At 67.1% G+C, this 54,729-nt stretch carries 59 protein-coding genes (2 of these 59 running past the window's edge); 18 read left to right on the plus strand and 41 right to left on the minus strand.

Annotated features, from left to right (window positions below; all coding sequences use genetic code 11):
* The 4 genes from pepF to truA form a co-directional block, all read right to left on the minus strand.
* Positions 1-22, minus strand: partial view of an oligoendopeptidase F gene (gene pepF, locus NDI56_RS10530; RefSeq protein WP_310919472.1) — the start only. Its footprint begins 1,769 nt before the window's first position; only the first 22 of its 1,791 coding nucleotides appear in the window; the start codon lies at positions 20-22; its stop codon lies off the left edge, out of view.
* Positions 23-86: 64 nt separating this feature from the next.
* Positions 87-362 carry a hypothetical protein gene (locus NDI56_RS10535; RefSeq protein WP_310919473.1) on the minus strand — a complete coding sequence of 92 codons (276 nt, stop codon included), beginning with the start codon at positions 360-362 and terminating at the stop codon, positions 87-89.
* A 149-nt stretch (positions 363-511) separates the two neighbouring features.
* The gene (locus NDI56_RS10540) at positions 512-1,084 is read right to left on the minus strand and encodes a hypothetical protein (RefSeq protein ID WP_310919474.1); all 573 of its coding nucleotides are present in this window, start codon (positions 1,082-1,084) and stop codon (positions 512-514) included.
* A 183-nt stretch (positions 1,085-1,267) separates the two neighbouring features.
* Complete coding sequence (truA, locus tag NDI56_RS10545; protein WP_310919475.1) at positions 1,268-2,071, minus strand: tRNA pseudouridine(38-40) synthase TruA; 804 nt, start codon at positions 2,069-2,071, stop codon at positions 1,268-1,270.
* Positions 2,072-2,357: 286 nt separating this feature from the next.
* On the opposite strand from truA, the gene NDI56_RS10550 reads away from it, so the two are divergent.
* Positions 2,358-2,867, plus strand: a complete 510-nt coding sequence (locus tag NDI56_RS10550; protein ID WP_310919476.1) for a GNAT family N-acetyltransferase — start codon at positions 2,358-2,360, stop codon at positions 2,865-2,867.
* Here NDI56_RS10550 and NDI56_RS10555 read toward each other — a convergent pair whose 3' ends face one another.
* Positions 2,868-3,254: an SHOCT domain-containing protein gene (locus NDI56_RS10555; RefSeq protein WP_310919477.1), complete on the minus strand. Its 387-nt coding sequence runs from the start codon at positions 3,252-3,254 to the stop codon at positions 2,868-2,870.
* A gap of 44 nt (positions 3,255-3,298) precedes the next feature.
* Positions 3,299-4,600 (minus strand): histidine--tRNA ligase, encoded by a 1,302-nt coding sequence (hisS, locus tag NDI56_RS10560; RefSeq protein WP_310919478.1) that lies wholly within the window; start codon positions 4,598-4,600, stop codon positions 3,299-3,301.
* 127 nt (positions 4,601-4,727) lie between these two features.
* Between hisS and NDI56_RS10565 the strand changes: the two genes are divergently transcribed.
* On the plus strand, positions 4,728-4,955 hold the full coding sequence (locus NDI56_RS10565; protein WP_310919479.1) for a hypothetical protein: 228 nt from the start codon (positions 4,728-4,730) through the stop codon (positions 4,953-4,955).
* Positions 4,956-5,085: 130 nt separating this feature from the next.
* On the opposite strand, the gene NDI56_RS10570 is transcribed toward NDI56_RS10565, so the two are convergent.
* The 4 genes from NDI56_RS10570 to NDI56_RS10585 form a co-directional block, all read right to left on the minus strand.
* A complete protein-coding gene (locus NDI56_RS10570) occupies positions 5,086-5,697 on the minus strand; it encodes a DUF7411 family protein (RefSeq protein WP_310919480.1) in 612 nt (203 codons plus the stop codon).
* A complete protein-coding gene (locus NDI56_RS10575) occupies positions 5,698-6,045 on the minus strand; it encodes a DNA-binding protein (RefSeq protein ID WP_310919481.1) in 348 nt (115 codons plus the stop codon).
* A gap of 46 nt (positions 6,046-6,091) precedes the next feature.
* The gene (locus NDI56_RS10580) at positions 6,092-6,553 is read right to left on the minus strand and encodes a 30S ribosomal protein S19e (RefSeq protein ID WP_310919482.1); all 462 of its coding nucleotides are present in this window, start codon (positions 6,551-6,553) and stop codon (positions 6,092-6,094) included.
* A gap of 99 nt (positions 6,554-6,652) precedes the next feature.
* A complete protein-coding gene (locus NDI56_RS10585) occupies positions 6,653-7,690 on the minus strand; it encodes a lysylphosphatidylglycerol synthase transmembrane domain-containing protein (protein ID WP_310919483.1) in 1,038 nt (345 codons plus the stop codon).
* A gap of 81 nt (positions 7,691-7,771) precedes the next feature.
* Here NDI56_RS10585 and thiL point away from each other — a divergent pair, with 81 nt between their 5' ends.
* The gene (gene thiL / locus NDI56_RS10590) at positions 7,772-8,638 is read left to right on the plus strand and encodes a thiamine-phosphate kinase (RefSeq protein WP_310919484.1); all 867 of its coding nucleotides are present in this window, start codon (positions 7,772-7,774) and stop codon (positions 8,636-8,638) included.
* A gap of 46 nt (positions 8,639-8,684) precedes the next feature.
* Here the strand turns inward: thiL and NDI56_RS10595 are convergent, their stop codons facing one another.
* Positions 8,685-9,854, minus strand: a complete 1,170-nt coding sequence (locus tag NDI56_RS10595; RefSeq protein WP_310919485.1) for a site-2 protease family protein — start codon at positions 9,852-9,854, stop codon at positions 8,685-8,687.
* A gap of 79 nt (positions 9,855-9,933) precedes the next feature.
* On the minus strand, positions 9,934-10,182 hold the full coding sequence (locus NDI56_RS10600) for a DUF7123 family protein (RefSeq protein ID WP_310919486.1): 249 nt from the start codon (positions 10,180-10,182) through the stop codon (positions 9,934-9,936).
* Between the two features lie 336 nt (positions 10,183-10,518).
* Here NDI56_RS10600 and pyrH point away from each other — a divergent pair, with 336 nt between their 5' ends.
* The 5 genes from pyrH (at position 10,519) to argS (ending at position 17,078) form a co-directional block, all read left to right on the plus strand.
* On the plus strand, positions 10,519-11,205 hold the full coding sequence (pyrH, locus tag NDI56_RS10605) for a UMP kinase (RefSeq protein ID WP_310919487.1): 687 nt from the start codon (positions 10,519-10,521) through the stop codon (positions 11,203-11,205).
* Positions 11,206-12,849 carry a lysine--tRNA ligase gene (gene lysS, locus NDI56_RS10610; protein ID WP_310919488.1) on the plus strand — a complete coding sequence of 548 codons (1,644 nt, stop codon included), beginning with the start codon at positions 11,206-11,208 and terminating at the stop codon, positions 12,847-12,849. It abuts the gene before it with no gap.
* Positions 12,850-12,917: 68 nt separating this feature from the next.
* Positions 12,918-13,343, plus strand: a complete 426-nt coding sequence (locus NDI56_RS10615; protein WP_310919489.1) for a DoxX family protein — start codon at positions 12,918-12,920, stop codon at positions 13,341-13,343.
* Positions 13,344-13,529: 186 nt separating this feature from the next.
* Positions 13,530-15,299: a site-2 protease family protein gene (locus tag NDI56_RS10620; RefSeq protein ID WP_310919490.1), complete on the plus strand. Its 1,770-nt coding sequence runs from the start codon at positions 13,530-13,532 to the stop codon at positions 15,297-15,299.
* 42 nt (positions 15,300-15,341) lie between these two features.
* Entirely contained in the window at positions 15,342-17,078 is a 1,737-nt protein-coding gene (argS, locus tag NDI56_RS10625) for an arginine--tRNA ligase (RefSeq protein ID WP_310919491.1), read from the plus strand.
* A 158-nt stretch (positions 17,079-17,236) separates the two neighbouring features.
* Here argS and NDI56_RS10630 read toward each other — a convergent pair whose 3' ends face one another.
* The gene (locus tag NDI56_RS10630; RefSeq protein ID WP_310919492.1) at positions 17,237-18,052 is read right to left on the minus strand and encodes a MinD/ParA family ATP-binding protein; all 816 of its coding nucleotides are present in this window, start codon (positions 18,050-18,052) and stop codon (positions 17,237-17,239) included.
* Positions 18,053-18,386: 334 nt separating this feature from the next.
* Here NDI56_RS10630 and prf1 point away from each other — a divergent pair, with 334 nt between their 5' ends.
* The gene (prf1, locus tag NDI56_RS10635) at positions 18,387-19,643 is read left to right on the plus strand and encodes a peptide chain release factor aRF-1 (RefSeq protein ID WP_310919493.1); all 1,257 of its coding nucleotides are present in this window, start codon (positions 18,387-18,389) and stop codon (positions 19,641-19,643) included.
* Positions 19,644-19,780: 137 nt separating this feature from the next.
* Here the strand turns inward: prf1 and NDI56_RS10640 are convergent, their stop codons facing one another.
* From NDI56_RS10640 to ahaH, 11 genes are all read right to left on the minus strand, one after another.
* Complete coding sequence (locus NDI56_RS10640; RefSeq protein WP_310919494.1) at positions 19,781-20,173, minus strand: DUF6276 family protein; 393 nt, start codon at positions 20,171-20,173, stop codon at positions 19,781-19,783.
* A 108-nt stretch (positions 20,174-20,281) separates the two neighbouring features.
* Complete coding sequence (locus NDI56_RS10645; RefSeq protein WP_310919495.1) at positions 20,282-20,974, minus strand: V-type ATP synthase subunit D; 693 nt, start codon at positions 20,972-20,974, stop codon at positions 20,282-20,284.
* 133 nt (positions 20,975-21,107) lie between these two features.
* Positions 21,108-21,860 carry a bacteriorhodopsin gene (locus tag NDI56_RS10650; protein WP_310919496.1) on the minus strand — a complete coding sequence of 251 codons (753 nt, stop codon included), beginning with the start codon at positions 21,858-21,860 and terminating at the stop codon, positions 21,108-21,110.
* 188 nt (positions 21,861-22,048) lie between these two features.
* Positions 22,049-23,461 carry an ATP synthase subunit B gene (locus tag NDI56_RS10655; protein WP_310919497.1) on the minus strand — a complete coding sequence of 471 codons (1,413 nt, stop codon included), beginning with the start codon at positions 23,459-23,461 and terminating at the stop codon, positions 22,049-22,051.
* Positions 23,462-23,463: 2 nt separating this feature from the next.
* Positions 23,464-25,224, minus strand: coding sequence for an ATP synthase subunit A (locus NDI56_RS10660; protein WP_310919498.1), 1,761 nt, complete (start codon positions 25,222-25,224; stop codon positions 23,464-23,466).
* 2 nt (positions 25,225-25,226) lie between these two features.
* Positions 25,227-25,553 (minus strand): V-type ATP synthase subunit F, encoded by a 327-nt coding sequence (locus NDI56_RS10665; RefSeq protein WP_310919499.1) that lies wholly within the window; start codon positions 25,551-25,553, stop codon positions 25,227-25,229.
* A complete protein-coding gene (locus NDI56_RS10670) occupies positions 25,550-26,626 on the minus strand; it encodes a V-type ATP synthase subunit C (RefSeq protein WP_310919500.1) in 1,077 nt (358 codons plus the stop codon). The genes NDI56_RS10665 and NDI56_RS10670 overlap by 4 nt, the downstream gene beginning before the upstream one ends.
* Complete coding sequence (locus NDI56_RS10675) at positions 26,623-27,207, minus strand: V-type ATP synthase subunit E (RefSeq protein WP_310919501.1); 585 nt, start codon at positions 27,205-27,207, stop codon at positions 26,623-26,625. Before NDI56_RS10675 ends, NDI56_RS10670 begins: the two co-directional genes overlap by 4 nt.
* Before the next feature lie 18 nt (positions 27,208-27,225).
* Positions 27,226-27,492: a F0F1 ATP synthase subunit C gene (locus NDI56_RS10680; RefSeq protein ID WP_310919502.1), complete on the minus strand. Its 267-nt coding sequence runs from the start codon at positions 27,490-27,492 to the stop codon at positions 27,226-27,228.
* Positions 27,493-27,700: 208 nt separating this feature from the next.
* Positions 27,701-29,944, minus strand: a complete 2,244-nt coding sequence (locus NDI56_RS10685) for a V-type ATP synthase subunit I (RefSeq protein ID WP_310919503.1) — start codon at positions 29,942-29,944, stop codon at positions 27,701-27,703.
* Complete coding sequence (gene ahaH, locus NDI56_RS10690) at positions 29,931-30,263, minus strand: ATP synthase archaeal subunit H (RefSeq protein ID WP_310919504.1); 333 nt, start codon at positions 30,261-30,263, stop codon at positions 29,931-29,933. The genes NDI56_RS10685 and ahaH overlap by 14 nt, the downstream gene beginning before the upstream one ends.
* A 126-nt stretch (positions 30,264-30,389) precedes the next feature.
* Between ahaH and NDI56_RS10695 the strand changes: the two genes are divergently transcribed.
* The 3 genes from NDI56_RS10695 (at position 30,390) to NDI56_RS10705 (ending at position 33,581) form a co-directional block, all read left to right on the plus strand.
* Positions 30,390-31,010 (plus strand): methyltransferase domain-containing protein, encoded by a 621-nt coding sequence (locus NDI56_RS10695; RefSeq protein ID WP_310919505.1) that lies wholly within the window; start codon positions 30,390-30,392, stop codon positions 31,008-31,010.
* A 79-nt stretch (positions 31,011-31,089) separates the two neighbouring features.
* Positions 31,090-31,902 carry a manganese catalase family protein gene (locus NDI56_RS10700; RefSeq protein ID WP_310919506.1) on the plus strand — a complete coding sequence of 271 codons (813 nt, stop codon included), beginning with the start codon at positions 31,090-31,092 and terminating at the stop codon, positions 31,900-31,902.
* Positions 31,903-32,189: 287 nt separating this feature from the next.
* Positions 32,190-33,581: a signal recognition particle protein Srp54 gene (locus NDI56_RS10705; protein ID WP_310919507.1), complete on the plus strand. Its 1,392-nt coding sequence runs from the start codon at positions 32,190-32,192 to the stop codon at positions 33,579-33,581.
* A gap of 19 nt (positions 33,582-33,600) precedes the next feature.
* On the opposite strand, the gene NDI56_RS10710 is transcribed toward NDI56_RS10705, so the two are convergent.
* The 4 genes from NDI56_RS10710 to surE all read right to left on the minus strand — a co-directional run bounded on the left by NDI56_RS10710 (position 33,601) and on the right by surE (position 36,332).
* On the minus strand, positions 33,601-33,888 hold the full coding sequence (locus NDI56_RS10710; RefSeq protein ID WP_310919508.1) for a DUF7521 family protein: 288 nt from the start codon (positions 33,886-33,888) through the stop codon (positions 33,601-33,603).
* Positions 33,888-34,232, minus strand: a complete 345-nt coding sequence (locus NDI56_RS10715) for a helix-turn-helix domain-containing protein (RefSeq protein WP_310919509.1) — start codon at positions 34,230-34,232, stop codon at positions 33,888-33,890. Before NDI56_RS10715 ends, NDI56_RS10710 begins: the two co-directional genes overlap by 1 nt.
* Before the next feature lie 156 nt (positions 34,233-34,388).
* A complete protein-coding gene (locus NDI56_RS10720; RefSeq protein WP_310919510.1) occupies positions 34,389-35,288 on the minus strand; it encodes a CPBP family glutamic-type intramembrane protease in 900 nt (299 codons plus the stop codon).
* A 159-nt stretch (positions 35,289-35,447) separates the two neighbouring features.
* Complete coding sequence (gene surE, locus NDI56_RS10725) at positions 35,448-36,332, minus strand: 5'/3'-nucleotidase SurE (RefSeq protein WP_310919511.1); 885 nt, start codon at positions 36,330-36,332, stop codon at positions 35,448-35,450.
* 393 nt (positions 36,333-36,725) lie between these two features.
* On the opposite strand from surE, the gene NDI56_RS10730 reads away from it, so the two are divergent.
* Positions 36,726-37,304 carry a magnesium transporter gene (locus NDI56_RS10730; RefSeq protein ID WP_310919512.1) on the plus strand — a complete coding sequence of 193 codons (579 nt, stop codon included), beginning with the start codon at positions 36,726-36,728 and terminating at the stop codon, positions 37,302-37,304.
* Between the two features lie 43 nt (positions 37,305-37,347).
* Positions 37,348-37,866 (plus strand): magnesium transporter, encoded by a 519-nt coding sequence (locus tag NDI56_RS10735; protein ID WP_310919637.1) that lies wholly within the window; start codon positions 37,348-37,350, stop codon positions 37,864-37,866.
* A gap of 20 nt (positions 37,867-37,886) precedes the next feature.
* On the opposite strand, the gene NDI56_RS10740 is transcribed toward NDI56_RS10735, so the two are convergent.
* From NDI56_RS10740 to NDI56_RS10760, 5 genes are all read right to left on the minus strand, one after another.
* Entirely contained in the window at positions 37,887-38,213 is a 327-nt protein-coding gene (locus tag NDI56_RS10740; RefSeq protein ID WP_310919513.1) for a DUF7130 family rubredoxin-like protein, read from the minus strand.
* Between the two features lie 79 nt (positions 38,214-38,292).
* Complete coding sequence (locus NDI56_RS10745; protein ID WP_310919514.1) at positions 38,293-39,669, minus strand: ABC transporter ATP-binding protein; 1,377 nt, start codon at positions 39,667-39,669, stop codon at positions 38,293-38,295.
* Positions 39,670-39,685: 16 nt separating this feature from the next.
* On the minus strand, positions 39,686-40,648 hold the full coding sequence (locus tag NDI56_RS10750) for a carbohydrate ABC transporter permease (RefSeq protein WP_310919515.1): 963 nt from the start codon (positions 40,646-40,648) through the stop codon (positions 39,686-39,688).
* On the minus strand, positions 40,648-41,622 hold the full coding sequence (locus NDI56_RS10755; RefSeq protein ID WP_310919516.1) for a carbohydrate ABC transporter permease: 975 nt from the start codon (positions 41,620-41,622) through the stop codon (positions 40,648-40,650). The genes NDI56_RS10750 and NDI56_RS10755 overlap by 1 nt, the downstream gene beginning before the upstream one ends.
* 1 nt (position 41,623) lies before the next feature.
* Positions 41,624-43,126, minus strand: a complete 1,503-nt coding sequence (locus tag NDI56_RS10760) for an extracellular solute-binding protein (RefSeq protein ID WP_310919517.1) — start codon at positions 43,124-43,126, stop codon at positions 41,624-41,626.
* 277 nt (positions 43,127-43,403) lie between these two features.
* Between NDI56_RS10760 and NDI56_RS10765 the strand changes: the two genes are divergently transcribed.
* Positions 43,404-44,444 carry a nucleoside recognition protein gene (locus tag NDI56_RS10765; RefSeq protein ID WP_310919518.1) on the plus strand — a complete coding sequence of 347 codons (1,041 nt, stop codon included), beginning with the start codon at positions 43,404-43,406 and terminating at the stop codon, positions 44,442-44,444.
* A gap of 61 nt (positions 44,445-44,505) precedes the next feature.
* Here the strand turns inward: NDI56_RS10765 and NDI56_RS10770 are convergent, their stop codons facing one another.
* Complete coding sequence (locus tag NDI56_RS10770; protein WP_310919519.1) at positions 44,506-44,667, minus strand: hypothetical protein; 162 nt, start codon at positions 44,665-44,667, stop codon at positions 44,506-44,508.
* A gap of 134 nt (positions 44,668-44,801) precedes the next feature.
* The gene (locus tag NDI56_RS10775) at positions 44,802-45,665 is read right to left on the minus strand and encodes a CBS domain-containing protein (RefSeq protein WP_310919638.1); all 864 of its coding nucleotides are present in this window, start codon (positions 45,663-45,665) and stop codon (positions 44,802-44,804) included.
* 103 nt (positions 45,666-45,768) lie between these two features.
* Here NDI56_RS10775 and NDI56_RS10780 point away from each other — a divergent pair, with 103 nt between their 5' ends.
* From NDI56_RS10780 to NDI56_RS10790, 3 genes are all read left to right on the plus strand, one after another.
* Positions 45,769-46,704: a lamin tail domain-containing protein gene (locus tag NDI56_RS10780; RefSeq protein WP_310919520.1), complete on the plus strand. Its 936-nt coding sequence runs from the start codon at positions 45,769-45,771 to the stop codon at positions 46,702-46,704.
* A 24-nt stretch (positions 46,705-46,728) separates the two neighbouring features.
* Complete coding sequence (locus tag NDI56_RS10785; RefSeq protein WP_310919521.1) at positions 46,729-47,784, plus strand: molybdopterin-dependent oxidoreductase; 1,056 nt, start codon at positions 46,729-46,731, stop codon at positions 47,782-47,784.
* 121 nt (positions 47,785-47,905) lie between these two features.
* Entirely contained in the window at positions 47,906-48,457 is a 552-nt protein-coding gene (locus NDI56_RS10790) for a hypothetical protein (RefSeq protein ID WP_310919522.1), read from the plus strand.
* On the opposite strand, the gene NDI56_RS10795 is transcribed toward NDI56_RS10790, so the two are convergent.
* The 6 genes from NDI56_RS10795 to NDI56_RS10820 form a co-directional block, all read right to left on the minus strand.
* Positions 48,458-49,066, minus strand: a complete 609-nt coding sequence (locus NDI56_RS10795; protein WP_310919523.1) for an HAD family hydrolase — start codon at positions 49,064-49,066, stop codon at positions 48,458-48,460. It lies immediately after the preceding gene.
* On the minus strand, positions 49,063-49,479 hold the full coding sequence (locus tag NDI56_RS10800) for an RNA-binding domain-containing protein (RefSeq protein ID WP_310919524.1): 417 nt from the start codon (positions 49,477-49,479) through the stop codon (positions 49,063-49,065). The genes NDI56_RS10795 and NDI56_RS10800 overlap by 4 nt, the downstream gene beginning before the upstream one ends.
* A complete protein-coding gene (locus tag NDI56_RS10805) occupies positions 49,476-50,039 on the minus strand; it encodes an AAA family ATPase (RefSeq protein WP_310919525.1) in 564 nt (187 codons plus the stop codon). The genes NDI56_RS10800 and NDI56_RS10805 overlap by 4 nt, the downstream gene beginning before the upstream one ends.
* A 453-nt stretch (positions 50,040-50,492) precedes the next feature.
* Positions 50,493-51,335: a polyprenyl synthetase family protein gene (locus NDI56_RS10810; protein WP_310919526.1), complete on the minus strand. Its 843-nt coding sequence runs from the start codon at positions 51,333-51,335 to the stop codon at positions 50,493-50,495.
* Positions 51,336-51,426: 91 nt separating this feature from the next.
* Positions 51,427-53,301, minus strand: a complete 1,875-nt coding sequence (locus tag NDI56_RS10815; RefSeq protein WP_310919527.1) for a HAMP domain-containing protein — start codon at positions 53,299-53,301, stop codon at positions 51,427-51,429.
* Positions 53,302-53,308: 7 nt separating this feature from the next.
* Positions 53,309-54,729 carry the 3' portion of an ABC transporter substrate-binding protein gene (locus NDI56_RS10820; RefSeq protein ID WP_310919528.1) on the minus strand. Its footprint extends 199 nt past the window's final position, so the window shows 1,421 of its 1,620 coding nt (coding positions 200-1,620); its start codon lies off the right edge, out of view — the gene reads right to left on this strand; the stop codon is at positions 53,309-53,311.

Here is a 54,729-nt window from a genome sequence, read left to right on the forward strand (position 1 = left end):
CGCGTGCGGGTACCGAACTCATGTGCGTCGGGGTAGGGAAGGCGCCGAAGTAAGCCTTTCCGGGCGACAGTACCACCAAGAACCGCTTACGATTCACCTCTCACGGACGGACCACCGGAGCCCTGCTCGTCCCGCACGACGAAGTAGAGGACCCAGAGGACGACGGCGCCGATTCCCCCCAGGAACCCGCTGAGGAACGACCCTGCGCCCCACGCGAACGCGTGACTGACGTTCCGACGCTTCGCGTCACGGTATATCCAGACGGAGACGCCCAGATTAGCGAGGAACAGTAGTCCCATCATCCCGAGGATGATGAACAGTTCTACGTTGACCGGACTGCCTGCCTGAAGTGGGACTATCACGACTTACCGCTTGAGAAGGGGGGAGTATAAAAACCGAAGCCGATTTCGCGGCCGCGAACCGGTAATTCGCGGCCGCACAGGCGGTCTATAGATATCGACTGTCCGGCGACGCCATGAACTCGTCCGATTGCAGACTGCCGGCAGTAGAGCTACTGGACAACGCGCTCGCCGACGAACAGGAGAAGCGTGGCGAGGAGGAGCTGGAACGCCGTGACGCCGACCACCATTCCGCCGACCGCCAGCACGGTGCCGGCCGGTTCCACGAGACGACCGCCGTCCTGCAGGAGCTGGAGTATGACGATGCTCACGATACTACTGAGTAGAAACGTCAGGAACAACACGGTAAGCACGAACCCCCGGAACTCTGCCGTGTCCGAAACTGTGAGAAAGCCGATGGAGAGCCGATTGTGCGGGGCTTCGGCGGCGAGGGCGCGCTTCCCTTCCGGGGACAACGGCCAGTCCGACTCCTGGTAGTTGATGTAATACAGGGTGACCGAATCGGGATACGTCTCGGCGGCGACGATGTCGACCTCCTGTAGTTCGTTCAGTCGGTTCTGAACGGTTCGTTTGCTCACGTCGGGTTTGATACGAGCCTGAAGCTGCCTGGCCGAGAAGAAGGGGCGCTCGGATGAGACCATCGTCTCGACGACGTGCTGCTGTGTGAGCGAGTTGTCGAGATTGCGGTCGAGCCGATTGTCGATCCAACCCGGTAGCTCGGACACGGTACGTCGGTAGAACGGGGGAGTGATTATAAATAGGCAGCCGGATTTCACGGCCGCGAACCGGATATCAGAGCGGTTGAAGCGGTATCCGAAGCTGAGCCTTGAGGGTGACACAGCCTGCGAGAGCGGCGCTGAGTGTATCGCGTGGCCGCCTGAAACCGGAGGAGAGCCATCGAAAGCGGACTACTCCAGTTCGGAGGCCACACACTCAGCGACCCGCGCAGCCGTCCGGCGTTCGACCCGCAGGTCCTCGAACACCGAGCGGGCGCTCTCGACGGCCTCGTCGTCAGTCCGGAACGCGACGCCCGGGTAGTCGACACCCGTCAGCACCAGCGGATAGGCGGGCGCGGGAGCGACTCCCTCTGGGCCGGGCAACGGGTCGGCGGAGAAGACGCGGTCGACCTTCGAGCGCGGCGACACGCCCCGGAGAATCTCGTCGAGCAGGCCGACGACGCGCCGGACCAGCTGGCGACAGAAGCCGCCGGCCCGGAGCTGAACGACCAGCGCGTCTCCCTCCCGGTCGAGTTCGCCGGCCAGCTCCCGCACCGTCCCGTCGTCGTCGTCCGGTGTGAGGTTGTGGTAGTCGTGGCGGCCACAGAGCGCGCCGAGCGCCTCGGCGGCCAGGTCGTCGTCGGCATCCGGCGCGTACAGGAAGTAGGTGTACCGACGCTCGCGGGCGTCGTGGGTCGCGTGGAAATCGTCGTCGACCGCCGCGCTGGCCCAGACGCGCACGTCGGCGGGGAGCTCGCTGTTGAACGCCGCGGGCGTGAGCCAGTCGGGGGCCTCGAAGGCGACGGTCTGGGCGAGGGCGGAGACGCCGGCGTCGGTGCGGCCGGCCGCGGCGTACCCCTCCGGGACTCCGTCGCGCGCACAGACGCCCAGTCGGGCCAGCCCGGCGAGCAGCGCCCCCTCGACCGTCGACACGTCGGGCTGGCGCTGGAAACCGCTGTACGGCCGGCCGTCGTAGGCGACCCGGTAGGCGCGCATGGCTCGGGGTTCGGTGGGCTTGCACTTGTGGGCGCCGGCTCCGTTTGGCCGCCGACGTTTCTTTCGGGGTCCTCCTCGGCTCCGCTCGGCCGCCGACGTTTCTTTCGGGTCCCGCTCGGCTCCGTTTGGCCGCCGACGTTTCTTTCGAGTCCCGCTCGGCTCCGCTTGGCCGCCGACGTTTCTTTCGAGTCCCGCTCGGCTCCGCTTGGCCGCCGACGGAGCGGCGGCCGGGTCGCCGAGCGGACCCTTCGGATTTAGGGGACTCGGGCCCGTAGCTGGCAACAGAATGGCATCATCCGGCGAAGACGGACGCCAGTTTCCGCGCCCGCCACAGGAGTTCACCGACCGCGAAGACCGGACGGTGACGATGGACGCGTACGACGGGGAGGCCGAACCGCTGGTGTCGATGTACACCGACTTCGACGCCGACTCCCGCTCACAGGGCGTCCCGCCGCGCAAGGAGCCCGCCATCCGCGAGTGGGTGGAGGGGCTGCTCGCCGACGGCCTGAACGTGGTGGTCACCCACGACGGCGCGTCGGTGGGTCACGCCGTGTTGATGCCCGTCGGGGACGGCAGCGCGGAGTTGGCCATCTTCGTCCACCCCGACTACCAGTCGGCCGGCATCGGCACGCGGCTCATCGAGGTGCTGCTGGGCTACGGCCAGGAGGAAGGCGTCGAGCACGTCTGGCTGGCCGTCTCACAGCGCAACCACGTCGCGATGCGAGTGTATCGCTCGGTGGGCTTCGAGACGCGTCTGCGCGAACACGTCGAGATCGAGATGGAGCGGGACCTCTAGCTACTCACGGTCTACGAGCCGATCCGCGGCGCGCTCTTCGACACGTTGCTCGCTTTCGAGGAGCCGTTCCAGCCGGCGCTCGAACTCCTCGTCCGATATCTCTCCCTTCGCGTAGCGCTCGCGGAGCTGTTCGACGCCGGATTGTGCTGTCTCGCCGGTCGCGGGGTCGCTGGTCGTGGGCTCGAACTCTTGGGCGTCGCCGGCCGACTCGACGACCGGAAGGGCATCGCCGAGGACCACAACCAGCGGCAGGACGACGAGGACGCCGAGCGTGAACACCGCCTGACCCAGCGCGGCGAGGCCGAGAACGTATGCGAACGCCGACAGACCGACCGAGAGGACGGCGACGACGCCGAGGAGCTGTTGCCTCGTGAACGTGGCGTTCATATGACAACATCCGCCGACAGGAACAAAAAAATACGGTCAGCCCCTCACTCCGCGAAGTCCGCGAAAGTGGGCCGGTCGCGGTCGCCGGGGAACTCCGAGACGGGAACCGAAATCTGCTCGCCGTCGTCCATCTCCTTTATCGTCACCTCGTCGTTCTCCAGGTCGCGCTCGCCGACGATGACGACCGTCTCTGCGTTGACGCCGTCGGCGTAGCTCATCTGCGCGCCGAAAGAGCGGTCCGCGATGTCCGTCTCGACGACGTGACCCCTCTCGCGCAGGTCGCGGGCGATGCGGGCTGCCGTCGGCCGGGTGTCGCCCACCTGCAGGACGTAGTAGTCGGTCGCGAGCTCCTCGGCGGGCCAGACCCCGGCCCGCTCACAGAGCAACTGCAGCGTGGCGTGGCCCGGCGCGAACCCGACCGCCGGCGTGGGCTGGCCGCCAAAGCCCTCGATGAGGTCGTCGTAGCGCCCGCCGCCGAACACCGAGCGGGAGACCTCGCCAGTGGCGTCGAAACACTCGAAGACGACGCCGGTGTAGTAGTCCAGTCCGCGGGCGGTCGACAGCGAGAGGGTGAGCTGGTCCCGGACGCCGAAGTCCTCGGCCGCGGCCAGCACCGCCCGGAGGTTATCGGTGGCCTCGGCGACCGTCTCGGAACGGTCCGCCAGCGCGTCGAGGTCGTCCTCGCCCGTCTCCAGCAGGTCGTCGAACGCCTCGGCGTCCTCGTAGGAGAGGCCCGCCTCGTACAGCGCGTCGAGGTACTCGTCGCGGTCGACCTTCGCGCGCTTGTCGACGGCGCGGATGGCCTCGCGCGTGTCCACGCTCCCCTCGAACGATTCCAGCAGCCCCGAGAGGATGTCCCGGTGGGAGACCCGGATCTCGAAGTCGTCGTCGGCCAGCCCGAGGTCGGTGAGCATCTCGACCGCGACGGCCAGCACCTCGGCGTCGGCGTCCGGTTCCGACGACCCGAAGATGTCGACGTTGGTCTGGTAGAACTCCCGGAATCGGCCCTGCTGGACCTGTTCGTAGCGCCAGAACGGCCGCGTCGAGACCCACTTTATCGGCTTCGAGAGCGCCTGTTGCTTGGCGACGAACATCCGGGCGACGGTGGGCGTCAGCTCCGGCGTCAGCGCCACGTCGCGACCGCCCTTGTCCTCGAAGCTGTAGAGTTCCTCGACGATCTCCTCGCCGCTCTTGTCCGTGTACATCTCTGTCGGCTCCAGCGCCGGCGTGGCGATCTCCCGGAAGCCGTAGCGCCGGGCGGTCTCCTCGATAGTGTCCATCGCCCAGCGCCGCGAACCCATCTCCTCGGGGTAGAAGTCACGAAATCCCTTGACGGAGTCGTACATATCACGCCGTACAGCCAGGGCGCGCTTGAAGCTGTTCGTTCGGCTTCGCGCCCGGTCGTCCGTGACTGGACGCTCCGACCGACTGCGATGGAAAGAGTTACCCAGTCATACCGCAGGACTCCGACCAGTGACCGTATCCGACGACAGCGAGTTTATGACAGTGGACCGGACGGTCGGCAGAGTACAGAAGCTGGGGTCGGTGTCGCTCTGTCTCATCGCCGGCGGACTGAGCGCGTACACGGCGGTAAACGGGGTCTGGTCGGTCACGGCGCTGTTCCTTCTGGGGTTAGCTCTGGCCGCCCAGTCCTACAGGATGGTGGAAGACGGACGGACTGTCGTCGACCGCACTGACTGACACCGGCGTCACATAACACCGCACCGACTGACAACTATACACAGCGCTCTACCGGCGCACCGATAGCAACAGCCGAGTCGGCGGAGACAGCGGCTGCGCCGCTATCGTGCGGTCGGGTGGGCGTCGAGTGTCAGCGGCTCCCGTCGGACAGCCCGCGAACGCGAGACTGCGTGTGGTCGGGGAACACCTCGTCGACAGTGCCGTCACCGTACTCCTCGACCAGCATCGCCCGGAGTTCGACCTCGTAGTCGGCCTTCGCGACGGTCTCGCTCGGCCCCGTCTCGACCACCAGCCTGTCGGCGACCATGTCGTCGACGGCCCCGCGGCCGATACCGGCCAGCGGGGCGAGATAGTCCACGTCGAAGCGGTCCTCGACGCTCTGGGCCAGCGGCCGCTCGACGGTCGGGACGCGGTCGTCCCGGCGGGTGCCGTCGGCGACGGCGTCCACTCGCTCGGTCCACTCGCCCGCCGCGACGCGCTCGACGGCGTGTTCGTGGACCAACTGAACGCCGTTGCGCGGGTAGCCGTCGGCGTACATCCGCTCGACGGCCTCGCTGGCGACAGCCGGGTCGAGTTCGACCGTCTCGTGGGCGAAGCCGAGCGCCGCCGCGGCTTCGCGAGCGGGTTCGGGGTCGACGACGCCGAACGTGCCACTGACGAGCGTCACGTCGTAGAACGGGTCGAGCAGGAGCGCCGCCAGTGAGGAGTCCTTCCCAGCGCTGAACAGCAGGGCCGAGCGCATCTACCGACGCTTGATATCGAAGCTCTTCGAGTCCGGCGTCAGCTCCGAGAGGAGCTGTTTCATCTGCTCCTCGTCGATGGTATCACCGACGCGGCCGCTGCGGGCCAGCGCGACGATCTGCTGTTCGACCTGTTCGCCCACGTCGGGTTTGGACATCTTGACGGTGTTGAGCCGCTTGCGCGCGCCGTCGGTCAGGTGCTGACGGAGGATGGCCTTGCGCTGGGCGTCGGCCTGCTGCTGGGCGGCCTGCTGGGCCTCGGCGTCGCCCTCGCCCTGTTGCTCTTTGAGCTGTTCCATCTTCTGCTTGCGGAGCTCTTCGAGTTCCTCGTCGCTGGGGTCGCCACTCATACAGTCATCTACCGCAGTGGGCCGGAAAACGATTTCGGAGCGGGCTCTACGCGTAGCGTTCGAGCTCGGGGCGGTCGAGCGATTCGAGCACTTCCCCGGCGGTGTCGTCGAGGAGGCTGCGGCCCTCGCCGGTGACGCGGCGGCCGTCGGCCTCGCTGGTCTCGATGTAGCCGGCGTCTTCGAGCTGCTGGAGCGCGGTGCGGATGATGGAGCCCGAGCCCTCGGCCTTCTGGTGTGGCCGGACGCGGTAGCGGGTCGTGCCCTGTTTCGAGGTGCCGTACTCGGAGCGGAGCGCGTTGACGCCCATCGGGCCGTCGACGGCGACCTTCCGGAGCAGGCTGGCGGCGCGTCGCTCCCAGAAGTCAGGCTGTTCGGGCGGGAGCTCGCGGTCGACGCCGGTCTTGGCGACGGCGGCCCACTCGGGGGCCTCGATGTCGGCTTCGTCCTTGAACGTCTCGGTGAGGGCCTCGATGAGGTCCTCTGCGGGCACGTCGTAGAGTGTCGTCATTGGCCCTTGCTTCCCGTTGGCGTCATTTAAGCGCATCGTTGTCCGGTCCGGGACGTGAACCGTCGACACGCCACGTCGCTCGGGAGTCGCTCCGTTCGACTACTCTCTGGCGCTTGCCGTCGCGTGGTCGGCACCGAGCGCGCTCGCGACACCGGCCCCCAGAAGCGTCGGGAGGAGATACGTCGCCCCGCGGTGGATGAGCACCGCCGAGGCCGCGACGGCACCGGGGACCGCGGTGGTCGAGACCAGCAGCGTCACCAGCACCGTCTCGATGGCGCCCGAGCCGCCCGGCAGCGGAGCGAGGCTGGCGATGCTCCCGACCGGGACCACCAGAAACGTCGTCGCCACGGGCACGGTGTAGCCCACCGCGTAGAGCGAGAGCCACAGCGAGCCGGCCAGACAGGCCCAGCCCAGCGCTGAGAACCCCAGCGTCTGCAACAGCGTCCGGCGGTCAGTCGCGATGCGGTCGATCGCGGCGAAGAAGCTCTCGATGCGGGCCTGGATGCTCGCCGCCGTCGGCGGTGACCACTTCGGAACGGTGTGACCCAGCCACCGGATGACCGGCGTGAGCAGACGGACGACGGTGGCCTCCAGCTCGTAGCGATAGCGCCAGCCGACGAAGGCCGCGACCGGCAGCCCGACCGCCAGCGCCGCGACGGCGGCGGCGGCGAAGGCGAGGTTCCGGCCCAGCTGGACGGCCCCGGCGGTGACGAAGGTGAACCCGGCGATGGCGAAGCCGACCGAGGGGACGAAGTGGGCCGTATCGACGCTGGCGATAGCCGCCAGCCCGGTCTCGTACTCGCTGTCCGCCGCCGAGGAGATGAGCAGGGCGCTGAGGGGCTCACCGCCGGCCTGTCCGAAGGGAGTGACGTTGTTCGAGAAGACGGCGCCCGCGTACACGAGCACGGCCAAGTGCGAGTGTACTGGGCTCCCCAGCGCCCGGAGCACGGACCACAGGGCCAGCCCCCACGTCGTGAGCCAAGCGGCGGCGACGGCGACGACGAGGACGAGCACCGCCGGGTCCGCGGTCAACAGCGCCGAGACGGTCCGGTCGACGCCGACGACCCAGACGAGCACCGCGAGTACGGCGAGCGCGCCGGCGAACCCGGCCACTGTCGCCGCGCGGTTGCCGTCCATACGGTATCGGTGGGCCGTCCGGGGTTTGAACGTACCGCACGTATCCACGGTGGTTTTTAGCCGGGGGACCGAGGGACAGGTATGGACGAACAGGCCGCGCTCGGGCTCATCGGCGACCGGCTACCGGCCGCCGGGGACGACTGCGCCGTCGTCGGCGGGCAGGTCATCACGACCGACATGCTCCACGAGCGAACGGACTTCCCCGACGGGACGACCCGCTACACCGCTGGCTGGCGGGCCGTCGGGGCGTCGCTGTCGGACGTGGCTGCGATGGGGGCCGACGCGACGGCAACGGTCGCAGTGTACGCGGCCCCGACCTTCGACGCGGACGAGCTGTCGGCGTTCGTCGACGGCGCGACGGCGGTGTGTGAGGCGGTCGGCGCGGAGTACGTCGGCGGCGACCTCGACGGCCACGAGGAGTTCACCGTCGCCACCACGGCGCTGGGCGAGACCGAGGATCCCGTCCGGCGTTCGGGTGCCGAGCCCGGGGACGCCGTCTGTGTCACCGGGACGCTCGGCCGGACGGCGGCCGCGATACGGCTGTTCGAGCGCGGCGAGGTCGGGGCGGCCAACGAGCTGTTCCAGTTCGAGCCCCGCGTCGCCGCGGGGCGGGCCCTGGCGGACCACGCGACGGCGATGCTCGACTCCAGTGACGGGCTGGCCCGGTCGGTCCATCAGCTCTGTGGCGCGAGCGACTGCGGCGCGAGCCTGACGGGGCCGCTGCCGATCGACGAGCGGGTCGACGCCGTGGCAGCGGACGCCGCCGACCGGCGCGAACTGGGCGTGTTCTTCGGCGAGGACTTCGAGCTCGTCTGTACGGTGCCCGAGGCCGACCTAGCGGCGGCGCGGGCGGCGACGCCCTGCCCGCTCCACCGGGTCGGGACCGTCACCGAGTCGGGCGTCACGCTCTCCGGGGAGCCACTGCCCGACCGCGGCTACTCGCACTGAGTTCGACACTCCGGAGCGAGCGCCTGCGCGACCGCGCTGACACACCTCAGGCGGCGACGATCTCGAACGGGACGGGCGTAAAGCAGGCGAGCCCGAGGACGAACGTGGAGACGCCAAGCAGCGTCCGTCGGCTGTCCAGGGACTCGTCGACGGTCGGGCGAGCCGGGCCGACGTATGCGAGCCCGGTCGCGAGCAGCCCCCAGAACACCCACAGCGTCCAGACGCCGAAGCCGATCGGCGGGGCGTCCTGCGTGAGATAGAGAAAGCCGGCCAGCGCGAAGAGTCCGCCGGGGACGGCCGCGGCGATGGTCTCCTGGCGCTGGCCGACGATAGAGCGGACGATGTGGCCGCCGTCGAGCTGTCCGACCGGCAGCAGGTTCAGGAAGGTGAAGAACATCCCCGCCCAGCCGGCGAAGACGACGGGATGGACCGCTTCGCCGGGCCCGACCTGTGCGCCGACCCCCAGCGCGGTGACGAGCGCTTCGAGCCCCTGCATGAGCAGCGGGTCGTGGAAGCTGATGGCGTACTGGGCACCGCCTTCACGGACGCGCTGGGGGACCTGTATCGGGTCCAGCGTGAACCCGACGAGGGTGACGACGACGGTCGCGACGAGCCCCGCGAGCGGCCCGGCGACGCCGATATCGAACAGCGCGCGACGCGAGGGAATTCGCCCGCGGATGTTGATGACGGCGCCCATCGTCCCCAGCAGCGAGGGAAACGGAATGAAGTATGGCAGGGTCACGTCGACGCCGTGGTACCGCGCGGCGGCGTAGTGTCCCAGTTCGTGGATGCCCAGCACACCGAGCATCGCGACGGCGAAGGGCCACGCCTCTAACAGCCGCAGGGGCTGCTCGGTGACGGGGATGTAGTACCAGCTGCTCGCGCCCACGAACAGCGTCGAAGCGATGGTCACGACCAGCAGAGCGACGTTGAGCCACGGGAGTCCGCCGCCGTCGCGAGGCTCGGCCACCAGCGCGTACTGCTGGCGCCGGGGGACCACGACCCCACCGTCGGCCGGGAAACCCGGCTGGCGTTCGAGCGTGAGCGAGTAGCCCGACCGGGAGAACTGCGGGCTGAGATGCTCTACGACCGCACTGGGACGGACCAGCGGCTCACCGAAGTATCGAACGGTTCCGTCGGTCCGGTCGACGGCCGCGACGTGGAACACGCCCGCGAGTTCGTCGGGGGACGGCGGCTCGTCGCCGTGACCACTCATCGGCTACCGATACACGACGAGGACACTAATATTCGCTGCTCCGGACCGCAGCGATAGGGGGACCAGGGTGGGATGAGAGCTATGCGGGCTCGATACGCCACGTGGTCGCGCTCGTGTACGACCACTTCTCGACGTGGATCTCCGTCGCGCTGTCCTTGAGCTTGACCATCAGCGCACCGATCTCCTTGGGGGAGAGTCCGACTTCGTCTGCGATGAACTTGCTCTTGAAATACATCTCACCGTCAGCGGCCTTCTCGGCGAGGAAGGACCTGAGTCGCTGCTCTTTCGAGGGCTCTTCCTCACCGGAGGGCTGCGTAGTAGCGCTCATCTATGTCACCTCGACTCGACAATGGTCTGGGGAGAGTATATAAAGAAAGGAAGGTTCGCGTCGCTTCGGGGGCTTTCAGGCCAAATCACCGTAAATCGTACTTTTCATTACCGTTTCTAAGGCCCCGAGAAATTTTATACTCGCATCTGAGGACTTCGTTTGGGTCGGATTTGTCGGCCAGATTCGAGCGGATAAAACGGCTGTCCGTGCCGGGTTTCGGACTGTTTGCAGGAATTTGTTGCCCGTTCTTCGTCTGACGCTCGTCAGCCACCTCGCCGGGCCGACCGCAGTCCGGCTTGACAACGCTTATGCCTGTTTCGTGGTTACGCCGGGCCAATGAAAGTCGTCGTCTCTGTCGGCGGGAGCGTCCTCGCCCCCGACCTCGAACCGGACCGGGTAGCCGACTACGCGGCCGCCCTCCAGTCGCTCGACGAAGCCGGCCACACGCTCGGAGCCGTCGTCGGTGGCGGGCCGACCGCCCGGGAGTACATCGGAACTGCTCGCGAGCTCGGTGCCAACGAAATCGAACTCGACCAGCTGGGTATCGCCGTCACCCGGCTGAACAGCCGGCTGCTCATCGCGGCGCTGGACGACCGCGCGGCCCCGGCACCGGCCGAGAGCTACGACACCGGTCGCGAGGCCATCCGCCGCGGTGACATCCCGGTGCTCGGCGGGGTCGTCGCCGCCCAGACCACCGACGCCGTCGCCGCCGCGTTCGCGGAGTACGTCGGTGCGGACCTGCTCGTCTACGCCACCTCCGTCCCCGGCGTCTACGACGCCGACCCGAGCACCGACGCCGGCGCGACCCGGTTCGACCAGCTGACCGCCGGGGAACTGGTCGATATCATCGTCGAGACGGAGATGAACGCCGGCAGCAACGTCCCGGTGGACCTGCTGGCGGCGAAGGTCATCCAGCGGTCGGGCATCCGGACCGTCGTGCTCGACGGCACCGACCCCCAGCGCGTCGTCGACGCCGTCCGGAGAGACGAGTTCGACGGCACCGAAATCCTCCCGGAGGCGTAGATGGCCGAAGACCCATACGAGGTCGGGAGCGCGAGCGGGCGGGCGTTCTGGGCCGACTCGGTCGCCGACGCTATCGAGGCCCGCGACCCCGACGAGCCCGTCGTCATCAAGGGCGGCGTCTCCCCCTCAGGTGTGCCCCACATCGGCCACTTCAACGAGATCATGCGGGGCTACTACGTCGCCGAGGCGCTGCGTGACCGCGGCCACGAGGTCCGGCAGGTGTTCACCGCCGACGACAAGGACCGCCTGCGGGCCGTCCCCCGACAGCTCGCCGACCTCGACTGGAACGTCGTCGGGCTCGGCGAGGTCGACGCCGGCGCGCTCGGGCGCAACCTCGGGAAACCCTACACGGATATCCCCGACCCGTTCGACTGCGACTGTGGCTCCTACGGCGCCCACTTCACGAACCTGCTGAAAAAGAGCGCCGAGCTCGTGGGCGTCGACGTGGAGTTCGTCTCGAACACCGAGCTGTACGAAGACGGCGAGTTCGAGCCCGTCACGCGCCGAGTGCTGGAACGGGCCGACCGCGCCCGCGAGGTCCTCGCCGACTACCAGAACAAGGTCGACGACGACTACGTCCCCTTCCTGCCCCAGTGTGCCGACTGCGCCAGACTCACCGAGGGCGTCACCGACGTCGACCTGGAGGCTGGCGAGGTCCACTACGTCTGTACTGACGTCGAGGCCGGCGACCAGACCATCGAGGGCTGTGGCCACGAGGGCGTCGCGACGCTCCGGGACGGGAAGCTCCCGTGGCGCTTCGAGTGGCCCGGCCAGTGGGAGATTCTGGGCGTCGACTTCGAGCCCTTCGGCAAGGACCACGCCGAGGGCTCCTGGCCATCCGGCGAGGATATCGCCGAGAACGTCCTCGACATCCAGCCGCCGGTGCCGATGGTGTACGAGTGGTTCACGCTGGAGGGCGAGCCCCTCTCCTCGTCGTCGGGCAACGTCGTCACCGTCGACGAGGTACTGGGGATTCTGGAGCCCGAAGTGTTCCGGTACTTCTTCACGAAGAACCCCCGCAAGCAGCGGGACTTCTCCGTCGAGAACGTCGACCAGCTCGTCGACGAGTTCGACCGGCTCGAACGCGTGTACTACGGCGAGGTCGAGCCCCGCGACGAGGACGAACGCGAGTTCGCCGACCGGGCGTATCCGATGGTCGTCGACGAACCCCGCGAGGAGCGCGTGCGTATCCCCTACACCTTCGCGGCCGTCCTCGGGATGACCGAGGACCCCGAGCTGCGCGAACAGATCGCCCGCAAGGAGGGCCACATCCCCGACGACGCCCCCGAATGGGCCGTCGAGGCCGCGCTCGCCCGCGTCGAGCGCGCACAGCACTGGGCCCGCCGTACCGGCAACGAGTTCGACTACGAACTCAAGCGGACGACGATGCCCGACACCGACTTCGGCCCCGAGATGGAAGCCGCGCTGGACGAACTCGCCGACTTCGTCGCCGCGGGCCACGACGGCGACGAGATTCAAAGCGAGATCTACGAGACGGCAAAGCGCAACGACATCGAGATAGCCGACTTCTTCGCCGCGGGCTATCGCCTGCTGTTCGACGACACCGAGGGGCCACAGCTCGGTCAGTTCATGGCGAAACTGGACCGGGAGTTCGTGGTGCGGCGGCTCCGGCGCGAGGCCTGAGACCGGCGTTACAAGCGCTTGCAACGACCGGCTAGACCCCTAAGTGGGTCGCCCACCGTCGTTCGGATATGTCAACCCGGCCTGCGGCCCGTGACCCGAGCGAGCGGTCAGCGAACACGACCACCTCGACGGCGTTGCGCCTCGGTCGGCTGCTGTACGGCGGCGTGCTCGCGCTGATGGCTGCCGACGGCCTCCGGAACGCGGAGGAGCGCGCCCAGTACGCCGACTCCAAGGGCGTCCCGATGCCGGCACTCTCGAACACCGTCGCCCACTACACGCTGTTGTTTGGCGGCCTCGGCGTCTCGCTGTGGCGGCTCCCCAGACTTGCCACAGCAGCAATCGCGGCGTTCTTTCTCGGCGTGACGCCGATGATGCACGACTTCTGGTCGGTTGCGGACCCCGACGAGAGACAGCAACAACAGATCCAGTTCCTGAAGAACACGGCGCTGTTCGGGACGGCGCTGGTGCTGCTCGGTGTCGCGAGCGCGGAGTGACAGTCCCGGAACGCGACTCCGACAGACCAGTACTCGCTCCTGTCCGCGCGAGCGAAGCGAGCGCGGTTCACCGGCACCGAGACCGGAGGTCGAGATGCCGGCGTTTTTCATCGACGTTTGTTACCCCCCGGGACAAAAGAGGTCGAAGGGAAGCGTTCTTCCCTCACTGGCCCCTTGCACAACTAAATGGTGGGCACGCTGACGTGGGTCCTCGTCGGATTTGTCGCGTACTCCCTGCTGGCGACGGCACTCAAGTCACGCGGCGTGATTCCCGAGTTCATCAGTATCAGCGGGCCGCTGACGACGATCCACACCCAGAAAGGAAAAGCGCTCCTGACACGGTTAGCCCGGCCGAAACGGTTCTGGCGGGCCTGGGGGAATCTGGGCGTCGGTGCCGCCCTCGTCGTGATGGTCGGGTCGTTCCTGCTGGTAGCGTTCAGCGCGTACCAGGCGGTGGTCAACCCGCAGCCCTCGGCGCTAAACGAGCCCCGGAACGCGCTGGCCATCCCCGGCGTCAACGACTTCCTCCCGCTGTCGGTCGCCCCGGAGATCGTCTTCGGGCTCCTCCTGGCGCTCGTCGTCCACGAGGGGGGTCACGGCCTGTTCTGTCGGGTCGAGGACATCGACATCGAGTCGATGGGGCTGGCGCTGCTGTCGGTGATTCCGATGGGCGCGTTCGTCGAACCCGACGAGTCCGGGCTGTTGCGGTCGTCCCGCGGCGCGCAGGTGCGGATGTACGCGGCGGGCGTGACTAACAACTTCGCGCTGGCGTTTATCGCACTCCTCTTGCTCTTCGGGCCGATTGCCGGCTCGATCGCCGTCGTCGACGGCTACCACGTCGGCGGGACGGTCGAAGAGACCCCCGCGGCTCAGGCCGGCATCGAGTCGGGTGACGTCATTACGGGTATCAACGGTCAACGAGTGGCGAGCCCCGGCGACCTCCAGTCGACGCTCGCCGCGACGAACGACTCGCGCGTGGAGGTGAGTTTCCGCGAGAAAGCGCCCGTCACGGTACAGCGCTCCGCGGTCGTCAGCAGCGCGATACAGAGCGCGCCTCTCGAAAGCGGGGAGACCATCGTCAGCGTCAACGGGACGAACGTCTCGACGACGGGACAGTTCATCGACGCGTCGAGGGACCACCCCGTCGCCGAGATTCGGACCGAAGCCGGCCGGACGGTCCAGATGCCGACGGGGAGCTACGTGCTGGTCGCCGCTGACGGACCCCTGGAAGCGGCCGGCGCGCCGGCCGAGCAGGGTATCGTCGTCACGGCTATCGACGGCGAGCGGACGGTAGACACGGCTGCGCTCTCGCGAGTGCTGGCGGAGACGCCGCCGGGCGAGACGGTGAACGTCACCGCCTACGTCGACGGCGAGCGGACGGTCTACTCGGTGACCGTGGCCGCCAACGACCGGACTGACGGCGCACTGCTGGGTGTCGCCCTCCAGGGCGGGGTCTCCGGTATCCAGGTGAACGACTTCGGTCTCGACCGGTACCCCGCGGCGACGTTCCTCAACGCCATCGGCGGGGAGCCCGACGGCGGACAGGCGTCGGACACCGGGTTCTTCCGGCAGATATACTTCGCCTTCATCCTCCCCGTCGTCGGGGAAGCTCCGGGCGGCGGCGTGGGCTACAACTTCCCCGGCTTCACCGGCTTCTGGATCGATTTCTACACCGTTCAGGGGCCGCTGGGGGCCCTCGGGGAGTCGGCCGTGTTCCTGCTCGCGAACGTCCTGTTCTGGACCGGGTGGATAAACATCGTCATCGGGCAGTTCAACCTCATCCCGACGTACCCACTGGACGGGGGCCATATCCTCCGGGCGTCGACGGAGTCGGTCGTCTCCCGGCTCCCCGTGCCCGGCCGCCGGAGCCTCACGACGGCCGTGACACTCGTCGTGACCGCCTCGATGATCGGCGGGCTGCTCGTGATGCTGTTCGGGCCGCGGTTCTTCGCCTGACGTTTCGTCACCCATTTACTCCCCGCCGTGGGAGAGGGGCGTATGTTCAGACAGCTCCGTTCGGAGGCCGAAGACGCACTCCGTGACGCGTTGACGGCCCTCGACCTCCCGACCGACGACCTCGGTATCGAGGAGCCGCCGGAGGACGTCGACGCCGTCCTCGCTTCGAGCGCCTCGTTCCGACTGGCCGGCGAGGTGGGCGCGCCGCCGCCGAAGGTCGCGGCCGACATCGCCGAGGCTATCGACGCCGACTCGCTGTCCTACGTCAGCGAGGTGACCACACAGGGCCCCTACGTGAACTTCCTGCCCGGCGAGGCCTACTTCGCCGAGACGCTCACCGGGGCGACCGACGCCGACTTCGGGCGGCTGCCCGACCGGGAGACCAGCGTCGTGGTCGAACACACCTCCGCGAACCCCACCGGCCCCGTTCACGTCGGCCGCGCGCGCAACCCTATCATCGGCGACGCGGTCGCTCGCGTCCTCGATTACGCCGGCTACGACGTGGACCGCCACTACTACGTCAACGACGCCGGCCGACAGATAGCCGTCTTCACCTGGGCTTACGAGGCCTTCGACGAGAGCGACCTCCCCGAACCCGAGCGCGACTCGCCGGAATACGAGATGGTCCGCTACTACCGCAAGGGCAACAGCTTCTTGGAGGAGGGCGACCCGGACGCCGTCGAAGCGGCCGAAGACGAGATTCAGACCATCCTGCGAGGACTGGAAGACGGTGACGAAGACACCTACGAGCGCGTGGCCGAGGTCGTCGACACCGTGCTGGGCGGCATGCAGGCGACGCTCGGGCGGCTCCCCGCCGAGTTCGACGAGTTCGTCAAGGAGACCCGGTTCATGCGCAACGGCGACACCGACGCGCTGGTCGACCGGCTCAAGGAACTGGACTGTGCCGTCTACGACGAGGACGCCTGGCAGCTCGACCTGCCCGACTTCGAGAAGAACCTCGTCTTCCTGCGCTCGGACGGCACCTCGCTGTACACCACGCGGGACCTCGCCCACCACGAGTGGAAGTTCGACAACTACGACCGCGCGGTCACCGTCCTGGGCGAGGACCACCATCTCCAGGCGGAACAGCTCTCGGCGGCGCTCGAACTGCTGGGCGACGACACCGAGAAGCTCCAGCAGGTGTTCTACTCGTGGGTCAACCTCCCCGAGGGCGGCATGAGCACCCGCGAGGGGACCGGTATCGACCTCGACGACCTGCTCGACGAGGCCATCGCCCGCGCCCGCGAGGAGGTCGAGTCCCGGCTGGACGACCGCACGCGGGGCGACCTCGACGAGGACGACATCGAACGCATCGCCCATCAGGTCGGCATCGGTGCCGTGCGCTACGACATCGTCTCGAAACAACCCACCAAGGGCATCACCTTCGAGTGGGACCGCGCGCTGGACTTCGAGGCGCAGTCGGCCCCCTACGTCCAGTACGTCCACGCGCGCTGCTGTGGCATCACCGAGGACGCCGGCGAGATTCCGTCGGAGCCGGAGTTCGACCGGCTCGGCGAACCCGAAGAGCTGGACCTCCTGCGCGTGCTCGCGCGGTTCCCCGCCGTCGTCGAGGAGGCCGCCGACGACCTCCAGCCACACACGGTCGCCACCTACACGCGTACGCTGGCGGAGACGTTCAACGCTTTCTATCGGGAGTGTCCCGTGCTCGATGCGGACGAGGAGACCCGCGCGGCGCGGCTCGCGCTCGTCGCCGGCACGCGCCACGCCGTCGCGAACGCGCTGGACGCTATCGGTGTGGAAGCGCCGACCTCGATGTGAGCTAGTGTCTGCGACCAGTGGTTTCGCGGAGTCGACAGCAGAAAGCCCGGCGGGCTGACCAACCGGCTACGGGCGGGCTTCCGAGCTCTCTCGCGCAAGAGTTGCAGCAGCCACGGAACCGATAGCAGCGGACACGCCAGAAGAGACGACGGCGTTCGCTAATTAAACAGGCCGAAGACGCCGCCGGAGCTCTCCTCGTCGGCGTCGTCGTCCACGGCGTCCTCGTCGATGAACCACGACTGGTCGACGATGGTATCGAGGTCGGCCTCGGCGGTGTCGCCCTCGAAGAAGACGCCCTGCAGCGCGTCGGTCAGCCGGAGGTAGGCGTCGGCCGCCGGGCTGTCGGGTTCGTTCCGGATGAGCGGCTCCTCGTGGGTCGCCTGCGGGTCGTCGGGGATGACCGCGAGCAGCGGGAAATCGAAGCGGTCGTTGATGTCCGCGACGTCCGTGTGGCGGGTGACGCGGGTGATGATACCGCCGATGACGGTGCCGTCGATGCGGTCGGACAGCTGGGCGGTCTTGACCGTGTCGCCGACGGCCACCTCGTCGGGGGTCGTCACGAGCACGATGCCGTCGGCCAGGCCGAGCGGGACCGCGACCTCGTGGCTCAGGCCGGCGCCGGTGTCGATGATGACCACGTCGTAGGCGGCCCGGAGCGTCTTGATGACCTTCCGGAGCTTCGCCGGGTCGGCGTCGGCGAAGGCGTCGAGCGACTGCTCGCCGGCGATGACGGTCAGCCCGCCGGGAGCGTCGGTGAGCGCCTCGCTAACGGCGGCGTCGCCCGCGAGAATCTCGTGGACGCTCTTCTCCGGTTCGACTGCCAGCATCGAACCCAGGTTGGCCATCCCGAGGTCGGCGTCGACGACGGCGACGTCGTACCCGAGCTCCTGCAGTCCCGCACCGACGTTGACAGCAGTCGTGGTCTTGCCGACCCCGCCTTTGCCGCCTGCGATGGTACAAACATACCCCGCCATAATCTGTTGTCTGTGTTCTATAGGGGCAGTCATATAAACCCGGCTGTCCGTGAGTCGTCATGACAGGCGACCAATAGCCGAGATTCCGCCCGAGTCGCCGCTGTCGAACGGGAGCCGGGGGCTGAATCTGCAAGCCGGGGAGCCCTGCAGCGAGTGGGGTCTCCGGTGGCCCGTTTCACTGGGCAGCGATTCCAGCGGGCTCGAATCGCCAGTCTGTCCCGTACCAGCCTGTAGTCGCCGTTTCACCGGGTGGCGGTGTCCCCGGTACGGAGGTCTACCCGGCTCACGCTTCCCTGTCAACAGGTTCTTAGGCAACACCGCCGAAATCGTGGTAATGAGCGAGCCCCAGGAACAGGAGCAGTCGGACAAACAGAAGTACGAGTTCAGGAAGGTAATCGAGGAACTCAAGGGGTACGAGGGCTCTGGCACACAGCTCGTCTCTATCTACGTGCCCGAGGACAAACTCCTCAGCGACGTCGTCGCCCACGTCACCCAAGAGCACTCGGAAGCGTCGAACATCAAATCGAAGGACACACGCACGGCCGTTCAGGACGCGCTGACGTCCATCAAGGACCGGCTGCGCTACTACGAGGTCCGCCCGCCCGAGAACGGGATGGTGCTGTTCTCCGGCGCCATCGACAGCGGCGGCGGTCGGACGAACATGGTCACCAAAGTGCTGGAGTCCCCGCCCGACCCCATCGAGTCCTTCCGCTACCACTGTGACTCCGACTTCCTCACCGAGCCCCTGGAGAACATGCTGGCGGACAAGGGCCTGTTCGGCCTCGTCGTGCTGGACCGGCGGGAGGCAAACGTCGGCTGGCTCAAGGGCAAGCGCGTAGAGCCCGTCAAGTCCGCCTCCTCGCTGGTGCCGGGCAAACAGCGCAAAGGTGGTCAGTCAGCCCAGCGATTCGCCCGCCTGCGCCTAGAGGCCATCGACAACTTCTACCAGGAGGTCGCCGGCATGGCCAACGACCTCATGGTCCCCGACCGCCACGAGATGGACGGGGTGCTGGTCGGTGGTCCCTCGCCGACGAAAGACGAGTTCCTCGACGGCGACTACCTCCACCACGAGCTCCAGGACATGGTCCTCGGGAAGTTCGACATCGCTTACACCGACGAGTCCGGACTGTACGACCTCGTCGACGCCGCTCAGGACGTTCTGGACGAGCACGAGATGCTCCAGGACAAGCAGGTCATGGAGGAGTTCTTCAAACAGCTCCACGACGGCGATAAGGCCACCTACGGCTTCGACCAGACCCGCCAGAACCTCAACATGGGCGCCGTCGAGGAGCTGCTCATCTCCGAGGACCTGCGGAAGGACGTCGTCGCCTACACCTGCGAGAACGGCCACGACGAGTACGAGCTCATCGACACGTCGAAGTCGACCCCGGACCACGACTGCACGCGCTGTAGCGAGACGGTCGACGCCGACGCGGGCGAACGCGAGGACGCCATCGACCACCTGATGCAACTGGCCGATCAGCGCGGGACCGAGACGGTGTTTATCTCCTCGGACTTCGAGAAAGGCGAGCAGCTGTTGACGGCCTTCGGCGGCGTCGCGGGGCTGCTACGCTACTCTACCGGCGTGTAAACCGCGCAAAATGGGGGTGGGGTGGGAGTGAGTGGACTCGTCGTCGGTCCACAAGCGGACACACGCTTCCGTCTGCCGCGTTTCATACATGCGGTTGGCTATATAAAATTTCAGTACCTTACTCGTTAGGAAAGAGGTCACAGGAGCTGTTCGAGCTGGTGACGACGGCGAGCGAGGTCGACGTGGGCGTCGTCGCCGTAGCTGTCCGCGAGGCGGTCCACGACCAGTAGCGGGTCCGTCCCGGCCCGTTCGACCCGTTCGAGCAGCGCCGTAATCTCCGCACGGTGGAGGGCCAGCGAGTCGAGCAGCCCCACCAGCAACGCCAGGGGGACGGCCGCGTCCGCGTTCGAGGGGAAGGCGTCGTCGAGGGCGGTCAGGTCCGGGACCTCGGCCGGCGGCTCCTCGACCGGCGCCATCGCCAGACAGCCCCGGCAGAGACCGACCCCGACCGTCCCGTCGGGCAGATACTCCCGCGACTCTACCGGGACCGGGAACGGCAGTAAATCGCCGCCACAGTGTGAACAGGACATACCCGTACTCCGAACGCGGCGGGGATGAGTCTGATGGGTACGAACGCAGCCTGATTCCCGAGACGGGACCGACTCGCAGAACAGTGAGCGGGAGGACGCCGACCGCGTTCAGTCGTCCGCCGTGACCGGCTCGACTTCCGTTTCTTCCTCTTTCTCTGCGGCGAGGGCGTCTTCCTCTTCCTCCTTTTTGGCCTTGATCTTCTTCATGCGGAAGATCTCCTCTCGCTCCTGCTCTTCGAGTTTCTGTTCGATGTACTCCTTGTTGTCGTGCAGGTCCGGCAGGAGCTTGAACTCCAGGGCGTTGACGCGGCGCTTGGTCGTCTCGATCTCTTCGAGCATCTTCTTCATCGCCGTCTCGACCTCGGCGGCGAGGATGATGTTCTCGATGAGCTCCTCGTATGCGTCCGCGGCTTCGTCGATGCGCGCTGAAGTGCCCATCACGCCGTAGCCCCGTTCGTCCAGTGACTTCTTGACGCCCGTCGAGTCGATCTGGGGGACGACGACGCCCATGATGTTCTTCGACTGTGTCGTCAGCTCGGGGTGTTCCTTGAGTGCGGCCGCGGCGCCCCGCACTGCCACGTCGCCTTCCATCGCCCGCGCCATGTTGATGGCCTCCTGGGCGCGGTCGTAGGAGTCGTCGAGGTCCTCACGGACGTCCTGGGCCTGGTCGAGGATGTCCATGAACTCCATGATGAGGCCGTCACGCTTCTTCTCCAGCGTATCGTGCCCGCGCTCGGAGAGCTCGATGCGGTCCTCTATCTGCATCAAGTTCTTCCGAGTCGGTTTGACGTCCTTCGCCATTACCGGGGCGTTTCGGGCGTAGCCAGTTAACCGTTTTCAGTCGGTCCGAGCCGCGGCGCTGCTCGTGGTCGGCTCCCCGAAAAAAACGCGTGGCCCGTAATCGCCGTCGGCCACCGGGCCTGTGTGACTCCCTCTAGTCGTCTGCCGGCGCGGCGCCCGTGGCTCGGGACTCGGCGGCGCCGTCGAGCACGCTGTGGCTCCGCAGGAGGATGAACCCGAAGCCGACCTTGGCGACGAGGTCGATGACCATGAAGCCGGCCGTCTCGGTGAAGATGCCCACGAGTTCGAGCCCCTCGGTCCCGATGAGCCACCAGACCGGGTAGACCAGCCAGACGACCGCCACGAGGTTCCGCAGCGTGCGGAACGTGCTCTGGGTATCACTTGGCAGGTTGGTGACCCGACTCGATAGCGAGCTGAACAGGAAGTACAGCAGGACGAGCAGGAACGCCGTGCTGATACCCCACCAGATCAGCCGCTCCGCGCCCGCTTCCAGCACGCCGCTGCCGGCCGACAGCGTCGCGACCAGACCGGTGCCGATCATCAGCACGTCGAGGCTGACCAGCGACGAGATGGTGTTACGGTCCGCGCCCGCGAGCAGGGCGAGGTCGAACAACAGGAGCGGCGTGGTAAACAGCCAGTCCGTGTACCGGGCCCAGTAGATGGGCCGTTGCTCGCCGCCGATCTCGATGAACGTCAGGCCAAAGCCCAACGCCATCGCGAGGTAGTTGACGAACGCGATCGCCGTTATCAGTATCGTGGCGATGTAGAACTTCTGTCGCCGGTCGTCCGTCTCACCCCAGCCTCGGCCGATGAAATACAGCATGCCGAGAAACATGCCTGCTGTGCCGAGCCATAGCCATATCTGTTCGCTTCCTGGTTGTGGCATAGTGCAACTGTCCTTTGGGTTCGGCAGGTAAAGTTTAACACACCCAATCAGTTTGGTAAGAAGCGGCTAGAATTGCGATAGCAGTCGTCGAGAGCGGTAGCGACGATCCGAACACGACGCCCCAGTCCCGGTCTCACCGAGCGGGCTCGCCCGAAAGAACGGGATATGCGACAGAAAACCGACGGCGGTCAGTCCGCGGCGACTTCTTCGGCGACTTCTTCGCGGTAGTGTTCCTCGATGAGTTCCTCGTCGATACGGTTCAGGGCGTCCTTCGGGAGCATCGACAGCAGGTCCCAGCCGAGTTCGATGGTGTCGTCGATGTCGCGGTCGGTGTCGAAGCCCTGGTCGACGAACTCGTCCTCGAAGCGGTCCGCGAAGTCGAGGTACTTGTTGTCGAGGTCGGACAGCGCCTCGCGACCGACGATGTTGACGAGGTCGCGGAGGTCCTCACCCTCCGCGTAGGCAGCGAATATCTGGTCTTTCACGTCGGCGTGGTCGGCGCGGGTCAGCCCCTCGCCGATGCCGTCGTCCATCAGCCGCGACAGGCTGGGCAGGACGTTGATCGGCGGCTGGACGCCCTGACTGTTGAGGTCGCGGTCGATGTATATCTGCCCCTCCGTGATGTAGCCGGTGAGGTCCGGAATCGGGTGGGTGTCGTCGTCGCCCGGCATCGTGAGGATGGGGATCTGTGTGACAGAGCCCTCACGCCCCTCGATACGGCCGGCCCGCTCGTAGAGCTGTGCCAGGTCAGTGTACATGTACCCGGGGTAGCCACGGCGGCCCGGGACCTCCTCGCGTGCGGCACCGATCTCCCGGAGCGCCTCACAGTAGTTGGTCATGTCCGTCAGGATGACCAGCACGTGGTAGTCCTTCTCGAAGGCCAGATACTCGGCCGTGGTGAGCGCGAGTCGCGGCGTAATCGTTCGCTCGACGGCGGGGTCGTCCGCGAGGTTCATGAAGACCACGGAGCGTTCCAGCGCGCCGGTGCGCTCGAAGTCGTCCATGAACTCGTTGGCCTCCTCGGCCGTGATACCCATGGCGCCGAAGATGACGGCGAACTCGGAGCCCTCGTCGTCCTCGCCCTCCTCTTCCTCCGGCACGGACGCCTGTCGGGCGATCTGGAGCGCCAGGTCGTTGTGTGGCAGCCCCGACGCCGAGAAGATTGGCAGTTTCTGGCCGCGCACGAGCGTGTTCATGCCGTCGATGGCCGACACGCCCGTCTGGATGAACTCCTCGGGGTACTCCCGCGAGAAGGGGTTGATGGCCGCGCCGACGATGTCCTGTCGCTCGTCGGGGACGATCTCCGGTCCGCCGTCGATCGGCTGGCCGGTCCCGTCCATGACCCGCCCGAGCAGGTCCTCGGTGACGGGCATCTTCATCGTCTCGCCCAGGAAGCGAACGGAGGCCTCGCGGTCGATGCCCTCCGTCCCCTCGAACACCTGGATGGCGACGTAGTCGCTCGCCGATTCGAGCACCTGGCCACGGCGCGTCTGGCCGTCGCCGGTCTCGATCTCGACGATCTCGTCGTAGCCGACCGGCTCGTCGGTCTCGACGAACACCAGCGGGCCGCTGATCTCAGTGATTGTCTGGTACTCTTTCATTGTTAGTACAGCTCCCGGAGCTCCGACGTGATGTCGTCCTCCAGTTCGTCGATGTACTCGTCCCAGTCCTCTTGGACGCCGATACGGTTGAGCCGCGGGGCGCTCTCGATGTCGGTTATCTCCTCGACCGGGACACCGGCGTCGAGCGCCTCGAAGGCGGCGTCGTTGTACACCTTGATGGCGTTCATGATGCGGTACGTCTTCTCGGGCTCGCAGTAGGTGTCCGTCGGGTGGAACGCGTTCTGCTGGAGCCACGCCTCGCGCAGGTAGCGGGCGATTTCCAGCGTCAGCTGCTGGTCCTCCGGCAGCGCGTCCTTGCCGACGAGCTGGACGATCTCCTGCAGCTCCGCTTCCTCGTCCAGCGTGTCGATGGCCCACTGCCGCGTCTCGGGCCAGTCCTCGCGGACGTTGTCGACGAACCACGGGTCGAGCTGCTCACGGTAGAGCGAGTAGGACTCGTTCCAGTTGATAGATGGGAAGTGCCGACGTTCCGCGAGGTCGGCGTCCAGCGCCCAGAACGTCTTGACGATACGCAGCGTGTTCTGGGTGACCGGCTCCGAGAAGTCCCCGCCCGGCGGCGAGACGGCCCCGATAACGCTCACGGAGCCCTCGGTGTCGTTGATGTTCTGGAAGTAGCCGGCCCGCTCGTAGAACTCGCTCAGGCGAGCGGAGAGGTACGCGGGGTACCCCTCCTCGCCGGGCATCTCCTCCAGTCGGGAGGAGATCTCGCGCATGGCCTCGGCCCACCGGGAGGTGGAGTCGGCCATCAGCGCGACGTCGTACCCCATGTCGCGGAAGTACTCCGCGATGGTGATGCCGGTGTAGACGCAGGATTCACGCGCCGCGACGGGCATGTTCGACGTGTTCGCGATGAGGCAGGTCCGGTCCATCAGGGCGTTGCCCGTGATGGGGTCTTCCAGTTCCGGGAAGTCCTCGATGACCTCCGTCATCTCGTTGCCGCGCTCGCCACAGCCGACGTAGACGACGATGTCCGCGTCGGCCCACTTGGCGAGCTGGTGCTGGGTGACCGTCTTCCCCGAGCCGAACGGGCCGGGAATCGCGGCCGTCCCGCCCTTCGCGATGGGGAACAGGCCGTCGAGCACGCGCTGGCCCGAGATGAGGGGTTCGGTCGGCGTCTCCTTGTCGACGGAGGGACGCTGCTGGCGCACCGGCCACTCCTGTCGCATCTGGATCTCCTCGCCGGAGTCCAGTTCGACGACCGTCTCCTCGACGGTGAAGTTGCCCGACTCGACGGCGGTGACCTCGCCACCGTCGGAGTTGGGCGGGACCATCACCTTGTGGTCGATGCTGGGCGTCTCCGGGACGGTGCCGACGATGTCGCCGGCCTCGACCTCGTCGCCTTCGGCGACTTCGGGCTGGAACTCCCAGGTCTTCTCCAGGTCGATACCCGGCGCGTCGACACCGCGGTCGAGATACGCCGAGCCCATCTTCTCTTCGAGGACGTCGAGCGGGCGCTGGACACCATCGTAGATGGCGTCGAGCATCCCCGGCCCGAGGTCCACCGAGAGAGGGGCACCGGTCCCTTCGACCGGTTCGCCCGGGGAGACACCGGAGGTCTCCTCGTACACCTGAATGGTGGTGATGTTGCCTTCGATCTCGATGACCTCACCCATCAGCCCTTCCGAACCGACGTAGACGACGTCGTTCATCCGGGCGTCGAGGTCCCGAGCCGTTACGACCGGTCCCGAGACGCTTTCGATAATGCCGTCCTCGCGGACGTCGGATTCTGTTGCTTGACTCATAGTTAGTCCTCGTCCATCAGGTCGATACCGATGGCTCGTTTGATCTGTTCACGCAGCCCGCCGCTGCCGGCGCCGTCGCCGCCGAGCGTCACCAGCACCGGTTCGACGCTCGTCTCGGCCGTTTTTCGGACGCCACGCGAGAGATGGTCCATGTCGTCGTCGTGCATCACGACGATGCCGACGTCGTCGTCGGTGAGCATCTCCGAAACGGCGTCGTCCAGCTGCTCGCCTTTCGCCTCCGCGGGGATATCCGCGAACTTGCGAACGCCCGCCAGCCGAAAGCCCGTCGTGAACTCCGGACTCCCGACCACTGCTATCTCCTGGCTCATAGTATCACCAGCTCCTGTTCTATCTCGTCGGGGCCGAGGCCGGCCTCGCGGCCACGGGCGATAGCCCGGATGTTGTCGACCTCGCGCTCCTTGGCGAGGATGTACGAGAGCACCGGACATACCGATAACGGATAGCGGTTCGACAGGGTGTCCGCGTACTCGAGCAGCGCCGCGTCCAGCGCTCGCTCGAACTCGACCAGGTTCCCGGCGTCTTCGAGCGCGGACAGCGCCGCGTCGAGGTCGTCGCCGTACGTGCTGTCACGCACCGCGGCGACGAGCCCCTCGACGTTCGCGGTCAGCTGTGCGAGCGTCTGCTCGTCGAACAGCTTGCCGCCCTCGATGTAGTACTCCGTGGGGTCCGTCTCGGCCCCGCTGCGGGCCAGCCGCAGCGCGTTCCGGAGGTTCCTGAAGTCCACCTCGGCCTGCAGGAACTGGACGTACAGCCCGGTCGCGCTGTCGGGCTCCGGATTGCTGGGCAGGCCATCGAGCAGCATCTCGTAGAAGGCGCGGTCGACGGCGTTCTCCAGCGGGACGAGGACGTCCTGTTCCTCGTACACCTCGTAGGCGTCGGCGAGCGAGTCACCGAAGATGGTGTCGTCGAGCGACTCGACGACCTCCTCGATGGAGCTCGCGGCGAGGAGCTGGTCGATTCGCTTGTCGCCGAACTCCCCGGCGCGGATGAGGTCGTCCTCGACGTCGGCCGACTCGGCGCCGGCGTAGAGGCCGCGGATGACCGTCTTGACGTTCCACGCGTCGAACTTGCGGAGGTACCGCGCGATGTAGTTGTACAGCGCGCCCTCGGACCACTCCAGCAAGTCGTCGAAGTGTTTCGCGAGGTTGCGGTTCAGCGCGTACTCGACGAGGTCCGACCCGCCGTAGCGCGCGCCCAGCGCGTTCATCTCCGTCTCGTACTCCGTCTCCTCCATGAAGCGAGCGATCTCGCTCGTCCCCATGCGGACCAGCTTCCGGTAGTCGTCGTCGTCGAACAGCGAGGCACGGCGGGAGCGAACCCGAGCGATGACGTACTCGTAGTTGCTGCTCCGGCCGCCGGATGCCGTCCTGTAGCTGCTCATTGGTCTTCGAAGAGTCGGTCGCTGATTGCTTTGAGGTTGTCCTCCCAGACCGACTCCAGCACGGAGTCGAACGTGTTGTCCACACGGACCCGGGAGGCCTCGCTCTCGACAACTACTCCGCCCAGACAGTCCCGTGTCCCGGCGAACGTTGCGTCGTCGTACTCTGTGAGGATATCCTCGATGAGCGACTCGTCGTCGCTTCGCCCGTGGACCCGGAGGTCGGCGCCGTCGTCGAACTCGTCGACGGCGGCGTCGAGCAGCGCGCGGGTCAGCTCCTCGCGGCGGTCGCCTTCGAGGCCGGCGATGGCCCCCTCGACGTCCTCGTGGACGTCTTCGAGCACGTCCCGGCGGGCGCCCAGTCGGGCCTGCTTGGCCTCGAGCTTCGCCGAGGAGAGGCGCTGTTCGCGCTCCTGGGATATCTCCCGTTCGACCTCGGCCTCGCGCTCCTCTCGGATCGACTCCGCGTCGGCCTCGGCCTCGGAGACGATCTCCTCGGCGCGCTCGTCGGCGTCCGCCCGAATCTCCTCTGCACGCGCGCGGGCCTCGTCTCGGATGTCCTCTACGACTGTATCAAGGCTCATTGTTGAAAAGGGGGTACGTTAGTTAGGAACGACGAAGACGACGACCAGCGCGAGAATGACGAGCGTCTCGGGCAGGACTGTCAGGATGAGTCCACGGCCGAACATGCTGTCGTCCTCGGCGACGGCGCCGACTGCGGCGGCACCGATACCTCGTTCTGCGTAACCCGATCCGAGCGCGGCCAGCCCGACGGCGAGGGCGGCGGCAGCCTTGTTCGGGATAGCCGGCGCGGCAGCGGTACCTTCCTGCAGTACAGCGGTGACAAGGGGTGCGATGGTTTCGATCATGTTGTTGAAGTCCTCTGTGAAGTTGCTCGTGTCCGAACAGGCGTATGTGACGCCACGGAGTTCATAAAGGTTCCCAAAACGGTTCGTCAGGACGCTGTTCGGGCGGTTTAGGAGGGCCTATACCCGTGTTTGTGAGTGGCACCCACTCACCCGCCGAGTGAAAATTTCGTCCGCAAGCCACCGAAAGGAAGCGGCAACGCCGCGGCAGTCAGTCGTCGGTCGTGTACGTCCGCTCGTAGCCGAACGGACTGTACTTCTTGCCGCCGCCCTCGAAGAACTTCCCGAAGAACTCCACGTATTCGAGACGCACGGCCTGCAGGCCGGCACTCGTCACACCGAGGATGAGCACCAGCGCGTGGCCCAGCACGAGCACGAGCAGGCCGCCGACGACGCCGGCGATGCCCGAGTGCATCAGACCAGGGAACATGACGCTCGTGACCTCGTGGCCGTGGTAGGTCCCCTGTTCGAGCATGTACGCCGGCGAGTGGTTGATACCGAAGTGCCACTCGGGACCACTGCTCGTCTCGACGATGTAGACACCGAAGAACAGCAGGTTGACGACGAACGCCATCCCGGCCTTGGCCAGCAGCACCGCAGCCAGTCGGGTGTAGGAGAGCCCGTTGACGAACACCTGCAGGAAGACGGCCTCCACGAACTCCGCGAAGTCCGCCGTCGCGATGAGCGCCAGACCGACGCCGAACAGCACCAGCCCGGCGATGCCGACGGTCGACGAGAAGCCGGCGAAGCCGAGGTGGAACGGGTTCCCGTTGAAGACGGCCTCGCTCCCGATGAGGAAGTACGGCTTGCTGCCGGCGGGGAAGTCACTGAACACCCAGCCCCAGAAGCCAAACAGCATCAGGAGCCACGAGCCGCTCTCGGTGATGGCGTCCCAGAGCCCGTGCTGGAGGTTCTTCACGAAGCCGAGCGTCCACCCGATAGCGAGGTGGGCCATCCCGGCCAGCACGCTAATTATCAGCCAGCCAAGCGCGTAGTCACCGTATGCGGGCTGGAGCCCCTTGTGGAACGGCGCGCCCTCGAAGCCGAACGCGGGCCAGACGACGTTCGAGATAGTGTGCAGCCCGAATATCTCGCCGTACAGCACACCGAACAGCATTGTGAACCCACCGGCCCACATCGCGACGCCGCCGAGGCTCTTCATCACGTCACCGCTCGCTTTCGAGTAGAGCCCGTAACCGGCTAGGAAGTACAGTATCCCGTACCCCAGGTCCCCGATCATGAACCCGTAGAACGCCGGGAACGTCAGGAAAAAGAGGACCGTCGGGTCGAACTCGCCGTATTTCGGGCGGTTGACGACCTCGACGAGCGCCTCGAAGGGGCGGGCCGCGCCGGGGTTGTCCTGAATGACCGGCGGGCTGGAATCGCCCATCGTGACCACGCCGCCAGCCTGTTTCGTCCCGCCGTCCGCGACGGCCTCGCGGCCGGCGTCCTCCTCGTCGGTGAGTGGGGTGTCCTCCTCGGTTGGCTCCTCACCGCCCTCGACCTCCTCGTGGGAGTGGACGTGTCCGTCGCTATCGTAGGCGGCGACCTCGAGCTTCTCGATGTCGATCGCCTCGCCGACGGCCGTCCCGACCCGCTGCTCGAAGAGCTCGTACTCGTCGTCGGGAATCCACCCCTCGGCGATGAAGGCGTTCTCCGTCGTCGCGAAGGTCAGGGGCGCCTCGGCCTTCTGGACCTCGATGGTGAGTTTCTCCTCGGCCGCGAGCAGGAAGCCCGCGTAGTCCAGTCGGAGCTCGTCGAGCTCGTTCTCGACCGTGTCGAGCTTCGATTCGAGCTGCTGTTTGCGGTGGTTCAGCTCTTCGAGAAACTCGGTCGGGTCACCGTCACCGTCGGGGACCGCGAGCGCCGAGAACGTCGCGCCGACCAGCGCGTCCTGCAGGTCGCCGTCGTCGGCACGCGCGAAGACGGCGACGACGCCGTCCTCGGAGAACAGCTCGTAGGTCTCGATGTCGCTGTCACCGAGCGCGCCGTCGATTTCCTCGGCGTCGCCCTCGCCGACCTCTACGGCGAGGGTGTCGTAGCCCCGGAGCAGGTCCAGGTCGATACCGAGCTGGACGAACGGCTCCATGGTCGATATCTGGTCTTCGACGGCCCGGAGGTCGTCGCGGAGCTCGTCGCGCCGGTCGTCGAGCTCGGTGACCTTCGTGCGGACCGCTTCGAGGTCCTCGTCGAGGGCCTCGTCGGTGACCAGCCGCGTCGGGCCGGCGTCCTCGGCGTCCACGTCGAGGATGGATTCGAGGGCACGGACCGTGACGAGCTGGTCCGACGCCTCGTCGGCGCCCTCGACGGGGTCGCCGGGCTCGAAGCCGTCCCACGAGCCGTCGTACTCCGTGACGTGGAGCATATCCAAGTCGTGGACCGCCTCGACGACAGAGTCCATGACGCGTTTCGACCCCGTCACGGAGACGCGGCACATCTTCTCAGGTCTGAGCATGTACCGCCTCCTCGAAGAGGTCTGTGACGTATTCGACCACCTCGTCCTCGCGGCCGGCGGCCTGCTGTTCGAGCTCCTCGCGGGCGTTCTCGCCCTGTTCGATGAGCTCCTCGCGCTCGGCCTCGATGTCGTCGCGGGCGTCTTCGAGGCGGTCCTGTGCCGCCGCGTCGGCCTCCTCGCGTGCCTGTTCGCGAATCTCGTCGGCCTCCTCGCGGGCCGCCGCGAGTCGTTCCTCGCGGTCTTCCTCGGCCTCGGCGACGATGTCGTCGGCCTCCTGCTCGGCCTCCTTTATCCGGTCTAGAACTTCTGGCCGTGGCATTTTCTAATCGTACGAACGTAGCCCAAGCGGCTATTTGGTAGTTGCGAAGTTTTCGCGGAGCCAAACGCCGCCTCGACTCGCCACAGAATCCGGGGAATTATCACTATCTGGGCCCAAGCACCGCCAATGGGAGTCCTCGAGAACAAAGCTCGTGCGCGGACGTTCTACAAGTACCTCTCGAAGGTGTACGACCAGATAAACCCCTTTATCTGGAACGAGCAGATGCGCGACGAGGCCATCGGCATGCTGGGGCTCGAATCCGACGACCGCGTCCTCGACGTGGGGTGTGGCACCGGGTTCGCCACGGAGGGACTGCTGGAACACGTCGACAGTATCTACGGGCTGGACCAGAGCACCCACCAGCTCTCGAAAGCCTACCAGAAGTTCGGCAAGCACGGCCGCGTGCGCTACCATCTCGGCGACGCCGAGCGCCTGCCGTTCAAGGACGACAGCTTCGACGCGGTCTGGTCGTCGGGCTCCATCGAGTACTGGCCCAACCCCGTCGACGCCCTGGAGGAGTGTCGCCGCATCGCGAAACCCGGCGGCAAGGTCCTCATCGTCGGTCCCGACTACCCCAACTCCTCCGTGTTCCAGAAGGTGGCCGACGCCATCATGCTGTTCTACGACGAGGAGGAGGCCGACCGGATGTTCGCCGAAGCCGGCTTCGAGGAGTTCGAACACCACATCCAGCAGTCCCGACCGGGCAGTCCGCGGGCGATTACGACCATCGCCGAAGTGCCCGAGTAGCCGAGCAGCGCGGCGGACCCGCCGCTGCCCGCAACTGCAGGCAGACCGCTTTTTCTCCTCCTGTCCCTGTCTACCCGTCGTGTTCTACCACGACGACGAACTCCAGTTCGAGGTCGAAGTCGAGGAACCGAACCCCCAGTTCGCGAAGATGCTCCAGCAGGCCATCGGCGGGGTCGAGGGGGAGATGCGCGTCGCCCTGCAGTACATGTTCCAGGCGTTCGCCATCCCCGCGGAGAAAGCGGAGATGCGGCAGTTCCTGATGGAGACGGCGACCGAGGAGCTGGGCCACATCGAGATGCTCGCGACCGCGGTGTCGAAGAACCTCGAAGGCGCCTCCGACGAAGCCCGCGAGGCCGCTCGCGAGGACGCCGTCATCGACGAGATGCTGCGCTCGGGCCAGCCCCGACAGGCCCTCTCGTCCGGGTTACACGCGATGCCGGTCGACAGCAACGGGGTCCCGTTCTCGGGGAACTACGTCGTCGCCTCCGGCAACCTCGCGGCCGACATGTACGCGAACATCATGGCCGAGTCGACCGGGCGACTGCTCGCGACGCGGCTCTACGAGTTCACCGACGACCCCGGGATGAAGGACATGCTGGAGTATCTCATCGCCCGGGACACGATGCACCAGAACCAGTGGCACGCCGCGCTCGAAGCGCTCGGCGAGCACCGGCCCGTCCCGAACAGCTTCGACCAGGAAAAGGAGAATCAGGAGTACAACTACACGTTCATGTCCACCGCCCGCGAGGAGCGCGAGGACCCTGACCAGCCCTGGACGCAGGGCGACGCCCCGGACGGAAAGGGCGAGTTCAGCTACACGCCCCAGCAGCCCGGCGGCGGCAGCCCGGACCTCGACGAGATGATAGACGAGATGTACAACGAGGTCAACTGACCGGCGCCGCGGAGCGGAGAGACAGACCGGCGGTTAGTTGCTGTCGCAGTGGCCGGGAGCGGCCGACGGGCCGCGACCCGGGGAAGGGCAGGCCGGCCTGAGAATGTCCCGCTCGCCGCGTGCGAGCGGGTTCCCCGGAATCGAGCGGAGCGAGATTCCGGCCCTTTTTCATCGACGTTTTTGCCGGGAGCCCTCCCACAGCGGCGCTTCGCGCCGCGAGGAAGGGCGACCGGGAAAAAGGTCGTTGGTAAGCCTTTACCCGCGTGGCGGTGTACGTACCCGTAACAATGGTACTCGACAATCTCGGGAGCTCTCTCCGGGGCACGCTGGACAACCTGCGAGGGAAGTCCCGCATCTCCGAGGAGGACATCGAGGACATCGTCAAGGAGATACAGCGGTCGCTGTTGCAGGCCGACGTCGACGTCGCGCTGGTCCAGGAGCTGTCGAACAACATCAAGACGCGCGCGCTGGACGAGGAGCCGCCGGCGGGCACCACGCCGCGGGACTGGGTGCTCCGCATCGTCTACGAGGAGCTGGTCGAACTGGTCGGCGAGTCCACCGACCTCCCGCTCGAAGAGCAGACCATCATGCTCGCCGGCCTCTACGGGTCGGGGAAGACGACGACGGCGGCGAAGATGGCGTGGTGGTTCTCGACCAAAGGCCTGCGCCCGGCCATCATCCAGACAGACACCGACCGGCCCGGCGCCTACGACCAGTCGAAGGAGATGGCCGAGCGCGCGGAGGTCGACTTCTACGGCGACCCCGACGAGGACGACCCCGTCACGATCGCCCGCGAGGGGCTCGCCGCGACCGAGGAGGCCGACGTTCGCATCGTGGACACGGCGGGTCGTGACGGGCTGAACGAGGAGCTCATCGAGCAGATAGAGCGCATCGAGGACGAGGTTCGGCCCGACCGGAACCTGCTGGTGCTCGACGCGGCGATGGGCCAGAGCGCCAAGAGCCAGGCCGCCGACTTCCAGGACGCGATCGGCATCGACGGCGTCGTCATCACCAAACTGGACGGGACGGCGAAAGGTGGGGGCGCGCTGGCCGCCGTCGACGAGACCGACTCCACCATCGCCTTCCTCGGTTCGGGTGAGACGGTCAAGGACATCGAGCGCTTCGAGCCCTCCGGCTTCATCTCGCGGCTGCTCGGGATGGGCGACCTGAAACAGCTCACCGAGCGCGTCGAGCGGGCGATGGAGGCGACCGGCGAGGACGAAGAGGACTGGGACCCGGAGGACATGCTGGAGGGGCAGTTCACGCTGAAGGACATGCGCAAGCAGATGGAGACGATGAACAACATGGGGCCCCTCGACCAGGTGATGGACATGATTCCCGGCATGGGCGGCGGGCTCATGGACCAGCTGCCCGACGACGCCATGGACGTGACCCAGGAGCGGATGCGCGATTTCGACGTCATCATGGACTCGATGACCGAGGAGGAACTGGAGAACCCCCGTGTCATCGGGCAGTCCCGCACCGAGCGCATCTGCCACGGCTCGGGCAAGCCCGAGGAGCGGGTCCGGGAGCTGCTCGAACAGCACAAGCAGATGTCCCAGATGCTAAAGCAGTTCCAGGGGATGGGCGACGGCGACATGGAGCGGATGATGAAGCAGATGCAGCAGGGCGAGGGCGGCGGCGGAATGGGGGGTATGGGCGGTATGGGGCCGTTCTGAGCCGGCGAGTCCGTGCGCGCTATTCTCTCCGGGCGAGGACGATGGCGTACAGTATCAGACACATCCCGACGAGTTCGGCGGCCTCACTGCCAACCGGGGCCAGCCTCCCACCGAAGAGACGAGCGGCGAGGATAGTGGCGATGGTGCTCACCACGGTCAGCATCGCGATGCCACACCCGAGCGCCAGCATCGCCCGGCTGTCGTTGCGTCGGTAGCCGTAGAGCGCGAGCGAGAAGATGACGAGCCCGACCAGCAACGACAGGAGAGCGAGGGCCTGTGCGACGAGGAGTACACTGACCCCGGCCATTACAGCCCCTCCCAGAGGTCGGTGAAGGCGTCGGCGAACTCCGCGGTCGTCGATTTCGTCCGGAGACTCACGTCGAAGCTCCCGTCGTCAAGCGAGACGAGCAGTTCGTCTAACTGGGCCTCGTAGCGTTTCCGGTGGTCGCCATCCGGGTCGGGGACGACCTCGGCGTCGACGAGGCCAACCGCTTCGAGGGCTTCCAGTCGGCGGTACACGGTCGAGAGCGACATCTCGCACTCGTCGCTCAGAGCAGGTGCGGTCATGGGTTCGTGGCTCGTGGCCGCCAAGAGCGAACGCGCGTACTCGTCGTCGAGGAGGGCGAACACGGCAGCGGGGTCGTCGGCCACGATTCGTCGTTGAGAGGGCGAGATAAAAAGCACCCACCTGCGTTCGCTGGACCAGCGAACGCCGTAGCAGCGTCAGTCGCGCTCCGATGACCACCTCGCTCAGCACGCGGACCGGTCGGCCGAAGTTGTCCCTGTCGCTGACGGCGAGCGGTAAGTTCAGTCGTCGTCCCCGGAGGGCGACCGGGTCGCTGCCGGGCGGTGCTGTCCAGGGCCGGGCTCGGACCAGTCCGGTCCGATTGCAGCGCCGCTGGCGAGCGTCTCCCGCCCGTGTCGGACGAGCACCGCGAGGGCGACGGTCCAGAACCCCGCCGCCAGCAGGGCCTCGTACGGGACCGGCAGGCTACTGCTCTCCCCGACGAGCATCACCAGCAGTCCCGCGGCGGCGTTGAGCGTCCCGTGCATGACCACGACACCGAGGAGGTCGCCGCCGGAGCTGTTGTAGTACCAGGTGAACACGATGGCGTAGGCGAGGACTCCCGCGGCGTACAGCGCCGGTTGCTCGCCGTAGACGCCGAAGTAGAACATCGGAGCGTGCCAGAGCGCCCAGACGGCGCCGACGATGAGACTCGCCGTCAGTGCGTCGAATCTGGCCTGCAGGTGCGGGAGCGCGAAGCCGCGCCAGCCGAACTCCTCCTGCCCGCCCCCCAGGAGCGAGGCGAACACGACGTTGACCCCGAACAGGGCGAGTGCGCGCTCCGGGTCCGCGGGGGCGAACTCGCCGGTGAGAGCGACGGCGACAGCGACGAGGGCGAGCGCGATACCGACCGGGACGACGACGGCGAGGGCGGTCCACCGTCGGGAGGGAGGCCAGATGACAGCGTCACCGAGCCACGCGCGGACGGTGCCGCCGCGGAGCCGCGTCACGACGGCCGCGGCCGCCAGCGGACCGAACGCCCCCGGGACGACCGCGACGAGCCGGAACCGTGGACCAGAAAGCGCGGAGAGCGCTGGGAGCCAGACCGCCCACGAGAGGGCGATAGCGAGCACGAAGTAGGTGCCAGCCGGGTAGTTGTGCGCCAGTCCCGCCAGCCGCCCGTCGGAGCTATCGGTCGCCATCCTCACTAGGAGAGACGCGCGGCCGCCGGATAGGCGACCACGCAGCGTCTCAGGCGCTGAAACACTCGACGGGGTTTATGAGCTGGTGCGTGAGACGCACCCGGCACTGTCGCCTCCGGCGTCACCGTGTGGTCGCTGGGCCAGCGAGCGCGGTCACGCTCACTCGCGGTCGTCCGCTCGGGCCGCGCGCTCGCGGGCCGCCTCGCTCTCGTTGAACTCCCCGACCAGCCCGTCGAGTGCGCCCGACTGTACACCGACCGCAGGCGCCGTCAGCGGCGAGAGGCTGACTGCGCCGTTGATAATGGCCCGGCGGTCGCTGCCTTCCGGGTAGCGTTCGGCGAGGTCGGTGTCGCTCTCGAAGGGGTTCTCCCAGCCCGCGGTGTCGGGCCAGACCACGTCGCGCAGCGCGATGTCGCCGACGGTGCCCTGGTTGGCCTGCTCGTCGACGGCCGTCTCGGTCTCGTGTTCGACCTGCAGGTCGTAGTCGTGGTAGGGTTCAGTCAGGACCATTTCGGGGTCGGCCACGTCGACCGGAACGTTCAGGTTCAGGAAGTCGGCGGTGTCGAAGATATCGCCCGAGAGCGCCCGGACGACCACCTCGCTCATGACCCGGGCCGGTCGGTCGAAGTCGTAGTCGTCCGCGGGGTGGACGAAGAAGTCCTCGCAGTGGTACGCCGAGACGGCGACGCCGGGTGTCCCGAGAAAGCCCGCTTCGACGCAGGCCCCGACCGTTCCCGAGCGGCCGACGACGTAGTTGCCGGCGTTGGGGCCGTGGTTACAGCCAGAGACCACCAGGTCGAACGGCTCGTCCAGCCCGCGCAGCCCGTAGGCCACGCAGTCGGCCGGCGTCCCGTCGAGCGCGTACCCCCACGGGTGGCTCTCGCGGGCCGTGCGGTGACTCCGGGTCCGTCCGACACCGCTCTGGTTCTCCATCGGCGCGACCACTGTCACGTCCGCGAACGCGGTGAGTTCCTCGTAGCAGCTGGCCAGTCCGGGCGCGTCGATACCGTCGTCGTTCGTCAGCAGGACCCGCGGCTCCTTCATTAGGGGTAGATAGGAGTCAGCCCGTGTGAACACTTCGGTCGCTAGTAGCGGTCGTTTGAAACGACGGTATCGGTGCAGTACGTGTCACTGTGAACAGCCAGAAAGCCCCCGGCCCCTTTCAGTCCCATCCAGCGCTGATTGACCAGCCGGCTACGGGTGGACTGAAAGGGGCGACCCGTTCGGCGAAGGCGGGCGAGGTAAGCACCGGAGCCGACCACCGGGAGGCGAGGAGCACAGCGAGCCCCCCGAGTCGAACGGGTCGGGGCTTTCTGGCTCTCGGAATTGGCAGCGGAAGAGGCAGAAGCCATAGCGGTCTCGCCGATACGAACACCCACATCTGCGACGGCGCCAAACACGGGTTCTTTTTGCGACTGGATACGCTTGAGTGTCGTAATGACCGTCCGCGAGGTGGCCGAGGAGGCCTACCGGGAGTCACTGCCCGTGTTGGCACTCAGTGCCGCCGGCGGACTCTTCGCGGGGGTCGTGCTGGGCGGAATGGACGCGGAACTGGAGCGGGTCGCGGGGTTGCTCGTGCTGGTCCCGGCGCTGCTGGCGACGCGGGGGAACGTCTACGGCTCGCTGGGGGCGCGGCTGGGGTCGGCGCTCCATCAGGGGCTCGTCGAGCCGACGTTTTCGACGGACGACGAGCGCGTGAACGCGGCCGTGGCGGCGGCACTGGCAAACGGCGTCATGGTCAGCGGCATCGCCGCGGTACTGGCGGTCGCCCTGCTCGGAGCGCTGGGTCGACCGTCGGCCCCGCTGTCGACGCTGGTGGCCATCGCCCTGCTGGCCGGGGTAATCTCGGGCGTCCTGCTGACCGTCGCGGTCGTCAGCGTGGTGTTCGTGGGCTACCGGCGCGGGCTGAACCCGGACACGCTGGCGGGGCCGGTGGTGACGACGACGGGCGACGTGGTCGGTATCGCGACGCTGCTGGTGGCGACTCGCCTCGTCCTCGCGCTGGGGGGCGGGTAGCGTGGCGGCGTCGGCGTGGACGGTGCGGGGCATCGTCCGCCGGATGCTGCCGGTGCTGATCGTGTTGACGGCCATCGAACTCGGGAGCGGCATCGTCCTCGATACGTTCGAGTCGACGCTGCTTCGCTACCCGACGCTGCTCGTGCTCGTCCCGGTCACCATCGGGATGGCCGGCAATCTGGGGAGCATCCTCGCGGCGCGCCTGTCGACGGCGCTGCATCTGGGGCTGCTCTCCTTCGACGCCGACGACGAGCGGCTGGCGGGCAACGCGGTCGCCACCATCGCGCTGGCTGTCACCGTCTTCCCGCTCGTGGGCGCCGGCGCGTGGCTGTTGCAGACAGCGCTGTCAACAGCTCGCCTCACGCTCCCGATGGTGGTCGCGGTCGCGCTGACCAGCGGCGTCGTGCTGGCGGCGCTGGCCGTCGCCGTCACGACGATAACGACCTACGCGGCCTACCGGTTCGAGCTGGACCCCGACGACGTGGTCATCCCCGTCGTGACGAACGTCTGTGACGTGCTGGGCGTGCTCGTGCTCTTTGGCGTCGTGCGGCTACTGGTGTAGCTTGCGCGCGCCGCGGTGGGTCAGTCCTCCCGCTGGGTCGCGAGGGCCTCCTTCGGCGCGCCGCAGTTGGGACACTCCGCCGGGAGGCCGTCGTCGAGTTCGCCCATCTCGCCACACTCCGTGCAGCGCCACATGATGTAGCCCTCGCCGAACTCCTGGCCGGGGGTCTCCTCGTCGGTCGTCGCCGCGTCGCCGTGTTCGACGGTCGCATCGGCCACCGTCTCGACCCTGAACCCCTCTTCGGTGGCGTCGCCGACGATACCGACGAGCACGCCGTCGTCGTTGTATATCTCCTCGTTGCGCTGGACCGAGACGTCCTCCGAAGACGTCGAGTTGGTGTCTTCCATCGGCTGGCTTACCGTCCCCGTCGGTGCAGTCCTGACGCTTGGAGCTGCAAGCCGCCACGGCCGAGCGGATGGAGTTTCGTCAGTCGCTCTCGGCCGTGGCGGACTCCCCGCGGTCGCTGGCTGCCTCGGGTGTGAGCCCGTGTGTGATGGCCTCGCCGGTCTCGCCGTCGAAGAGGTGGACCATCTCGCGATTCAGCACGATTTCAGTGCGCTGGCCCTCGGCCTCGTAGGTCGACATATCCGGCATCGGCGGAATGCTCATCAGGAGGCGTTCCTCACTCGTGTTCTCGCCGGCCTCGACCGAGCCGCTGTCGTCGCCGGCGTCCGAACTGGCCGGCCCCGTCTCGCCTTCGGCGCTGGCCACCGGACCGGCCGTGCTGGCCGCGTCGCTCCCCGCCCGGCCCTCGTCTGGCTCCCCCGACGCAGCGACCGACCCACCGCGCGCGGCCTGTTCGGGAAAGCGGGTGTAGACGAAGATGTCGTCCCCGACCGGTTCCAGCACGTCAGTGATGACCTCGATGGGGTCGGAGTACGTCCCGTCCATCTCGCTCGCGTCCTGCACGTCGACCGGCCCGGAGTCCGTCTCGAAGGTCGCCCGCTCGGCGATGGTGATGTCCTCCGGCCGGACGCCGACGGTGACGGGCTGGCCGGCCTGGGTCCCGGGCAGGTCGCGGTCGACAGCGAGGGTGAAGTGGTCCGTCTCGACGCCCTCGTCGGTGAGCCGACCCTCGATAAAGTTCATCGACGGCGACCCGATGAACCCGGCGACAAAGCGGTTCTTCGGTCGGTAGTAACACTCCAGCGGTTCGTCGAACTGCTGGAGCTCCCCCTCGTTCATCACCGCGATGCGGCTGGACATCGTCATCGCCTCCTCCTGGTTGTGGGTGACGTAGATGATGGTGGTGCCCAGTTTCCGGTGGAGCTCCTGTAGCTGGGTCCGCATGTGGACCCGGAGCTTGGCGTCCAAGTTGGCCAGCGGCTCGTCCATCAGGAACACCGCCGGCTCGCGGACGATGGCGCGGGCGATGGCGACGCGCTGTTGCTGCCCGCCGGACATCTCGTCGGGCATGCGGTCTAACATCCCCTGCATCTGGACCATCTCGGCGGCCTCGTCGACCCGGCGGTCGACCTCGTCACTGTCGGTGTCCCGCAGGCGCAGGCCGTAGCTGATGTTGTCGTAGACGTCCATGTGGGGAAACAGCGCGATGTTCTGGAACACCATCGCGATGTCGCGGTCTTTCGGCGGCAGCCCCGTCACGTTCTCGCCGTCGATGTAGACGGCCCCGCTGGTGGGTTCGGTCAGCCCCGCCACCGTTTCGAGCGAGGTGGACTTCCCACAGCCCGAAGGCCCGACGAGCGTGACGAACTCGCCGTCCTCGATTTCGAGGTCGAGGCCCTCGACTGCAGTCGTATCGTCGTACTCCTTCCGAACGTCGTCGAAGGTTACGTCTCCCATTAGTGGTCTCTCCGTGTCATTCTTTGAGTCCGCCAGCGGTCAGGCCGCTGACAATCTTCTCCTGTGCGATGACGACGAGGATGGCGATGGGAACGACCCCCACCAGGCTCGCCGCGGCCATGAGGTTGTACGAGGTCTGGAACCGGCCCTGGTAGCTGAGCAACCCCCAGACGATGGTGCCCCAGTTCTGGGCGCGGCCGTCGGTCATCAGGAAGGCGAAGAAGTACTCGTTGTAGACGGCGATGAACGTCAGCACGCCCGCGGTGGCGACACCGGGGGCCGACAGCGGCATGATGACTTTGAACAGCGCGCCCAGACGGGTGTTGCCCTCGATGCGGGCGGCGTCCTCTAACCCGTCCGGAATCTGGCTGTAGAACGTCGTCAGGATGAAGATAGACAGCGGGAGGAAGAGGGCGCTGTAGGGTAACACCATCGCGCCGGGCCCGTTGAACAGCATCGGGCTCGTGACTTCGGTCCCGCCGGGTAGCGTGAAGAACGTGATGTTCGCGGTGAACAGCTCGAACAGCGGCAGCAGGAACGCCGCCGGGGGGAAGTAGCTGATGGCGAGAAAGATGAGCATGAGCGGGGTCCGCCCCGGGAACTCGAAGCGCCCGAAGGCGTAGCCCGCGAGACTCGCCAGCAGCAAAACCAGCGCCGTCGTCAACAGGCCGATGATGAGGCTGTTCAGCATGTAGATGTGGAACGGCACCGTGGTGAACACCTCGACGAACGCGCTAGGGTTGAAGCCGTTGGGCAACAGACCGACGTCGGTCAGGTTCCCCTGTGGCGTCAGCGCGACGACCGCGAGCCAGTAGAACGGGAACAGCGTCGTCACCAGAAACGAGATGGCGACGATGTAGAACAGCACCTTGTAGGTCCGTTCCGGGTTCGAGATGCTGCCGCTGGCCCATTGCTGGACGAAGTTCTTGTCCTCGTCCTCGGCCCCAGTGGTGGTCCCTCGACCGGTCTCGGCACCCATCAGAAACCACCTGCCCCCTCAACGTCGGCGAACTTCACGATGTAGACGGAGACGACGAGACCGATGATGGCCGCCGTCACGAACGCCACCGTCGCGGCCGACGCGTACCGGCTGGAGCTGAAGGCCTGGACGACCAGACAGGACAGCGACGGCACGGTGCTACACGAGGAGACGGTCTCGATGAGGCCGAACACCCGCATCGCGCCGATGGTCCGGAACAGCATCGCGACCAGTACCGACGGGAGCACGAGCGGCAGCGTGATGGTCCGGAAGCGCTCGAACTTCGAGGCGCCGGCCACGTCTGCGACGTCGTACAGCGACCGGTCGATGCTCTGGAGCCCCGCCAGGATGATGAGCGCCATGAACGCCGAGGTCTTCCAGACGTCGGCGACGATGACGATGATGAGCGAGTCGACGCTGTTTGCCTGTGGCGTCGACGAGAAGACGCCGAGCTGGTTCAGCGGCTCCACGAGGAAGCCGATGGTCGGCTGGAAGAGGAGGAAGAAGATCATCCCCTGGATGACGATGGGCACCGCCCACGGGAGGATGATAGCGACCCGCGCCCAGCGCCGGCCCCGGAACTCCTGGTTGAGGATGAGCGCCTGGCCGAAGCCCAGCACCGTCTCGAAGAAGACGCTCACGACGGTGAAGATGACGGTCACCGTTAACGCGCTCGTGAATATCTGGCTCGGGTCGAAGAAGGGGCGGGGCAAGGCGGCGTTTCGCTCCCCGGTGAGGAGTTCGACGTAGTTCTGCAGCCCGACGAAGGGCCCGATGCGCTCTGGGCCGTACAACAGGTCGGCGTGCAGCGACATCTGGAACGTCCGCAACAGGGGCCAGAAGGCGATGACACCGAAGAGTATCAGACACGGCGTCAGCAACAGGTACGCGAACTGGGTGTCGCTCAGGCTCTCAATCCAGCGCCCCGGGGAGGAAAGCGAGAGGGACCGTTCCGTTCCGGTTTCGGTGGCCATCTCACCCGCCTCCCGAGGTCGCAGTGCCCTGTGAGCCGGGGCCACCGCCCGCGGCGTCTTTCCGCTCCGATGCCTCCTCGATGGCTTGCAGTTGGTCTTTGAGCGTCTGCATGCGCTGACTGGGGGTTCCGTCGCCGCTGAACGCGGCGTTGGCTTGCTGTGCGATCTTCGTCGACTCCTGTGGCCACGCGACCGTCACCGGCCGCGGGGTCGAGTTCTCCACCGTCAGCTTCAGCGTCTCGACGTACCGGCCCATCACGGGCACCTGTCGCATCCGCTCCGTCTCGAACAGCGCCGGCCGCGGCGGGAGCCAGCCGAGCAGCTCGAAGAGGAACAGCTGCATCTCCGGTTCGGTCATCGCTTCCATCACTTCGAGTGCCCGCTCGCGCTTTGGCGTGTTGGGGTTGAGCGCGACGTGCCAGCCACCGAGCGACGAAGTCGTGCCGCCGTACCCATCGTATTTGGCCTGTTCCTCCGTCACGCCGTAGGGCATCGGCATCACGCCGAGGTCCCGTCCGTAGGCGTCCTCCGCGCCGCCGATGGCGATAGCGTAGGGCCAGTTCCGGTGCATCACCACGTTCCCGTTCGAGAAGGGGCGACGCGAGGTCTCCTCCTGCCACTGGAGGACGGCCCGCGGAGCGATGTCGCCGGTGACCGACGCCAGCGGGTTCCGGGTGTCGCCCTCGATGAAGGTCCGCACCATCCGCGTCGCGTTGACCACCGGGTCGCTGTCGACGGTGACGGGGCGCTCGCCGACGGGCCCGAAGAGGTTCTGCTTCTCGCCGAAGTACGACCCGCCCCAGGAGCCGGTGAACTCCTTGAAGTCACAGCAGGCCAGCCCCTCGTAAGAGTTCGCCTGAAACGAGAAGCCCCACCTGGTGTCCGTGGCGTCCATCGTCTCCTTCGTCACCTCCGAGAAGCGCTGCCAGCTGAGGGGCTCGGTCGCCCAGTTGTTCCGCTCGGGCGAGAAGCCGGCCTCCTTCACGAGGTCCTTCCGGTAGAGCATCGTCCCCGTGGTGGGGAAGAGCGGCACCCCGTAGAGCCCCCCGGTCCGGTCCTCGATGGACCGGACGAAGGTCTCGAAGTACTCCTGCTGGATAGTGTCGGCCAGCGCCGGTCGAATCTCCGAGATGTCGACCAGTTGGTCCCGGAGGATAAAGGGGATCGACCAGCCGCTGTCCATCATGAACAGCGCCGGCTGTTCGAGGTTGCCCGACAGCCAGCGGTTGTACTGCTGTTTGCGCGACCCGGACGAGGAGACGCCCGCGATGGCCGTCAGCTCGATCTCATCCGAGAGGCCGACCTCGTGGAGTTTCCCCGCTATCTGGCCGATGTTCTCTTTGACGTCGGTGTTGGCCGCTATCTCTATCGTCTGGGGACCGGCCGAGCCCCGCGAGAGACAGCCCGCGAGGCCCCCGCTCGCCGCCAGCCCGGTCGCGCCGAGCGCTCGCACGAACCGACGCCGGTCGACGGCCCGCGACCGGTCGCCGTCAGTCGGAGCCATACCTGTGGTTGCCGCGCGACGCGTGCAGTCGGTCAGAGGATGTTCCCATCGCTTTCAGTACCTCGTATATATCATATTCGCTGTCATGTTGCATGGTGCGCTTGCATTGGCAGGCCGGGACGCGACCACGGCCTCTGCCGCGTGCCGGCTCGCGTTACAGAGGGGTTCGTGCCGGGTCCCGTCGCCGGTGAGGGTGTCGAGACCGGCCGTCTGCGGCGAGTCGCGCCTCATCGGCGCCGGCTGCTTGCGAAGGCAAGGCGACGGGACCGACGCACATATGTCGCTGTTAGCCGAACTCCCACCAGTGAGTTCGCTGGTCGCGCTGCTCGCCGACGTCGCCTCGCGGGTTCTGCGAATCGCCCTCTTCCTCTCGATAGGCGTCTTCCTCGCGAACCTCGCGGTGTCGTTCGGGCTGGTCGAGAAGATAGCCGTCGTCTCGCAGTATCTCACCGGGCCGGCGAACCTCCCCGACGAGGTGGGGACCGCCATTCTGACGACGACGGCCTCGCCGACCGCTGGCTACGGGATGCTCGCGGACTTCCGCGAGTCGGGCGTGCTCGACGACCGCGCGACGCTGGTCGCGGTGACCATCAACACGTTCTTCGGCTTCGCCCAGCACATCGTCACGTTCTACGTCCCGATTCTGATTCCGATTCTGGGCGCCCGCGTCGGACTGTTGTACGTCACGACGCGGGGACTGGTCGCGCTGGCCATCACGCTGACGGGTATCGCCGCGGGGGCGCTCTTGCTCGATAGCTCGAACGTCGACCGCGGGGTGTTGACCGACGAGATGACGCCGGACGGCGGTGAGACGGATGCGGACGAAACGGGGCCGCCGACGAAGGCACAGCGAGTGTCCGAGGCCCTCGGCGAGACCCGCGAGAAGCTCGGCGAGATTCTCCCGCGGCTGGCCGGCATCTACGTCGTCGTCGCCCTGCTGGTCGCGTACTCCGAGGAGATTCTGGCGCTGCTTGGCGGCTCCGGACAGGCGCTGACGACCGCCGCCGACGGGCTGACCGGGCTGCTCGGTCTCCCAGGCGCTGCGGTCCCGGTCGTCGCCGCTTTCGCGCTCGATACGACCTCCGGCGCGGCCGTCATCGCGCCGCTCATCGAGAACGGCACCTTCACGGCCAGAACGGCGGTGGCGACGATGCTCGTCGGCGGCATCGTCTCCTTCGCCGTCTCGACGTTCAAACGCTCCATCCCGTTCCAGTACGGCATCTGGGGCCGGGACTTTGGCTCGAAGGTCATCGCGGTGAATACGGGCCTGAAGATAGGGTGGATTGCGCTGGCGCTGGTCGTGCTGTTGGCACCCTGACGATGTCCGACACGGTTCCCGTCCCCGTTCTTTGCTCTCCTGTCAGCTCGATACGGGGCGTTCACCTGTCGAAGAGGAGTTTCAGGACGAACATCACGACGAACGCGGTCACTGCGACGGGAAGGCCGGATTCTATGGAGGAGCCGCCGAGGACGACAAATCCGAGTACTGTCCCGACTGCAACTGCGAGACCGTAGGCGACAGGGCGGCGAAAACTGGACATAGTGCCGTGTCACGTCTCATCATGGAAAGTGTTCCGTAGCGGGGACGTGACCCCGGTAGGCCGAGGACGCCTACGCGTACGTGCCGGCCTCGAGGGCGAAAGCAACGCTGTGTGAACCTGCTGTACGACGCTAGTTATGCAGTGTCCGGAATCGGGTCCGAGATGACGACGGCGTCGCCCTCGACGACGCACTCCCCGTCCGAATCGTCGACGGCCGTCGCCAGCCGGAACCGGTCTTTCTTGAGCTGTTCGACCACCTCGCAGTGGGCGGTGACGCGCTCGCCGATGTCGACCGGGCCGCGATAGGAGAGCTCCTGCGAGAGGTAGATGGTCAGCCCCGGCAGTCTGGCGAGGGCGGCGCTGATGAGACCGGAGACGAGGGTGCCGTGGACGATGCGGCGGCCAAAGCGGCTCCCGCTGGCGAACTCGTCGTCCAGATGCAGCCGGTTCGTGTCGCCGCTGACCTCCGCGAACCGCTCGACGTCGGCCTCCGAGAGCGTCTTGGCGAAGCGGACGTGGTCGCCCACGTCGATGCCGTCGGCGATGCCGTAGCTGTCGAACTCCCAGTCGTCGTCCTCGTACAGCGTGTCGGGGCGGGTAAAGCGCCGGCGCTCGGGCTGGGGTTCCCGGGACGCGTCGGGCCGAGTGATGTGGGGGACGTACCGGGAGATATCCGTCGTCGTGAGGATGCCCACGAGTTCGCCGTCCTCGACCACGGGCAGCTTCTTGATGCCGTGTGTGCGCAGGCGGTCGACGGCGACCTCCAGGTCCGCCTCGGGGGCGATAGTCACCAGCGCCGTCGCCATCACGTCCCCGACGGTGAGCTCGCGCGTGTCGCCCTCCTCGGCCGTGACGGCGACGATGTCGCTCTCGGTGATGATGCCGACACACTCCCCGTTGCGCTCGACGACCAGCGAGCCGATACCCTCGTCGCGGAGCCGGGTCGCCGCTTCGACGATGGGGCTCCCGGGCGTGATGGTCCGTGCGGGCGTCTGCATGACCTCGCTGACTTGCAGGGCGAACATCGGCTGATATCTCTCGTCGCAGTATCATAACTCCCCGCCCGACAGCGTTGTCAGGGTGGGCCTACTGGGTGTGGCCATGAATCGTCACCTCGCGGGGGCCGTACTCGCGCTGGCGGTCGTCCTGGCCGGCTGTAGCGGCGCCGTCCCGGAGGGGAGCGACGAGGTCGGGACGGCGGCCTCGCTGCCGGGCGACACCACCCGGGTCAGCGTCACCGCCGTCGTCGACGGCGACACGATCCGCATCGAGTACCGGAACGGCACGACTGACACTGTCCGGCTGGTCGGCGTCGATACGCCAGAGGTCCACGCCGAGAACGACCCGGCGGAGTTCGAGGGCGTCCCCGACACCGATTCGGGGGCGGCCTGTCTCCGCGAGGCCGGGACGAACGCCTCGAACTACGCGAAAGAACAGCTGCTCGGTCGCACCGTCGGCATCGCCACGGACCCGAATCTGGAGCGCCGTGGCTACTACGACCGCCTGCTCGCCTACGTCGTCGTCGACGACCGCCTGTTCAACTACCGGCTCGTGGCGTCGGGCCGCGCGCGGGTCTACGACAGCGAGTTCTCGCGGGGCGACAGCTTCACCGCCGCCGAGACGAGCGCCCGCGAACAGCGCCGCGGGCTCTGGCGGTGTGTCGCCCCCGGTTCGGCGACGTGGGAGCCGGCCACGGCGACGGCCAGCCCGTCGGGACTCGCACTCACGGCTATTCACGAGGACGCCGCGGGCAACGACAACGAGAACCTGAACGACGAGTATCTCGTCTTCGCGAACCGCGGCGACGACACGCTGGTCCTCACCGGCTGGACCGTCACCGACGCCGCGGGCCGGAGCTACACCTTCGGGAGCTACGCGCTCGCCGCCGGCGATAGCGTCACGCTCTACAGCGGCAGCGGGACCGACACCGCCGGCGCGCGCTACTGGGGGTCGGGCCGCGCCGTCTGGAACAACGACGGCGACACCGTCACCGTCCGGACCGACGCGGGCAGCGTGGCGCTCGAACGAGCCTACTAAGCGCGCGGCGCCCGATAACCCGCCATGGACTGGCGCCGGTACACCCCCTCGCCGCGAGCGGTCGACTGGGGCCTCTTCGCCGCCGTCGCGACCGTGCTCGCGACCGGCGTGGCCACGATATACACGGGAACGCGAGCGACGGCGTGGGTCGTCGACCTCCACGCGGTCGCCGGCGTCGTGCTGGTCTGCCTGTTGCCCATCAAACTGTGGCGGGTCCGCCACCGGGTCACGCCCGAGCGACTCACCGCCACGCGAGCGCTCTCCGTCCTGCTCGCGCTCGACGCCGCGGGCGCGCTGGCCACGGGCGTCTGGTGGGTTTTCGGGGGGTCGCTCGACCTCGGCCCGTGGGGCCTGTTCCACCTCCATACGGCGCTCGGACTGCTCGTCGCACCGCTGCTGGTCGCACACCTCTGCAGCCGCGTTCACTCGCCGGGAACCGCGGTGCGACACGGCCGCCGCGACGCCGTCCGGTACGCCGGGCTCGTCGCGACGGGCGCGCTGGTGTGGCGGCTCCAGGGGCCGGTCAACGACGCCCTCGACACCGCGGGGTCGGACCGGCGGTTCACCGGCTCCCGCGAGGAGGGCAGCGGCGACGGCAACCGCTTTCCCGTGACCAGCTGGGTCGCCGACGACCCCGACCCGGTCGACGCGGACGAGTGGTCCCTGCGCGTCGGCGGCCGGGTCGCCACCGAGCGAGCGTACGCGCTCTCGGAGCTCCCGGCGGGGGCGAGCGAGCAGGCGCTGCTCGACTGCACGAGCGGCTGGTACTCCGACCACGAGTGGCAGGGCGTCCGCGTCGGCGACCTGCTCGACGCCGCCGACCCCGACGACGCGGCCGCGTGGGTGCAGTTTCGCTCCGTGACGGGCTATCGCTGGAGCCTCCCTATCGAGGCCGCCCGCGACGCCCTGCTCGCGACCCGCGTCGACGGCGAGGTGCTCGCCCACGGCCACGGCTTTCCCCTCAGGCTGGTCGCGCCCGGTCGACGGGGGTTCCAGTGGGTGAAGTGGGTCGAGGAACTGCGGGTGACCGGCCGCCGGGAGGTCGGTGAGTGGGTCGCTATCTTCGTCAGCGGGGTGTAGGACGACGTTACCCGCTCGGGGCGACACCGGCTCACGCAGTCAGGGCGGGGTCGAGCGGTAGGAGCGCGCTACGGCGATAGACAGTCACTCGGTTTTTGCCCGTGACGGCGGTACCGCTCGCATGGTCGAACTCGACCAGCGAGCAATCGACGAAGCCGTCCACGAGGGCGAGTCGATGCGGCCGCGCGAACTCGTGGATCTCTTCGAACGGTACCACGACGACCGACCGGGCATCCCCGAGGCGACCCTGGAAGCGTACGCACGGGAGCTGGCCGACCGCGACGAGGTCAGCTTCGACGCCGACGGGTTCCTCGACACCGTCTCCGAGCGACTGACCGACTCGGACGGCTGGGTGGCCGACGGCGAACGCCTCTACGCGCTCGACGAGGGGCGCATCAGCCAGTATCCGGCGACGTGGCACGACCGGCTCGGCGGCGAGCGCGACCCCGCCACGTACATCCGGTTTTTCGAAGAGATGGCGCCCTCGTTTCTCACGGAAGACCGAGGCGACCGACGCGGTATCAAGGCGGACCGACTCCTCGACGTCGTCTCCGTCGTCGGCGGGATGAGCCGCAAGTCGGCCAAAGCCGCCATCGAGTCGGCCCGCGACGACGGCCGGGTCGTCGAGGACGCCGACCAGCATCCGAAAGCGGGGGTCTATCTGGCGGAGTAGTCAGAGCAAGGCGTCGATAGTCGCCCACAGGTCCGGGCCGTCAGTCCGGTACTCTATCGGGACGAATCCGGCCGCTCGTGCCCCCGAAACGTCGTCTCCGTCACCGACCATCACGTACTCGTCGGCGGAGACCCGCTCGCGGAGCCTGTCGAACGGAGCGGTGTCGGGCCTGTGTGCCCCCGCGTCGTAGGAGGCGACGACGGCGTCGAACGAGTCGGTCAGACCGTGGCGGTCGAGCTTCCCGACCTGCCACTCGCGGGGGCCGTTCGCGATCACCGCGAGCGCGCTGGTCTCGGCGAGCCCGGACAGGCTCTCGCGGGCGGCCCCGGGCACCGTCGTCGCCGCGTACGTCTCCTCGCGGAGCGTGGCGACCAGTTCGGCCGGGTCGGTATCCGAGTCGGCGGCGTCGACGACCGCCGCCATCGACTGCCGGTAGGGCTCGGGCTCCAGCGCGTCGAAGGCCCGCCTGAACGACGCTCTCGCCGTCGCCAGCCGTGCCTCGGTCGGCTCGATAGCGTGGCTCGTGAACACGTCGCGCAGAATCTCGGCGTCCGAGCGGGTCCGGTGGACCAACACCCCGTCCAGCGCGAAACAGAGCGCCTCAGTCATTCCGTGTCGAGCGGTTTGCCGTCCTCGGTCGGCGGGGCGACGTAGTCGATGTAGCTCTCGGCGTCCGGTTCGCGGACGGTGACGGAGACGTGGATGTCGCCCAGTTCCGCGGGCTCGCCGACGGCGAAGTTAACCCGGCTCTCGAAGGCCGCCTGCTTCTTCAGGTCGAAGGAGAAGCTGTCGCCGGCCAGGTTGTCGAAGAAGACCGAGCGGGCGGTGTCGAGGATTTCCGCGCGGTGGAGCGCCTCCGAGAAGCCCTCCATCGTGTGGACCTCGGCGACGAGCTCCCCCTCGCGGTGTGTCGGGTCGGCCTCCGGGAACAGATTCCGGACGGCGTCGGCGACCCGCGCGGTGACCTCCGTGTCGTTGACCGGCGCCGTAATCGTCACGTCGACGCTGTAGACGGCGCTCATGACTCGGCCGCCTCCACGCCGTCTTCGAGCAGCGCCCGGATTTGCCGCTGGAACGCCGACAGCGAGTCGGTGTTCTCGATGGTCACGTCGGCCATCGCCATCGCCTCGCCCATCCCGAAGCCCAGTTCGCGCTCGTCGCGCTCGTCGAGCGACTCGCCGCCCTCGTCGACGCTCGCGTCCCGGCCCCGAAGGTCGAGCCGGTCGGCGCGAACGTCGAAGGGCGCGTCTATCTCCAGCAGGACGAACGACTCGCCGAAGGCGTCCCGAAACGCCCCGACCTCCACGTCCGAGCGGATGCCGTCGACGAGGACGGTGTCGCTGTCCTCGCGTTCGGCCTCGATGATCGGCAGCGAGCGCTCGGCGATGGCGCCGAGGCCGTTCTCCTCGCGCAGCGCCTTCGCGACCGTCCCGTGGTCGGTCGCGGGGTCCAGCCCGCGCTCGCGGCACTCCTCGCGGATCACGTCGCCCATCGTCACGACCGGCACGCCCATGTCGGCGGCGACCGCCGCCGCCTCGCTCTTGCCGCTGCCGGGGAGTCCGACGACACCGATGACTGTCATTGGAAGCGCTTTGTCGAGTACCGGCTAAAGACCTGCTGTTCTAGCTGTGGTGACTGTCGGAGCGGGAACTATTGGGAACAGCCAGACAGCCCCGCTAGCAATCTAAATCTTGACCGCTACTGCTGACCTGTACAGCCAGAAAGCCCCCGAGCTAAGGACTCCCGCGACTTGCTGCGCGCCTCGGCCTTCGGCCTGCGGTGCTTGCGTCGTCGGGGTTCGTCCTTAGCTCGGCCCCTTTCAGTCCCACCCGTAGCCGGTTGGTCAAACAGCGCTGGGTGGGACTGAAAGGGGCGGCTGTGTCGACGAAGGCGGGCGACACAAGCACCGCAGGGAGCGAAGCGACCGAGGCGCACAGCGAGCCCCCCGAGTCGACACAGCCGGGGCTTTCTCGCTCTCCGTATTGATGGCTGTGTGAATTGCAGTCGTCGCAGTAGCCGCTACGAACTTAGCTAGTCAGCGTTCCCGAACAACGACGAACTCAGCCAGCTCCCGGAGATACTCCATCGACTGGGAGTCGGGGGCGTCGACGGTGTCGAGCGCTTCGAGCGCGGCGTCGGACTCGGCGCGGGCCTTGGCGTTTGCCTCTTCGGCGGTGAGGTCGGTCACCTCGAGGAAGGAGGGCCGTTCCATCGCCGCGTCGTGACCCGTCGGCTTGCCCAGCGTCTCGGCGTCGGCGGTGGCGTCTAACACGTCGTCGCGCATCTGGAAGGCGACGCCGACCCGCTGGGCGTACTCGCCCATCGTCTCGACCGTGTAGCCGTCGGCGCCGGCCGCGATGGCGCCCAGCTCCGCGGCCGCCCGGAACAGCGCGCCCGTCTTGCGACGGGCCAGCACCATGTACTCCGTCTCGTTGCTCGGCTGGGCGACCAGCTCCGTGGCCTCGCCCTCACCCAGTTCGACCATCGACTCGGCGACGGTCTGCATCGCCCGTTCGTCGCCGGAAAAGAGGGCAAAGGCCTCCCCCAGGAGGCCGTCCGAGGCGATGATAGCCGAGCCGTGGCCGTATTCGGCCCACGCCGCCGGCGTCCCGCGGCGGACGTCCGACTCGTCGATGATGTCGTCGATGACCAGCGAGGCGTTGTGGACCAGTTCGATGCCAACGGCGAAATCGACCGCGTCGCCCGGGTCCCCGCCCAGCGCCTCACACACCAGCACGGCCACCGTCGGGCGGACCCGTTTCCCGCCCGAGAGCACGACGTGCCCGACCTGCTCGGCGAGTTCGTCGGGCCTGACGCCGTCGATGACGGCCTCTAGCCGCGCCTCGACGCGGTCACGACGCGCCTCGAGATACTCCATTACCGACGGCTTGGGCCCACGGGAAAAAGTACCTGACGACCCAGCGCTCGACGGGGAAACAGCGAAAGAAACGACAGCCGGAGACCGCCTCTCAGTTGTCGTCGTTCTGGACCGGCTGGCTCGGGCCGCCCGAGAAGACGAACTCGTGTTCGGCGGCGGTCTCGAACCGGTCGAGGATACCGCCGAGCGGCTTCGCGTACCGCTTGAGCCGGTCGGCACGTTCCGAGACCTCGTCCAGCTCGTCGGCCTGCTGTTTGGAAGTCTCCGAGGCGTCCTCGGCCTCAGACCGAATCGACTGGCTCTTGCCGGTGACCTCGTCCAGCACGTCGGCGACGGACTCGAACTGCGCCAGTTCGTCGTTGATGTCGACGTGTGGGTTCCCCTTCAGCGAGTGGAGCCGGTCGATGACCTCGTCGAGGGTGACAGCGAGCGCCTGCAGGCGCTCCTCCTGCTGGGTGGCGTCCGTGTTGATCGCGTCGACAGAGGCCGTCACGCGCTCTGCGGACTGGCGGACGTTCTCCGTGTTCGTCAGCACGATCTCACTGGAGTCGGCGACCTCCTCCGAGAAGGTCTTGAGCTGTCCGGTGGTCTTCTCGAGTTCGCCCAGCATCTCGTTGAACTCCTCGGCGATGCGGTCCATCGCGTCGTTCTCGTTGTCGACCTCCATGCGCTGGGTGAGGTCACCGTTGGCACACCGCTGCATGACCTCGCTGTAGTCCTCCGCCTTCTCCTGGAGGTAGTCGGTCATGGCGAGTGCCTCCTGTCGGGAGACCTCGGCCTCTTTGCGAGCGGACTCGGCCTCCTGGATACGGTCCCGGAGCGCGTCGCGCATGTTGGCGAACGAGGCGGTCAGCCGACCGAACTCGTCGCGGCGGTTGACCTCCAGCTCGATGTCGAGGTTGCCGGCCTCCAGCCGTTCGGCCTTCTCGGTCAGCCGGTTCAGCGCGCTCACAGTCCCGCGACCGAAGACGACGCCGATGACACCGATACCGAGGAACGCCGTCACCGCGAGCACGAGCAGGTTCGTGGTGATAGTGCTCCGGAGCGCGTAGGCCGTCGAGAGCGGGACGTGGGTCGCGACGATCCACTCCTCGCCTTCGACGGACGCGAACCCGATAGCGACGCTGCTGTGGTCCGGCAGCGTGGTGCCGTTGATGTCAGCGCCCTGGACGAACCCGGTCTCGCCGTTCAGCCCGCTCCGCAGGATGGACAGGTCGCCGGGGCTGTCGGTGTACACCGAGAGGGTCCCGTCGTTACGGTCGAGCCGTTCGGTTTCCTGGGTCCCCGCGACGATACGGCCTTCAGCGTCGATGACCTGCGAGTAGACGCCCTGTGACGGCGCTGGGAGGTTCCCGGCCAGTGCGTCCATGTCGGTCTGCATCACGAGAATAAGGTCGTCGCCGCTCTCGGTCTCGACCTCGGTGACGAACGACACCAGCGAGCGGGTCAGCGCCTCGTCCGCACGCGAGACGAACACGCCGTCGTCGTTGTAGGTCAGGTTGTCGTTCTGCCACGGCGCTTCGCGCGTGTTGAGGGGTTCGCCGACTTTGGCCTCGGACGTGCTCGCGGTGATGTTCGAGTTGCTGCGGTTGACGAGGTGCACCCGATACACGTCCTCGGGGAGCCGTTCCCGCTCGCTTTCGAGGAAGCTCTGTCGCTCGGAGTGGGTGCCGCTCCGGATCACCTCGAACTGTGAGAGCCGCCGGGTCGTGTCGCTCCGTGATTGGCGCCACTCTTCGATCTGTGTCGCGCTCTGGTTCGCGACACCGGTGTACTCCGTCTCGGTCTCGGCGGTCAGCTGGGTGTCCGTCTGGTTGTACGTGTTCGCACTCACGCCGACGATAACGACCGAAATCAACAGCAACGCAGCCAGAAACTTCGCGAGGAAGCTCCGGGCCAGAAAACCGGGGAGGACGCTGCTGGCTTCGTCTACGCTTCGCGACTGGGGTGTGTCGTCTTCGCTCATCGTTCTCTTATGAACCTCCGAATTCCTGCCCGTAGTCCCTAGTCAAGAATCTGTCGTTCGCGATGTACCGGCTGGGAATCGCCGACTCCGTGAGATACCCGTCGTCCTCGATCTTGGTCGCCGCGTCGTCGAGGGCCTTCTTCGCGGTCCGCTGGCCGCTGACGACGCTGCTCATCGCCTGAGCGGCCTCGGACATGATGTTCATGTTCTGGGGCGTATCGACCGGGACCGGCGGATACTCCCCGGGACTGTCGGGGTTGCCTCCGGGGACGTTGTTCATGCCCTGCTCGAAGGCGTTGATGTACCCCTCGCCGGGGACCGGCGGCGTGTTACCCTGATCGACCTGGTTCTTGACGTAGTCGAACCGGGCGTACCCCGCGCGGGGACCGTCACCCCTCCACTGCCGGGTCGATAGCATCAGGTTCGCCATTCGCGAGTTGGCCCACTGGATGTACAGCCACGCCGCCTCGGGGTTGTCCGAGGTCGCGGTGATACCGGTCGCCCAGACCCAGGTGTCGACGATGGGGTCGCGGCCGTCGGGTCCCTGCAGCGGCGGGAGCCACTTCGTCTCCTCCATTATCTGGGTGTCGACGATACCCGAGGTCTGTGGCGTCGAGTACATCATCCCGACCTCCCCGTTGCTGTAGGCGTTGTTGTTCGCGTACCAGTCGTACGTCCCGGGGTTGCTCGGGCCGTACTTGTTCAGCATGCCGCCGAACCGCTCCAGGGATTTGACGCCCTGCTCCTGGTTGAGCGTCGCCGTCCGGGCGTCGCGGTCGATCCACTCCCCGCCGTAGGTCTTGAACATCGTCCCCCAGTTGGCCGACGACAGCGTGGTCGAACTGGTCCGTGAGACGATACCCTCGCGGCTCACCTCGTTCGACTCGGAGATCGTCTTTGCCGCCGACTCCAGCTCCGCGAAGTTCCGCGGCTCGCTGAGCCCGAGCGTCTCGAAGGTCGGCTTGTGGATCGCCGTACAGCCGTAGGCCTCGATACCGTTTGGCAGCGCCGTCAGCTCGACGGTGCCGTCCGCGTTGGGGTACGACATCAGCTCGATGGTCTGGCGCTTGAAATCCCCCATCCGGAGCCACTGCTTGTCCGTCAGGCTGCTGTTGTTGATGTACGGGATGAGGTCCCGGACCCAAGCGTTGCCGTCGTCACCGAAGTGGTAGCCGCCCGAGGGCCACAGCCCGTTCATGATACCGTCGTAGGGGTTGTCGTCGCTGGAGAGCGCGTTCTCGGTCTCCAGCCAGAACTGGTCCTCCGAGACGATCTCGTAGTCGACGGTGATGCCGGTCAGGTCCTCGAAGTAGTCCTTGACCATCGTCCCGTCCTCGGCCTGCGTCGAGAACGTCGTCGAGTACGGGTGCAGCCCCATCCCGAAAGTCAGCGTGATATCGTCGCCAGAGAACTGGTCCCAGTCGATGC

The sequence above is a fragment of the Halomicroarcula saliterrae genome (genome assembly GCF_031624395.1).
Classification (GTDB): Archaea; Halobacteriota; Halobacteria; order Halobacteriales; family Haloarculaceae; genus Haloarcula; species Haloarcula saliterrae.

Coding starts and splice junctions, on each gene's coding strand:
- NDI56_RS10720 (WP_310919510.1), bottom strand. CDS start 35,288: ATGGCGACCGATAGCTCCGACGGGCGGCTGGCGGGACTGGCGCACAAC.
- NDI56_RS10790 (WP_310919522.1), top strand. CDS start 47,906: ATGGTCGAACTCGACCAGCGAGCAATCGACGAAGCCGTCCACGAGGGC.
- NDI56_RS10650 (WP_310919496.1), bottom strand. CDS start 21,860: ATGCCACAACCAGGAAGCGAACAGATATGGCTATGGCTCGGCACAGCA.
- NDI56_RS10670 (WP_310919500.1), bottom strand. CDS start 26,626: ATGAGCAGCTACAGGACGGCATCCGGCGGCCGGAGCAGCAACTACGAG.
- NDI56_RS10760 (WP_310919517.1), bottom strand. CDS start 43,126: ATGGCTCCGACTGACGGCGACCGGTCGCGGGCCGTCGACCGGCGTCGG.
- NDI56_RS10730 (WP_310919512.1), top strand. CDS start 36,726: ATGACCGTCCGCGAGGTGGCCGAGGAGGCCTACCGGGAGTCACTGCCC.
- NDI56_RS10600 (WP_310919486.1), bottom strand. CDS start 10,182: ATGAGCGCTACTACGCAGCCCTCCGGTGAGGAAGAGCCCTCGAAAGAG.
- NDI56_RS10800 (WP_310919524.1), bottom strand. CDS start 49,479: ATGAGCGCCGTCTACAGCGTCGACGTGACGATTACGGCGCCGGTCAAC.
- NDI56_RS10775 (WP_310919638.1), bottom strand. CDS start 45,665: ATGCAGACGCCCGCACGGACCATCACGCCCGGGAGCCCCATCGTCGAA.
- NDI56_RS10655 (WP_310919497.1), bottom strand. CDS start 23,461: ATGAAAGAGTACCAGACAATCACTGAGATCAGCGGCCCGCTGGTGTTC.
- NDI56_RS10550 (WP_310919476.1), top strand. CDS start 2,358: ATGGCATCATCCGGCGAAGACGGACGCCAGTTTCCGCGCCCGCCACAG.
- NDI56_RS10750 (WP_310919515.1), bottom strand. CDS start 40,648: ATGGGTGCCGAGACCGGTCGAGGGACCACCACTGGGGCCGAGGACGAG.
- NDI56_RS10660 (WP_310919498.1), bottom strand. CDS start 25,224: ATGAGTCAAGCAACAGAATCCGACGTCCGCGAGGACGGCATTATCGAA.
- NDI56_RS10695 (WP_310919505.1), top strand. CDS start 30,390: ATGGGAGTCCTCGAGAACAAAGCTCGTGCGCGGACGTTCTACAAGTAC.
- NDI56_RS10680 (WP_310919502.1), bottom strand. CDS start 27,492: ATGATCGAAACCATCGCACCCCTTGTCACCGCTGTACTGCAGGAAGGT.
- thiL (WP_310919484.1), top strand. CDS start 7,772: ATGGACGAACAGGCCGCGCTCGGGCTCATCGGCGACCGGCTACCGGCC.
- NDI56_RS10745 (WP_310919514.1), bottom strand. CDS start 39,669: ATGGGAGACGTAACCTTCGACGACGTTCGGAAGGAGTACGACGATACG.
- NDI56_RS10620 (WP_310919490.1), top strand. CDS start 13,530: ATGGTGGGCACGCTGACGTGGGTCCTCGTCGGATTTGTCGCGTACTCC.
- NDI56_RS10780 (WP_310919520.1), top strand. CDS start 45,769: ATGAATCGTCACCTCGCGGGGGCCGTACTCGCGCTGGCGGTCGTCCTG.
- NDI56_RS10710 (WP_310919508.1), bottom strand. CDS start 33,888: ATGGCCGGGGTCAGTGTACTCCTCGTCGCACAGGCCCTCGCTCTCCTG.
- ahaH (WP_310919504.1), bottom strand. CDS start 30,263: ATGCCACGGCCAGAAGTTCTAGACCGGATAAAGGAGGCCGAGCAGGAG.
- NDI56_RS10585 (WP_310919483.1), bottom strand. CDS start 7,690: ATGGACGGCAACCGCGCGGCGACAGTGGCCGGGTTCGCCGGCGCGCTC.
- NDI56_RS10740 (WP_310919513.1), bottom strand. CDS start 38,213: ATGGAAGACACCAACTCGACGTCTTCGGAGGACGTCTCGGTCCAGCGC.
- NDI56_RS10595 (WP_310919485.1), bottom strand. CDS start 9,854: ATGAGTGGTCACGGCGACGAGCCGCCGTCCCCCGACGAACTCGCGGGC.
- pyrH (WP_310919487.1), top strand. CDS start 10,519: ATGAAAGTCGTCGTCTCTGTCGGCGGGAGCGTCCTCGCCCCCGACCTC.
- NDI56_RS10675 (WP_310919501.1), bottom strand. CDS start 27,207: ATGAGCCTTGATACAGTCGTAGAGGACATCCGAGACGAGGCCCGCGCG.
- surE (WP_310919511.1), bottom strand. CDS start 36,332: ATGAAGGAGCCGCGGGTCCTGCTGACGAACGACGACGGTATCGACGCG.
- NDI56_RS10580 (WP_310919482.1), bottom strand. CDS start 6,553: ATGACGACACTCTACGACGTGCCCGCAGAGGACCTCATCGAGGCCCTC.
- NDI56_RS10645 (WP_310919495.1), bottom strand. CDS start 20,974: ATGGCGAAGGACGTCAAACCGACTCGGAAGAACTTGATGCAGATAGAG.
- NDI56_RS10570 (WP_310919480.1), bottom strand. CDS start 5,697: ATGCGCTCGGCCCTGCTGTTCAGCGCTGGGAAGGACTCCTCACTGGCG.
- NDI56_RS10815 (WP_310919527.1), bottom strand. CDS start 53,301: ATGAGCGAAGACGACACACCCCAGTCGCGAAGCGTAGACGAAGCCAGC.
- truA (WP_310919475.1), bottom strand. CDS start 2,071: ATGCGCGCCTACCGGGTCGCCTACGACGGCCGGCCGTACAGCGGTTTC.
- lysS (WP_310919488.1), top strand. CDS start 11,206: ATGGCCGAAGACCCATACGAGGTCGGGAGCGCGAGCGGGCGGGCGTTC.
- NDI56_RS10795 (WP_310919523.1), bottom strand. CDS start 49,066: ATGACTGAGGCGCTCTGTTTCGCGCTGGACGGGGTGTTGGTCCACCGG.
- NDI56_RS10555 (WP_310919477.1), bottom strand. CDS start 3,254: ATGAACGCCACGTTCACGAGGCAACAGCTCCTCGGCGTCGTCGCCGTC.
- NDI56_RS10765 (WP_310919518.1), top strand. CDS start 43,404: ATGTCGCTGTTAGCCGAACTCCCACCAGTGAGTTCGCTGGTCGCGCTG.
- prf1 (WP_310919493.1), top strand. CDS start 18,387: ATGAGCGAGCCCCAGGAACAGGAGCAGTCGGACAAACAGAAGTACGAG.
- NDI56_RS10770 (WP_310919519.1), bottom strand. CDS start 44,667: ATGTCCAGTTTTCGCCGCCCTGTCGCCTACGGTCTCGCAGTTGCAGTC.
- NDI56_RS10705 (WP_310919507.1), top strand. CDS start 32,190: ATGGTACTCGACAATCTCGGGAGCTCTCTCCGGGGCACGCTGGACAAC.
- NDI56_RS10615 (WP_310919489.1), top strand. CDS start 12,918: ATGTCAACCCGGCCTGCGGCCCGTGACCCGAGCGAGCGGTCAGCGAAC.
- NDI56_RS10810 (WP_310919526.1), bottom strand. CDS start 51,335: ATGGAGTATCTCGAGGCGCGTCGTGACCGCGTCGAGGCGCGGCTAGAG.
- argS (WP_310919491.1), top strand. CDS start 15,342: ATGTTCAGACAGCTCCGTTCGGAGGCCGAAGACGCACTCCGTGACGCG.
- NDI56_RS10735 (WP_310919637.1), top strand. CDS start 37,348: ATGCTGCCGGTGCTGATCGTGTTGACGGCCATCGAACTCGGGAGCGGC.
- NDI56_RS10630 (WP_310919492.1), bottom strand. CDS start 18,052: ATGGCGGGGTATGTTTGTACCATCGCAGGCGGCAAAGGCGGGGTCGGC.
- NDI56_RS10665 (WP_310919499.1), bottom strand. CDS start 25,553: ATGAGCCAGGAGATAGCAGTGGTCGGGAGTCCGGAGTTCACGACGGGC.
- NDI56_RS10575 (WP_310919481.1), bottom strand. CDS start 6,045: ATGAGTGGCGACCCCAGCGACGAGGAACTCGAAGAGCTCCGCAAGCAG.
- hisS (WP_310919478.1), bottom strand. CDS start 4,600: ATGTACGACTCCGTCAAGGGATTTCGTGACTTCTACCCCGAGGAGATG.
- NDI56_RS10755 (WP_310919516.1), bottom strand. CDS start 41,622: ATGGCCACCGAAACCGGAACGGAACGGTCCCTCTCGCTTTCCTCCCCG.
- NDI56_RS10685 (WP_310919503.1), bottom strand. CDS start 29,944: ATGCTCAGACCTGAGAAGATGTGCCGCGTCTCCGTGACGGGGTCGAAA.
- NDI56_RS10640 (WP_310919494.1), bottom strand. CDS start 20,173: ATGTCCTGTTCACACTGTGGCGGCGATTTACTGCCGTTCCCGGTCCCG.
- NDI56_RS10805 (WP_310919525.1), bottom strand. CDS start 50,039: ATGACAGTCATCGGTGTCGTCGGACTCCCCGGCAGCGGCAAGAGCGAG.
- NDI56_RS10785 (WP_310919521.1), top strand. CDS start 46,729: ATGGACTGGCGCCGGTACACCCCCTCGCCGCGAGCGGTCGACTGGGGC.